At 71.7% G+C, this 49,497-nt stretch carries 43 protein-coding genes and 1 pseudogene (1 of these 44 running past the window's edge); 11 read left to right on the top strand and 33 right to left on the bottom strand.

Going from position 1 to position 49,497, the window contains the following annotated elements; all coding sequences use genetic code 11:
• Positions 1-148: 148 nt before the first annotated feature.
• Both prfB and EFL26_RS11645 read right to left on the bottom strand, forming a co-directional pair.
• Complete coding sequence (prfB, locus tag EFL26_RS11650; protein WP_123223053.1) at positions 149-1,267, bottom strand: peptide chain release factor 2; 1,119 nt, start codon at positions 1,265-1,267, stop codon at positions 149-151.
• A 45-nt stretch (positions 1,268-1,312) separates the two neighbouring features.
• Positions 1,313-2,467 carry a glycosyltransferase family 4 protein gene (locus tag EFL26_RS11645; protein ID WP_183408156.1) on the bottom strand — a complete coding sequence of 385 codons (1,155 nt, stop codon included), beginning with the start codon at positions 2,465-2,467 and terminating at the stop codon, positions 1,313-1,315.
• A gap of 239 nt (positions 2,468-2,706) precedes the next feature.
• On the opposite strand from EFL26_RS11645, the gene EFL26_RS11640 reads away from it, so the two are divergent.
• Both EFL26_RS11640 and EFL26_RS11635 read left to right on the top strand, forming a co-directional pair.
• Entirely contained in the window at positions 2,707-3,480 is a 774-nt protein-coding gene (locus tag EFL26_RS11640) for a GAF and ANTAR domain-containing protein (RefSeq protein WP_183408155.1), read from the top strand.
• Positions 3,480-5,465 carry an amylo-alpha-1,6-glucosidase gene (locus EFL26_RS11635; RefSeq protein ID WP_123223051.1) on the top strand — a complete coding sequence of 662 codons (1,986 nt, stop codon included), beginning with the start codon at positions 3,480-3,482 and terminating at the stop codon, positions 5,463-5,465. Before EFL26_RS11640 ends, EFL26_RS11635 begins: the two co-directional genes overlap by 1 nt.
• On the opposite strand, the gene EFL26_RS11630 is transcribed toward EFL26_RS11635, so the two are convergent.
• Positions 5,466-6,383, bottom strand: a complete 918-nt coding sequence (locus EFL26_RS11630; RefSeq protein WP_123223050.1) for an NAD-dependent epimerase/dehydratase family protein — start codon at positions 6,381-6,383, stop codon at positions 5,466-5,468.
• A gap of 152 nt (positions 6,384-6,535) precedes the next feature.
• On the opposite strand from EFL26_RS11630, the gene EFL26_RS11625 reads away from it, so the two are divergent.
• Positions 6,536-7,240, top strand: a complete 705-nt coding sequence (locus EFL26_RS11625; protein ID WP_123223049.1) for a TetR/AcrR family transcriptional regulator — start codon at positions 6,536-6,538, stop codon at positions 7,238-7,240.
• Positions 7,241-7,293: 53 nt separating this feature from the next.
• Here the strand turns inward: EFL26_RS11625 and EFL26_RS25060 are convergent, their stop codons facing one another.
• From EFL26_RS25060 to EFL26_RS11595, 7 genes and pseudogenes are all read right to left on the bottom strand, one after another.
• Positions 7,294-7,749: a methyl-accepting chemotaxis protein gene (locus tag EFL26_RS25060; protein WP_246000217.1), complete on the bottom strand. Its 456-nt coding sequence runs from the start codon at positions 7,747-7,749 to the stop codon at positions 7,294-7,296.
• A 57-nt stretch (positions 7,750-7,806) separates the two neighbouring features.
• A pseudogene (locus tag EFL26_RS25055) lies at positions 7,807-8,763 on the bottom strand (GAF domain-containing protein); the annotation flags it as partial.
• A 247-nt stretch (positions 8,764-9,010) separates the two neighbouring features.
• Positions 9,011-9,820 carry an HAD-IIA family hydrolase gene (locus EFL26_RS11615; RefSeq protein WP_425464108.1) on the bottom strand — a complete coding sequence of 270 codons (810 nt, stop codon included), beginning with the start codon at positions 9,818-9,820 and terminating at the stop codon, positions 9,011-9,013.
• 31 nt (positions 9,821-9,851) lie between these two features.
• A complete protein-coding gene (locus tag EFL26_RS11610; protein WP_123223046.1) occupies positions 9,852-11,615 on the bottom strand; it encodes a glycoside hydrolase family 35 protein in 1,764 nt (587 codons plus the stop codon).
• A gap of 92 nt (positions 11,616-11,707) precedes the next feature.
• Entirely contained in the window at positions 11,708-13,069 is a 1,362-nt protein-coding gene (locus tag EFL26_RS11605; RefSeq protein WP_123223045.1) for an ABC transporter substrate-binding protein, read from the bottom strand.
• A 23-nt stretch (positions 13,070-13,092) separates the two neighbouring features.
• A complete protein-coding gene (locus tag EFL26_RS11600) occupies positions 13,093-14,010 on the bottom strand; it encodes a carbohydrate ABC transporter permease (protein ID WP_246000160.1) in 918 nt (305 codons plus the stop codon).
• A complete protein-coding gene (locus tag EFL26_RS11595; RefSeq protein WP_246000159.1) occupies positions 14,007-14,912 on the bottom strand; it encodes a carbohydrate ABC transporter permease in 906 nt (301 codons plus the stop codon). Before EFL26_RS11595 ends, EFL26_RS11600 begins: the two co-directional genes overlap by 4 nt.
• Positions 14,913-15,024: 112 nt before the next feature.
• On the opposite strand from EFL26_RS11595, the gene EFL26_RS11590 reads away from it, so the two are divergent.
• Genes EFL26_RS11590 through EFL26_RS11580 form a run of 3 tightly spaced genes read left to right on the top strand, consistent with a single transcriptional unit; the run spans position 15,025 to position 20,347 of the window.
• Positions 15,025-16,065: a LacI family DNA-binding transcriptional regulator gene (locus EFL26_RS11590; RefSeq protein WP_123223044.1), complete on the top strand. Its 1,041-nt coding sequence runs from the start codon at positions 15,025-15,027 to the stop codon at positions 16,063-16,065.
• Complete coding sequence (locus EFL26_RS11585; protein ID WP_123223043.1) at positions 16,065-18,125, top strand: beta-galactosidase; 2,061 nt, start codon at positions 16,065-16,067, stop codon at positions 18,123-18,125. Before EFL26_RS11590 ends, EFL26_RS11585 begins: the two co-directional genes overlap by 1 nt.
• Positions 18,122-20,347: an alpha-galactosidase gene (locus EFL26_RS11580; protein WP_123223042.1), complete on the top strand. Its 2,226-nt coding sequence runs from the start codon at positions 18,122-18,124 to the stop codon at positions 20,345-20,347. The genes EFL26_RS11585 and EFL26_RS11580 overlap by 4 nt, the downstream gene beginning before the upstream one ends.
• Before the next feature lie 245 nt (positions 20,348-20,592).
• On the opposite strand, the gene EFL26_RS11575 is transcribed toward EFL26_RS11580, so the two are convergent.
• From EFL26_RS11575 to EFL26_RS11505, 16 genes are all read right to left on the bottom strand, one after another.
• The gene (locus tag EFL26_RS11575; protein ID WP_123223041.1) at positions 20,593-21,018 is read right to left on the bottom strand and encodes a pilus assembly protein TadG-related protein; all 426 of its coding nucleotides are present in this window, start codon (positions 21,016-21,018) and stop codon (positions 20,593-20,595) included.
• The gene (locus EFL26_RS11570) at positions 21,015-21,467 is read right to left on the bottom strand and encodes a hypothetical protein (protein ID WP_123223040.1); all 453 of its coding nucleotides are present in this window, start codon (positions 21,465-21,467) and stop codon (positions 21,015-21,017) included. The genes EFL26_RS11575 and EFL26_RS11570 overlap by 4 nt, the downstream gene beginning before the upstream one ends.
• Positions 21,464-21,883 carry a TadE/TadG family type IV pilus assembly protein gene (locus EFL26_RS11565; protein WP_123223039.1) on the bottom strand — a complete coding sequence of 140 codons (420 nt, stop codon included), beginning with the start codon at positions 21,881-21,883 and terminating at the stop codon, positions 21,464-21,466. The genes EFL26_RS11570 and EFL26_RS11565 overlap by 4 nt, the downstream gene beginning before the upstream one ends.
• A complete protein-coding gene (locus EFL26_RS24215) occupies positions 21,855-22,022 on the bottom strand; it encodes a hypothetical protein (RefSeq protein ID WP_183408154.1) in 168 nt (55 codons plus the stop codon). Before EFL26_RS24215 ends, EFL26_RS11565 begins: the two co-directional genes overlap by 29 nt.
• Before the next feature lie 22 nt (positions 22,023-22,044).
• Positions 22,045-22,980 carry a type II secretion system F family protein gene (locus tag EFL26_RS11560; RefSeq protein WP_123223038.1) on the bottom strand — a complete coding sequence of 312 codons (936 nt, stop codon included), beginning with the start codon at positions 22,978-22,980 and terminating at the stop codon, positions 22,045-22,047.
• Positions 22,977-23,825 carry a type II secretion system F family protein gene (locus EFL26_RS11555; protein ID WP_123223037.1) on the bottom strand — a complete coding sequence of 283 codons (849 nt, stop codon included), beginning with the start codon at positions 23,823-23,825 and terminating at the stop codon, positions 22,977-22,979. Before EFL26_RS11555 ends, EFL26_RS11560 begins: the two co-directional genes overlap by 4 nt.
• The gene (locus EFL26_RS11550) at positions 23,825-25,087 is read right to left on the bottom strand and encodes a TadA family conjugal transfer-associated ATPase (RefSeq protein ID WP_123223768.1); all 1,263 of its coding nucleotides are present in this window, start codon (positions 25,085-25,087) and stop codon (positions 23,825-23,827) included. The genes EFL26_RS11555 and EFL26_RS11550 overlap by 1 nt, the downstream gene beginning before the upstream one ends.
• Before the next feature lie 217 nt (positions 25,088-25,304).
• Positions 25,305-26,519, bottom strand: coding sequence for a S53 family peptidase (locus tag EFL26_RS11545; protein ID WP_123223036.1), 1,215 nt, complete (start codon positions 26,517-26,519; stop codon positions 25,305-25,307).
• A 125-nt stretch (positions 26,520-26,644) separates the two neighbouring features.
• A complete protein-coding gene (gene ligD / locus EFL26_RS11540) occupies positions 26,645-27,535 on the bottom strand; it encodes a non-homologous end-joining DNA ligase (protein ID WP_123223035.1) in 891 nt (296 codons plus the stop codon).
• A complete protein-coding gene (locus EFL26_RS11535; RefSeq protein WP_123223034.1) occupies positions 27,535-28,356 on the bottom strand; it encodes a L,D-transpeptidase family protein in 822 nt (273 codons plus the stop codon). Before EFL26_RS11535 ends, ligD (EFL26_RS11540) begins: the two co-directional genes overlap by 1 nt.
• Positions 28,356-29,306 (bottom strand): non-homologous end-joining DNA ligase, encoded by a 951-nt coding sequence (gene ligD, locus EFL26_RS11530; RefSeq protein ID WP_123223033.1) that lies wholly within the window; start codon positions 29,304-29,306, stop codon positions 28,356-28,358. Before ligD (EFL26_RS11530) ends, EFL26_RS11535 begins: the two co-directional genes overlap by 1 nt.
• 36 nt (positions 29,307-29,342) lie before the next feature.
• A complete protein-coding gene (locus EFL26_RS11525) occupies positions 29,343-30,986 on the bottom strand; it encodes a permuted SH3 domain-containing protein (protein WP_123223032.1) in 1,644 nt (547 codons plus the stop codon).
• Position 30,987: 1 nt separating this feature from the next.
• Positions 30,988-31,857 (bottom strand): DUF5666 domain-containing protein, encoded by an 870-nt coding sequence (locus EFL26_RS11520; protein ID WP_123223031.1) that lies wholly within the window; start codon positions 31,855-31,857, stop codon positions 30,988-30,990.
• 37 nt (positions 31,858-31,894) lie between these two features.
• Entirely contained in the window at positions 31,895-33,121 is a 1,227-nt protein-coding gene (locus tag EFL26_RS11515; protein WP_123223030.1) for an ABC transporter permease, read from the bottom strand.
• Positions 33,118-33,864 (bottom strand): ABC transporter ATP-binding protein, encoded by a 747-nt coding sequence (locus EFL26_RS11510; protein ID WP_123223767.1) that lies wholly within the window; start codon positions 33,862-33,864, stop codon positions 33,118-33,120. Before EFL26_RS11510 ends, EFL26_RS11515 begins: the two co-directional genes overlap by 4 nt.
• 5 nt (positions 33,865-33,869) lie before the next feature.
• A complete protein-coding gene (locus EFL26_RS11505; RefSeq protein WP_183408153.1) occupies positions 33,870-34,985 on the bottom strand; it encodes an efflux RND transporter periplasmic adaptor subunit in 1,116 nt (371 codons plus the stop codon).
• A gap of 152 nt (positions 34,986-35,137) precedes the next feature.
• Here EFL26_RS11505 and ku point away from each other — a divergent pair, with 152 nt between their 5' ends.
• From ku to EFL26_RS11490, 3 genes are all read left to right on the top strand, one after another.
• On the top strand, positions 35,138-36,109 hold the full coding sequence (gene ku, locus EFL26_RS11500) for a non-homologous end joining protein Ku (protein ID WP_123223028.1): 972 nt from the start codon (positions 35,138-35,140) through the stop codon (positions 36,107-36,109).
• Between the two features lie 222 nt (positions 36,110-36,331).
• Positions 36,332-37,600 (top strand): hypothetical protein, encoded by a 1,269-nt coding sequence (locus EFL26_RS11495; protein ID WP_148046692.1) that lies wholly within the window; start codon positions 36,332-36,334, stop codon positions 37,598-37,600.
• A 50-nt stretch (positions 37,601-37,650) separates the two neighbouring features.
• Positions 37,651-38,271, top strand: coding sequence for a class F sortase (locus EFL26_RS11490; RefSeq protein ID WP_123223026.1), 621 nt, complete (start codon positions 37,651-37,653; stop codon positions 38,269-38,271).
• Here EFL26_RS11490 and EFL26_RS11485 read toward each other — a convergent pair.
• The 4 genes from EFL26_RS11485 to EFL26_RS11470 all read right to left on the bottom strand — a co-directional run bounded on the left by EFL26_RS11485 (position 38,268) and on the right by EFL26_RS11470 (position 46,521).
• Positions 38,268-39,167, bottom strand: a complete 900-nt coding sequence (locus EFL26_RS11485) for an SDR family NAD(P)-dependent oxidoreductase (RefSeq protein WP_246000158.1) — start codon at positions 39,165-39,167, stop codon at positions 38,268-38,270. The genes EFL26_RS11490 and EFL26_RS11485 overlap by 4 nt on opposite strands.
• Positions 39,164-40,609 (bottom strand): amidase, encoded by a 1,446-nt coding sequence (locus EFL26_RS11480; protein WP_246000157.1) that lies wholly within the window; start codon positions 40,607-40,609, stop codon positions 39,164-39,166. The genes EFL26_RS11485 and EFL26_RS11480 overlap by 4 nt, the downstream gene beginning before the upstream one ends.
• A gap of 62 nt (positions 40,610-40,671) precedes the next feature.
• Positions 40,672-45,543: an NAD-glutamate dehydrogenase gene (locus EFL26_RS11475; RefSeq protein WP_123223025.1), complete on the bottom strand. Its 4,872-nt coding sequence runs from the start codon at positions 45,541-45,543 to the stop codon at positions 40,672-40,674.
• Positions 45,544-45,702: 159 nt separating this feature from the next.
• Complete coding sequence (locus EFL26_RS11470; protein ID WP_123223024.1) at positions 45,703-46,521, bottom strand: tryptophan 2,3-dioxygenase; 819 nt, start codon at positions 46,519-46,521, stop codon at positions 45,703-45,705.
• 31 nt (positions 46,522-46,552) lie between these two features.
• On the opposite strand from EFL26_RS11470, the gene EFL26_RS11465 reads away from it, so the two are divergent.
• Complete coding sequence (locus tag EFL26_RS11465) at positions 46,553-47,035, top strand: DUF2505 domain-containing protein (RefSeq protein ID WP_183408152.1); 483 nt, start codon at positions 46,553-46,555, stop codon at positions 47,033-47,035.
• Complete coding sequence (locus tag EFL26_RS11460; RefSeq protein WP_123223022.1) at positions 47,032-47,520, top strand: DUF2505 domain-containing protein; 489 nt, start codon at positions 47,032-47,034, stop codon at positions 47,518-47,520. The genes EFL26_RS11465 and EFL26_RS11460 overlap by 4 nt, the downstream gene beginning before the upstream one ends.
• Before the next feature lie 15 nt (positions 47,521-47,535).
• Here the strand turns inward: EFL26_RS11460 and EFL26_RS24210 are convergent, their stop codons facing one another.
• The 3 genes in view from EFL26_RS24210 to EFL26_RS11450 are tightly spaced (at most 44 nt apart) and all read right to left on the bottom strand, a layout consistent with a single transcriptional unit that may run on beyond the window.
• On the bottom strand, positions 47,536-47,679 hold the full coding sequence (locus tag EFL26_RS24210) for a hypothetical protein (RefSeq protein WP_183408151.1): 144 nt from the start codon (positions 47,677-47,679) through the stop codon (positions 47,536-47,538).
• Positions 47,680-47,705: 26 nt separating this feature from the next.
• The gene (gene pruA / locus EFL26_RS11455) at positions 47,706-49,334 is read right to left on the bottom strand and encodes an L-glutamate gamma-semialdehyde dehydrogenase (RefSeq protein ID WP_123223764.1); all 1,629 of its coding nucleotides are present in this window, start codon (positions 49,332-49,334) and stop codon (positions 47,706-47,708) included.
• Positions 49,335-49,378: 44 nt separating this feature from the next.
• Positions 49,379-49,497, bottom strand: the 3' portion of a protein-coding gene (locus EFL26_RS11450; protein ID WP_123223021.1) for an HNH endonuclease signature motif containing protein. 1,153 nt of this gene lie beyond the right edge of the window; 119 of the gene's 1,272 nt are visible here — the last part of the coding sequence; the start codon falls outside the window, past its right edge; the stop codon is at positions 49,379-49,381.

Below are 49,497 nucleotides of genomic sequence, written 5' to 3'. Positions count from 1 at the left end.
TGCTGCTCGGCGATCCGGCGAGCGGGCATTCGTGATTCGTGCGAGCCCGTTGCGAGCCAGCCGCACCGCCCGCTCGGCGTACGTTCGCGCAGCATCAGTGCCCGCTCGGCGTACCCGGGGGCAGCATCAGTGCCCGCTCGGCGTGCGGTCAGGCCTTGGCCCTGGCCTCCGCGCCCATCCGCCAGCGGATGCCGGCCTCGAGGAAGCCGTCGATCTCGCCGTCGAAGACGGCCTGCGGGTTGCCGACCTCGTACTCCGTGCGGAGGTCCTTCACCATCTGGTACGGGTTGAGCACGTAGGAACGCATCTGGTCGCCCCACGACGCCTGGACGTCCCCGCGCAGCTCGTCGAGGTGGGCCTTCTCCTCGGCCTTCTTCATCGCCAGCAGCTTGGCCTTGAGGATCACCATCGCCGAGGCCTTGTTCTGCAGCTGGGACTTCTCGTTCTGGCAGGAGACCACCGTGCCGGTCGGGATGTGGGTCAGGCGCACCGCCGAGTCGGTGGTGTTGACCGACTGGCCGCCCGGGCCGCTGGAGCGGTAGACGTCCACCCGGATGTCCTCGTCGGGGATGTCGATCTCGTCGGTCTGCTCGAGCACCGGCACCACCTCGACCGCCGCGAAGCTGGTCTGCCGGCGACCCTGGTTGTCGAAGGGGCTGATCCGGACGAGGCGGTGGGTGCCGGCCTCGACCGACAGCGTGCCGTAGGCGTACGGCGCGTGGATCGCGAAGGTCGCGGACTTCAGGCCCGCCTCCTCGGCGTACGAGGTGTCGAAGACCTCGACGGGGTACTTGTTGCGCTCGGCCCAGCGGGTGTACATCCGCATCAGCATCTCGGCGAAGTCCGCGGCGTCGACGCCGCCCGCCCCGGCTCGGACGCTCACGATCGCCTCGCGCGCGTCGTACTCGCCCGAGAGCAGCGTGCGCACCTCGAGCTGCTCGACGGCCTTGTGGATGCGGTCGAGCTCGGCCTCGGAGTCGGCGAGTGCGGACGCGTCGTCCTCCTCGCGGGCCATCTCCAGCATCAGCTCGAGGTCGTCGAGACGGGACTGGAGCGTGGTGTACCGATCCAGCTCGCCCTGGAGGGCCGACAGCCGGCCGGTCACCCGCTGCGCGTTGGCCTGGTCGTCCCAGAGGTCTGGCGCGGCCACCTGCTCGGCGAGGTCAGCGATCTCGGCCCGCATGCCGTCCACGTCGAGGACCTTCTCGATGGTCGCCATGGTCGCCTGGAGCTGTTTGATCTCGGAGTCGAAGTCGCGTGCTGCCACAAGGGGCTACGTTACCCGGCGGGCAGCAGGCTCCGCTCCAGCGCGTCAGGCGGAGCGGTGGCGCGCGACCGACGACACCGGCACGTCCGCGACCTGTCGGAAGATCCGCTCGTAGCCGTCGACCATCACGCGGTGGTCGAACAGCTCCTCGGTACGCCGCCGGCACGCGGCTCGGTCGAGCTCGTCCACGCGTCGTACGGCGCCCAGCAGGTCGTCCGGGTGGTCCACCACGAAGCCGGTGACACCGTCCTCGACGACCTCGGGCACACTGCCGCGGCCGAGCGCGACGACCGGTGTGCCGCAGGCCATCGCCTCGACCATGACCAGACCGAAGGGCTCGTCCCACGTGATCGGGAAGAGCAGGGCCGACGCCGCGCCGTACAGCTCGCGCTTCATCTCCGCGTCAGCCGCACCGACGTAGCAGACGCCCGGGCCCAGCCGCGGCCGGATGGCCTCCTCGAAGTAGTCGTGCTCGGACTGCTCGCTGAGCTTGCCGGCGAGGACGAGCGGCATCCCGGCGGCCCGCGCCGTGTCGATCGCGAGGTGTGCCCCCTTGGCGGGCGAGAACCGGCCGAGCCAGAGGAGGTAACCGTCCGCGCCCTCGCCCACGGGATGGCTCGCGACGTCGATGCCGTTGTGCACGCGGCCGACCCAGTTGAGGTGCGGCGCATCCTGCCGCTGGGCGTCCGAGATCGCGACCAGCTCGACGGAGTCGCCCAGAGCGCCGAGGAGTCGACCCGCCTCGCCGGTCACCGGACCGTGAGCGGTCACGACGGTGGGAGCCGGGTAGCCCCGGGCGGCGAGGGGCCCCGCCAGCGTGTTGTCGTGCACCACGTCCACGTCGAGCTCGGAGAGCACCCTGGCCGCCACCGCGGCGTGCAGCACCTCGGGCATCGGCTCGCCCAGGCGCTCGGACGGCGGTTCCTCGTAGACCGCGACGAACCGGTCGGCTCGGGTGCCGTTGGGGCCCGCGCCGATCAGGGTGACCCGGTGGCCGCGATCGACCAGGCCGTCGACCAGGCCACCGAGCATCGCCTCGATGCCGCCGTAGCCGTCCGGGGGGACCGAGAACCAGGGCGGCGCGACGACCGCCACGTGCAGCGGTGGCGTCCGGTCCGGGGCAGCCGTGACCGGACGTGTCAGCAGGCGCCTGGTGTGCAGGCGCCCGGTCTGCGAGTGCGGAGTGTGCAAGGTGGTCATCGTGCGGTCTCTCCCCCGGCAGTCGGCCAATGGCGCGCCGGGGTCCGGGGTCACGCGTGGATGTCCGTCTGCGCCCGAAGGTCCGGGGGCCGCAAGGTGACGTGCGGACGCTGTACCCCTGGCCTGCAGGCCGAAACGGCGATCCCGGCGGGCCGCGCCATGTTGGTTTTCGCCGTGCGGGGTACGGGGCCGAGGGGGTACGGCGCGACGTGTGTCTGGGAGGACACTTGACCGGGGCCATGGAAGAGCCGCTCGCGCGGGCGTGCTCGGAGCTCGCGCGGACGATGGCGCGTCCGGGCGCACTCATCGAGGTGATGCAGGACCTCGCGCTCCGGACGTCCGAGGTGCTGGGCATCCCGGCTGCGGCCGTCGTGCTGACCGACAGCGCCGGGACGCTGCGGCCCGTGGCGGCGACCGACGCCCCCGGAGCCGGAATGGTCACGACCGAGATGAAGCTGGACGAGGGCCCCACGATCGACGCGTTGCGCGAGGGCGCGGTGGTGTTCGCCGACGACCTCGAGGCCGACGAGCGCTGGCCGCGGTACGTCGAGCGCGCCCGTTCCGCGGGCGTCGAGGGCGTCCTCGCGGTGCCGCTGCGGCTGGGCGAACGCCCGGCAGGCGTGCTCACCGTGGTCGCGAGCGAGCCGCACCGCTGGCACCTCACCGAGGTCGCTGCCGCGGAGGTACTCGCCGACCTCGCCGCCGGGTACGCCGCTCACGAGTCGGCCCTGGACCACGTCCGGCGGACCGCCGAGCAGCTGCAGGAGGCGCTGGAGTCGCGGGTCGACATCGAGCAGGCCAAGGGCGTCCTGGTCGGGGAGCTCGGCTGCACCATCGACCAGGCCTACGCCATGCTGCGTGACCACGCCCGTCGCAACAACGCGAGCCTGCGCTCGGTCGCCCAGGCCGTCGTCCACCTCGGGCTGCGGCCACCGGCGACCAGTCGGCGCGGCGCGAGGCCGACCTCGCGGATCCGTCCCGTCCCGCCCGACCAGCGAACGGAGGGCGCCTGATGGTCCGGCCGCGCCAGGTCACCGTCCTCGCCGGCCCGACGTTCATGGTCAGCGACGCGCGCGGCGACGTCACGCTCGCCGGGGACCTCCCCGAGGGCCTGTTCCACCGGGACATGCGCCACCTCTCGCAGTGGGCCCTGCGCGTGAACGGCCGCGCGCTCGAGGTCCTGGGCGCTGTGGAGACCGACTCCGACCACGCCGTGATGTACCTCCAGGAGCCGACCGGCACGATCTACACCAACCCCACTCTCTCGATCGTGCGGCGGCGCCGGATCGACCGCGGGCTGCACGAGACGCTGGAGGTCACCAGCCACGACACCGAGCAGGTGCGCGTCGGCCTGACCCTGGCGTTCGGCGCCGACTTCGCCGACGTCTTCGAGGTGAAGGACAAGCTGGGCAAGGCCGGCGTCCTCTACCACCGACTCGGCGACGACCACGCGGTGCTCGGCTACCGGCGCGAGGAGTTCCGGCGGGAGACCCAGGTGCACGCCGGGGCCGGGTTCTACACCCGTGAGTCCGTCGAGTTCCAGCTCGTGCTCGAGCCCGGGGAGACCTGGACACGTGACATCGAGGTCATGGTCGACACCGGCAGCGACGCAGCGCCGAACCGTCCGGCCGACGAGCCGCTGCTGGCGGAGTGGCTGGCGGCCGCCCCGCGGCTGGAGACCGACTCCGACGACGTGCGCCACCTGTACCGGCAGAGCCTCGTCGACCTGGCCGCTCTACGGTTCTGCCCGGACCCGCACGCCGAGGGGATGGTCCCTGCGGCCGGGCTGCCCTGGTTCATGGCCCTGTTCGGCCGCGACAGCCTGATCGCCAGCTACCAGGCCCTCCCCTACGCACCCGGCCTGGCGCGGGCCACCCTCCACGCGCTCGCCGCCTGCCAGGCCACGGAGTTCGATGACTTCCGCGACGCCGAGCCCGGCAAGATCCTGCACGAGCTGCGGCACGGTGAGCTCGTCCACTTCGGTCAGCGTCCGCACTCGCCGTACTACGGGTCGGTCGACGCGACCCCGCTCTTCCTGGTGCTCCTCGACGAGTACGAGCGCTGGAGCGGAGACGTGGAGACGGTCCGCGCGCTCGAGCCGCACGCGAGAGCCGCGGTGCGCTGGCTGGACGAGTACGCCGACCTGGACGGCGACGGGTTCATCGAGTACGCGACCCGCAACCCGGCGACCGGGCTGGTGAACCAGGGCTGGAAGGACTCCTGGAACTCGATCATCCATCCCGACGGCCGGATCGCGAGCCGTCCGCACGCCGTGTGCGAGGTCCAGGGCTACGCCTACGACGCGCGCGTCCGGACCGCTCGGCTCGCGCGCGAGGTCTGGGGCGACACCGCACTGGCCGAGCGCCTGGAGCAGGACGCGGCCGCGCTGCGCAGCCGGTTCGTCGACGCGTTCTGGCTGCCCGACCTGGGCTTCTACGCGCTCGCTCTGGACGCGGACAAGCAGCCGGTGCGCACCCTCGCGTCCGACATGGGCCACCTCCTGTGGAGCGGGATCGTCCCGGAGGAGCACGTCGATGCAGTCGTGGGCCACCTGCTCGGCGACGCGATGTTCTCCGGCTGGGGCGTGCGTACCCTGGCCGCCGGGCAGCCGGCGTACAACCCGGTGGAGTACCACAACGGCACGGTGTGGCCGCACGACAACGCGCTCATCGTCGCGGGCCTGACCCGCTACGGCCGGCGCGCGGAGGCCGCGCGGATCGCACGCGCCCTCCTCGACGCCGGCCCGTACGTCGACCACCGGCTGCCCGAGGCGCTCGTGGGCGCCAGCCGGGACGACGTGGAGGTCCCGGTGCCCTACCCGTCGGCGTGCAGCCCGCAGGCGTGGGCAGCCGGGACGACGCTGATGCTGATCACGGCCGTGCTCGGTCTCGACATCGGCGACGACGGGATCCGGACAGCCCCCCACCTGCCGGACCGCGTCGGCCGGCTGGCCCTGCACGGCGTGCCGACGCGCTTCGGCCGGCTCAGCACCGACTGATCAGCCCGCCGTACGCCGGCATACCTCGTCCCACGGCGTCGGGGCGAGCCCGAGCTCGGCGGTGATCGCCGAGGAGTCCATCACGTAGGTGCGGGTGAACTGGTACTCGGTCTCCTGCAGCTCGCGCATCTGGGAGTTCAGCAGTCCGAAGCCGCGGACCACCCAGCGCGGGTATGCCTTCACGGTGACCGGTGGCCGGCCGACGGACGCAAGCACGTCGTTGACCGCCTCGGCCTGCGTCCGCGGCGGGTTGCTGGGGGCGTGCCAGACCCGGCCCAGGGCGGACTCGTTGCCGGCGGTGGCGACGAGGGCGCGGCCCATGTCGTGCACGTCGGTCCAGGTGTGCGGCTGGTGGGCGTCGCCGATCACCCGCACGGTCTTGCCCTCCAGAGCGGCCGGTACGACGCGAGGAACGTGCGCATGGTCGCCCAGCGGCGCACCGACATAGTCCGACCCACGCACCTCGACGGTGCGGATCCGGCCGGCCTTGTGGGCGGCCAGCGCGTCGGCGGTCATGCGAGCCCGGATCTGGGCCTTCTTGCCGGGCGCGGCATCGGGCATGCCCTCGACCATCGGCCGGTCCAGTGGTCCGTAGGGGTAGAGGTTGCCGGTGACCGCGAGCACGGCACCGGTGCGCTCGGCCGCCGTGAGGAGAGCGGCCGCGACCGGCGGCCACAGCTCGGCCCAGGCGTCGTACCGGGGCGGGTTGACGCAGTTGTAGAGCACCTGTGCGCCCTCGGTGAGGCGGCTCAGCTCCTCGGCATCGGCCGCGTCGACGGCCACGCGCCGGGCTCCGGCCAGCTCCGGTCCCTTCCCCGAGCGGCTGGCAAGGACCACGTCGGCCCCGCGCTCGGCGAGAACCGTTGCCACGGCCTGGCCGACCGGCCCGGCCCCGATGATCACGTGTCGATCGGACATCTCTTGCACCTTCTGTCGTGAGGGGATCGCCCTCGGTCCGTGGAAACGAGAGCACTGCTCTCGAAAGAGAGACTGGCATGACTCGGACAGAAAAGCAAGAGCATTGCTCTTGTTTGTTTACACCGCTCTCGATTCGAGGCAGGATGCCTCTCATGGAGACTCCTTCGGCCCCGCGCACGGCGCGGGACTTCGCCCGCATCGAGCTCACCCGGGCGATCCTGACCAGGGCGCGGGCGCAGCTCGCCGACGTGGGCCCCGGCGAGCTCTCGGTCCGGCAGATCGCTCGCGAGCTGGGCATGGCGTCGTCGGCGGTGTACCGCTACTTCCCCAGCCGCGACCACCTGATCACGGCCCTGCTGGTCGAGTGCTACGACGAGAGCGGCGACGCGGTCGAGGCCGCGGAGGCCGGCGTACCGCGCCAACAGCTGCGGAAGCGGTGGACCGCGATGGCGCACGCCCTCCGCGACTGGGCGCTCGACCACCGGCACGAGTACGCCCTGCTCTACGGCTCCCCCGTGCCCGGGTACGCCGCACCGGAGGACACCGTGATGCCCGCCATGCGCACCCCCCAGGTGTTCCTCGCCCTGATCGCCGATGCCGAGAAGCAGGGTGCGCCCCTCGGGGCTCCGACGATGCCGGTCCCGCGCAAGGAGCGCGCGGCCCTCGCACCGATCGCGGAGTCGGTCGGCCGACCGATCAGCGACGAGAGGCTGGTGCGGGCGATGATGGCCTGGCCGCTGCTGATCGGCCAGCTCACGCTGGAGCTGTTCGGCCACCTCCACAAGGGGGTGCTCGACTACGACGTGCACTTCACCCACCTGGTCGACCGCGTGGCCGGCGACCTCGGCCTCACCTGAGGCCGGCACGGTGGCAGACGACCGCGGCCGTCATCGCCGGCCCGCGAGCGTCCTCAGGCGCTCTGGACGATCTCCCGGGTCACGGCCGCCTGCTCGGTGAGCACCCCGCTGATCATCGTCTGGGTCTCGTGGATCCGGCCGATGATCTGCCCGATCGCGCCGAGGCTCTCCACCACGCTGGTCGCGTCGCCCTGGATCGCGTTGACGAGGCGAGCCACGTCGTCGGTGGCGCGCGCAGTGCCTTGGGCGAGCTCCTTCACCTCGCCGGCCACCACGGCGAAGCCCTTGCCGGCATTGCCGGCTCGTGCGGCCTCGATGGTGGCGTTGAGCGCCAGGAGGTTGGTCTGCCCGGCGATCGAGTTGATCACCTTCACGACGTCGCCGATCTGCATGCTGGACCTGCCGAGCCGGTCGACGGCCTCGTTCGCTTCGCGGGCGAGCGTGGTCGCCTGATCGGCGACGGACGTGGCCTGGAGGACGTTGCGCTCGGCCTCCTCGATCGAGGTCACCAGCTCCGAGCCGGCGGACGCGACCCGGTTGGTCTCCTGGATCCGCTGCAGTGCCTGCGAGACCAGGAACGCCGTGTTGCGCAGGGCGTCCCGTCGACTCGCGGAGAGGTCGATCTCCTCGGTCGAGAAGAAGTCCATCGTCCCGGTCACCGAGCCGTGCACGATCAGCGGCAGGCACACGCCCGACCGGACGCCGGCACGCTGGGCGGCGGGAGCCCGGACGCAGTCCGTGACCTCACCGAGGTCGGGCACGAACACCATGTCGCGGGTCTTCCACGCGCGGCCCGCGAGGCCGACCCCCTCGGCGAAGGTGGCCGACTGGGTCACCTGGCGGAACTCCTCACCGGCGCTCCCCGACTCCAGCACGAAGCGCAGCGCGTTCGCCGTGGTGTCGACCGACCAGTACGACCCGTAGGTCCAGCCGAACTCCGTGCGCACCGTCTCCAACGCACGTCGGGTCGCCTCCTCCTCGCTCGTGGCCGCGGAGAGGTCCCGGAGAACACTGTTGATGGCGGCGACGTCGAGCGCAGCCGCTTCCTGGCGCTCGGTCTGGGCGACCCGCTCCAGGGCCTGGGACACCAGGACCCCGACCGACCTGAGGGTGTCGAGACGCTCCTCGGAGAGCTCGAGCGTCTCGGTGGCGAAGAAGTCCATCGTGCCGACGACCTTGCCGGCGTCCGTGATCGGGAAGCAGATGCCGCTGCGCACGCCGACCTTCTGGGCGACGGGGGCCCGGACGCAGTCCTTGACGTCACCGAGGTCCTGGACGAACACGAGGTCCCGCGCCTTCCAGGCTCGGCCGGACAGACCGACGCCTTCGCGGAACGAGGCAGCCAGCGTGACCCGGCGGAACTCCTCGCCGGCATCGCCGGACTCGAGGGCGAAGCGCAGGGACTGGGTCGCCGGGTCGACGCGCCAGCACGACCCGTAGGCCCAGCCGAAGCAGGCGCGGACGGCGTCCAGCGCGGCTCGTGCAGCGGCGTCCAGGGTCGTCGCCTCGGCGAGTGCGCGCACCACGGCGGTCACCGCCTGCGTGTTGGCCCGGGCCTCGTCGATCGCGGACGCCGCGGGCGCCGCACCTTCACCACGTCGAAACAGCCTCACGGCACCTCCTCGGTCGTCGGCCGCGTTCTCGACCTCGCACCTCCATCGGCGTCCCGGGAGCCGACCTGAGCCGATCCGATACCCGAAATCACGAGCGGGTTCCGGATCATTTCTGTCCTGCCGAGTCCGGAATCCGCCGTGATCGGCCGCGCCCGGCTCAGGAGCTGATCGCGCGCTCCGCGACCAGGTCGACCAGGTCGGCGATCGACTCGACCACCTTCGTCGGGCGGTAGGGGAAGTTCTCGACGTGCTCGGACCGCGTCGACCCGGTGAGCACGAGGATCGTGCGCAGGCCCGCCTCCAGGCCGGAGATCACGTCGGTGTCCATCCGGTCGCCCACCATCACGGTGGTCTCGGAGTGCGCCTCGAGACGGTTGAGGGCACTGCGCATCATCAGTGGGTTGGGCTTGCCGACGAAGTACGGCTGCCGACCGGTCGCCGTACTGATCAGCGCCGCCACCGAGCCGGTCGCGGGCATCGTGCCGAGCACGCTCGGACCGGACGGGTCGGGGTTGGTGGCGATGAAGCGGGCCCCGCCCTCGATCAGCCGGACCGCCCGGGTGATCGCCTCGAAGGAGTAGGTGCGGGTCTCCCCCAGCACCACGTAGTCGGGGTTGCGGTCGGTCATCACGTAGCCGATGTCGTGCAGGGCGGTGGTGAGCCCCGCCTCGCCGAGCACGTACGCCGACCCGCCGGGCCGCTGGTCGTCGAGGAACTGCGCGGTCGCGAGCGCGGAGGTCCAGATCGAGTCCTCGGGCACGTCGATGCCGCTGGCCAGCAGCCGGGCCCGCAGGTCGCGCGGGGTGAAGATCGAGTTGTTGGTCAGCACCAGGAAGGACAGCCCCGAGCTCTTCAACGCCTCGATGAACTCCGCCGCGCCGGGGATCGGGTCCTCCTCGTGGACGAGCACGCCGTCCATGTCGGTCAGCCAGGTCGCGATCGGGCGGTGGTCCGTCATGGCGCCCATTGTGTCGGGTCGGGACGGCGCTCGACCGTGATCAGGGCTCCAGGGGGCCCAGGACGGCCGCGGCCACGAACCGGGCGACGGGGTCGGCCATGACGTCGAGCTCCAGGACCACCAGCTCGTTGCGGCCCTCGCGCACGACCGGCCCGGGCACGAAGAGGGTCTGCTGCGGGCCTCGCCGCCAGTAGCGGCCGAGGCAGAAGCCGTTGACCCACGCGATGCCCTTGCCCCAGCCCGACGTGTGCAGGAAGTGGCGCTCCGACGCCTGCGCGTCGAAGGTCGCGCGCCACGCGGTCGGCCCCGGTCCGGCGCCACGCACGTCGGTGCGGTCCCACAGGCTCGGCAGCGCGTCGAGGTCGAGCGCCCGGACCGACCAGCCGCGGACCTCCTCGGCGCCCCCCGGGTGACTCAGCCGGACCGGCCCGATCAGGCCCTTGGTCTCTCCGATGCGCGGGCCGTAGTTGACCCCACCCTGGTCCTCGACGACGAGCGTGAGCCGGCCGCGGCCGCGCGGCAGCACCAGCGCGTGGGCATGGTGCTCCCGCTCCAGGACGCCGACCGGGTCGCCGTCGAGGAACACCGCGGCGCGGTCCCGGACCTCCCCGACGCTGAGCACCACCGGCGCGTCGGGGCCGGCGAGGTCGGCGACGTACACGGCGAGCTTCGGCGACCCGTCCAGCTCGTCCAGGGTCGGAGGGCCGTCGTGCTCGGTCGCCGTGCCCCAGGCGTCCGGGTCGGCGAGCAGTGGGACGGGCTCACCGAGTGCGGCGCTCAGCTCGGGCGCCGGCGTGCGCGGAGCGGGCAGCTCGTCGGGCACGGGGCTGTGTCGCGCGATCACGTCGCGGAACGCGACGTACTTCGGCGTCGGGTCGCCCGCCTCGTCCAGCGGGGCGTCGTAGTCGTACGACGTGATCGTCGGCCGGTAGGTGCCCTTGTCGTTCGCGCCGCTGGTCAGGCCGAAGCTCGTCCCGCCGTGGAACATGTAGACGTTGACCGACGCTCCGGCGGCCAGCAGCGTGTCCAGCTCCTCGGCGGCCTGCTCGACCGACGTGGTGTGGTGGTGGCTGCCCCACTGGTCGAACCAGCCGTCCCAGAACTCCATGCACATCAGGGGGCCGGTCGACTGGTGCGCACGCAGCGTGCGCAGCCGCTCGGCGCTGCGCGAGCCGAACGACGCCGTGCGCAGGACGCCGTCGAGACCGCCCGCCGCGAGCATCTCGTCGACCGGCTGGTCGACGGTGACCAGCGGCACGGTGATCCCCGCGCGGCGGATGATGTCCGCGACCGCCTCGAGGTAGGCACGGTCGTCACCGAAGGCGCCGTACTCGTTCTCGACCTGGACCAGCACCACGGGGCCACCGCGGTCGACCTGCAGCGGCGCGACGACGGCGAGCACCGCGTCGAGGTACTCCTCGACCATCTCGAGGAACCGCTTCTCGTGCCGGCGTACGCCGACCTCGGGATCGGCGAACAGCCACGTGGGCAGGCCGCCGCGGTCCCACTCGGCGCAGATGAACGGGCCCGGTCGCACGATCGCGTGCATCCCGGCCTCACCGACCAGGCGCAGGAAGCGAGCCAGGTCGAGCATCCCGTCGGTGCGGAACTCCCCGCGTCGCGGGCTGTGCGCGTTCCACGGCACGTAGGTCTCGATCGTGTTCAGGCCCATCAGCCGGGCCTTCCCGATCCGGTCGGCCCAGTCGTCGGGATGGACCCGGAAGTAGTGCAGCGAGCCGGACAGGATCCGGACCGGCTCGCCGTCGAGCAGGAAGTCGGCCTCGCCGATCCGGAAGTCGGGCATGGGCGTCCTTTCGTTCGCCGGAGGCAGGGCCCCCGGCGGGGCGTGGGTCGAGCCACCTTCCGGAGAAGGTGGCTCGACCCGGGCGGCGAGGATTACTTGTTCACCTCGAAGCCCTGCTGGTTGCCGTACTTCACCAGCGCGTCCTGCCAGGCCTGCAGACCGCCGTTGAGGTCGGACTTGGCCTGGTAGGCCTTGCCCGCCGTGTCACCGTAGATCGTGTTCGCGTACAGCTCGAACGGCAGGTAGCTCCAGCCCGGCACGACCGAGTCGGCCGCCGCGGTCAGCACCTGGTTGACCTGCTGGCCACCGAAGTACGGGTCCGGCTTGTTCACGAACGACGGGTCCTTGAGGTCCTTCACGGTGGCCGGGAAGCCACCCTTCTCCAGAAACGGCTTGATGCCGTTGCCGTTGTTCAGCCAGCGGACGAACGCCGCCGCCAGAGCGGGGTTCTTGCTCTGCTTGATGACCGACTCGGTGCTGCCACCGTTCTCGGCCGTGGCGGGCTGGCCGTCGTACGTCGGCATCGGTGCGACCCTCCAGTTGCCCGAGCCGCCGGGAGCCGACGACTCGAACACACCCGGCATCCAGGCGCCGTAGATCATCGTGGCGATGGTGCCGTTGGCGAGGCCCTTGAACCACTCGTCGGACCAGCCGGGGATCTGCGAGACCAGGCCCTGCTGCACCAGCGGGTTCCAGACGGCCGTCCACTTCTTGCTGCCCTCGTCCTGCAGGTTGATCGTGACCTTCTTGCCGTCGGTGGTGAACGGCTTGCCGCCCGCCTGCCAGATCATGCTGGTCGTGAAGCCCGGGTCACCGGAGTCGTTGGTGATGTACTCCTTCGGGTCCGCGGCGTGCAGCTTCTTGGCCGCGGCGGTGTACTCGTCCCAGGTCTTCGGCACGTCGATGTGGTACTTGTCGAAGACGGTCTTGTCGTAGAACATCGCCATCGGTCCGGAGTCCTGCGGGAGTCCGTAGAGACCGTCACCGACGTGCACGGCCCGCCAGGTCGACGGGGTGTAGTCGGACTCGAGGCTGTCGAGGCCGTACTGGCGCAGGTCCACGAGGTAGCCGGGCAGTGCGTACTGCGGCAGCGCCTGGTACTCGATCTGGGCGACGTCGGGCGCACCCGAGCCGGCCTTGATCGCGTTCTGCAGCTTGGTGTAGTGGTCGTTGCCGGTACCGGCGTTGACGAGGTTCACCTTGACGTTCGGGTACTCCACCATGAACGCCTTCACCTGGGCCTCGGCGGACGGCGTCCAGGTCCAGTAGGTGATCGTGCCGCCCTTCTTGAGGGCCGCGTCCAGGGCCTGGGGCGATGCCTTGGTACCGCCGCTGTCGTTCGCGCTGCCGCTGCCGCCCGAGCCGCCGCAACCCGCGAGGATCAGCGTCGACGCCGTCAGCGCTGCCAGGATGAGGCCGAGTCGCCGGAACCTCCGCCGATGACCGATCTTCATGGTGTTCCTTTCGTTGGTTTCCGTCATTGCTTGACGCTTCCCGCGCTCAGGCCGGACTGCCAGAACCGCTGCAGGAGGAAGAACACGACGATCAGGGGCACGATCGTCAGCAGGGACCCCGTGACCACGAGGTTGTAGACCGGGTGCGCTCCCGCGCCGTGGGCCTGGTTGCTCCACTGGGTCAGGCCGACCGTGAGCGGGTAGAGGTTCGGCTTGCTGAGCATGATCAGCGGGAGGAAGTAGTTGTTCCAGGTCGAGACCAGCGCGAACAGCAGCACCGTGACGACGCCGGGCGCGAGCAGCCGGAGCGAGACGGTCCAGAAGATCCGGAACTCGCCGGCACCGTCGATCCGCGCCGCCTCGAGCAGCTCCTGGGGCACCGCCTCCTCGGCGTACACCCACATCAGGTAGAGCCCGAACGGGCTCACCAACGAGGGCACGATGATCGCCCAGACGGTGTTGGTCAGCCCCATGTTGGAGAACATCAGGAAGGTCGGGACCGCCAGCGCCGTCGGCGGGATCGCGATCGCGCCCAGGACCACGGCGAACACGGCCCGACGGCCGGGGAAGCGGTACTTCGCCAGGCCGTAGCCCGCCGCCGTGGAGAGCAGGGTGGCACCACCGGCGCCGACGACGACGTACAGGAGCGTGTTGGCGAACCAGCGCAGGAAGATGCCGTCGCGGTAGGTCAGCGTCTCCTTGATGTTCGAGAAGAGCGCGAAGCTGTGGCCGGGCGCGAGACCGGCCGTCGAGAGCAGGTCGGTCTGCGTCTTGGTCGCGCTGATCACCAGCCACACGAGCGGGATCAGCGTGTAGATGACGTAGAGCACCATGACGCCGGTCAGCACGCGGGACTTCCCGGGACGCAGGGCCGAGGACCGGCGGCCGGTCGACTCGACGGCCACGGGCTGTGCCTGCTCGGGGCTCATCGTCGCGGTCACAGCGCGTCCCTCGATCCGCGCAGCTGGACGACGTACGCGATGATCGCGGTGAGCACGCCCATCACGATCGCCACCGTCGCCGAGTAGTTGTACTGCTGCCCGCCGAAGGAGAGGTTGTAGGCGTACATGTTCGGCGTGTAGTTGGTGTTGATCACGTTCGGCACCAGGTTGCGCAGGATGTTCGGCTCGTTGAACAGCTGGAAGCTGCCGATGATCGAGAAGATCGTCGCGATCACGATGGCCCCCCGCAGGGCGGGGATCTTGATCGAGAACACCGTGCGGAGGGCGCCGGCGCCGTCGAGCGCGGCCGCCTCGTAGAGGTCTTCGGGCACCGTGCGCAGCGCGGAGTAGAAGATCAGCATGTTGTAGCCCACGAACTCCCAGGTCACGATGTTGACGATCGACGTGAGCACCCAGCGGCCGCTCAGCGGCTGCAGCGCCGTGCCGAGCAGGTGGTTGATGTCGGCCGCCAGGCCGAAGCTGGTGCCGTAGAGGTAGCCCCACATCAGGACGGCCACCACGCCCGGGACGGCGTACGGCAGGAAGATCACCAGCCGGAACACCCGCGGCGCTCGCAGCCGGCCGCTGTCGATGGCCAGCGCCGCCGCCAGGGCGAGACCGAGCATGATCGGCACCTGCACCGCCAGGAAGAGGAGCACGCGCACCGCGCCCTCCCAGAACTTCCCGTCGGAGAAGACGTCGGTGTAGTTGCCGAACCCGACGAACGTCTTCCCGCCGAAGAAGGCCTGCTCCCGGTAGAGGCTGAGGTAGATCGCGTACCCGATCGGGGCGAGGAAGACGAGCGCGAACACCGCGAGGAAGGGCGCGACGAACGACCAGCCTCGCAGGTCCCGGTTCGACCACCACCGGCGGTGACTCACCGCCTGCACCGCGCTGCTCACGATTCGCCTCCTGTCCGGCCAAGGGCTGGTGCCCGGGCCGTGTTTACGTCAACATGGAGTGTGACGGCGGTAACATGTTGACGTCAACATCTACGGGGTAGGAGTTTTTGACATGGCGGCGGAGCTCAAGCCGGGGACGCGCGACCGCGGGCGACGGGGCCCGTCGATGCTCGACGTCGCCCGCCTCGCGGGGGTCTCGGGGCAGACCGTCTCCCGCGTCTCGAACGGGCACGACAACGTCGACGCGGCGACCCGCGAGCGGGTCCTGGCCGCCATGCGCGAGCTCGGCTACCGGCCCAACCGCGCGGCCCGCGCGCTGCGGACCGGGCAGTTCCGCAGCATCGCGGTGATCGTCTTCGAGCTGTCCAGCTTCGGCACCACGCGCAGCCTCGACGCCATTGCCACGGCGGCGACCGCGCGCGGCTACGCGGTCAACCTGATCCCCGTGCTCAGCGCGACCGAGGAGCGGCTGTCGGAGACCTTCGCCGGGCTCGACCACCAGGCCGTCGACGGCGCGGTGATCCTGATCGAGGCGCACCTGCTCGACGAGGTCCGGCTGCCGGAGACGCTGCCGACGGTGGTCGTGGACTCCAGTGCACTGTTCGACTACCCGATCGTCGACACCGACCAGGCACAGGGCGCGCGCCAGGCCACCGAGCACCTGCTCGACCTGGGCCACCGGACCGTCTGGCACGTCTCCGGGCCGACCGAGTCCTACTCGGCGATCCGGCGACGGGCGTCGTGGGAGGAAACCCTCACCGAGCGGGGCCTGGAGGTGCCGCCGGTGCTGGCCGGCGACTGGTCGGTCGACTCCGGCTACACCGCAGGCCTGGAGCTGGCGCGCAACGACGAGGTGACCGCGGTCTTCGCGGCCAACGACCAGATGGCGCTGGGCGTCCTGCACGCCCTGCACGAGCACGGACGCGAGGTCCCGGGCGACGTCAGTGTCGTGGGGTTCGACGACATGGACGAGTCGGCGCACTTCTGGCCACCCCTCACGACCGTCCGTCAGTCGTTCGTCGAGGTCGGCGAGGCGACCGTCGACGCGCTCATCCACGAGATCCAGTCCGGCGAGCACCACCGCGAGCCGGTGCGGATCGGCACCCAGCTCGTCGTACGTGACAGCACTGCGGCCCCGAGGAGCACGCCCTGATGACCGACCCCTCACGGCCCCGTTGGGTCCGGTGGCCCCGCACCGTCGCCGGACCCGGGGGCCCGGGCCCGTTGGCGTACGGCGCCGACTACAACCCCGAGCAGTGGCCACGCGAGACCTGGAAGGACGACGTCCGCCTGATGCAGCAGGCGGGCGTCAACATCGTCTCGCTCGGGATCTTCTCGTGGGCGACCCTGCAGCCGAGCGAGGACACCTGGGACTTCGCCTGGCTCGACGACGTGATGGACCTGCTGCACGACCACGGGATCGCCGTCGACCTCGCCACCGCGACCGCCTCTCCCCCGCCCTGGCTGACCACGAAGCACCCGGAGATCCTGCCGGTCGACCACGCCGGCTCGACGGTCTGGCCGGGCGCCCGGCAGCACTGGCGTCCGACCTCCCCGGTGTTCCGGCGCTACGCCCTCGCGCTCGCCGAGAGCGTCGCGCGGCGGTACGCCGACCATCCCGCCCTGGCTGCCTGGCACGTCTCCAACGAGCTGGGCTGCCACAACGTCCACGACTACTCCGACGACGCCGCGGCCGCCTTCCGGGTCTGGCTCCAGGAGCGGTACTCCACGCTGGACGCGCTCAACCACGCCTGGGGCACGGCGTTCTGGTCGCAGCGCTACGGCGACTGGGCGGAGATCCTGCCGCCGCGCCTGGCCGCGGCGAACCCGAACCCCACGCAGCAGCTGGACTTCAAGCGGTTCTCCTCCGACGCGCTCAAGGACTACCTGCGCGCCGAGTGCGCGGTGCTGCACCGCGTGACCCCGGACGTGCCGGTGACCACCAACTTCATGGTGATGGACGGCGACAAGGGCCTCGACTTCGCCGACTGGGCCGGCGAGGTCGACTTCGTCTCCAACGACCACTACGTCGTGGTCGACGACCGCGCCCTCGACGAGCTGTCCTACTCGGCCAACCTCACCAGCGGCATGGCCGGCGGGGAGCGCTGGTTCCTCATGGAGCACTCCACCAGCGCCGTGAACTGGCGGGCGACCAACCCGGCCAAGCCGGACGGAGCCCTGGTCCGCGACTCGCTCACCCACGTCGCCCACGGCGCCGACGCGGTGTGCTTCTTCCAGTGGCGCCAGTCCGCCGCCGGAGCGGAGAAGTACCACTCCGCGATGGTGCCGCACGCCGGTGAGGACACCGAGGTCTTCCGCACGGTCACGAGGCTGGGCCAGCACCTGCGCCGGCTCGCCCCGGTCTCCGGCACCCGCCGCAAGCCGGCCCGGGTCGCGGTGCTCTTCGACCTGGACTCGTGGTGGGCCGCCGAGCAGGACTCCCACCCGAACGCCTCCCTCGACTACCGCCGCGAGGGCCTGGACTGGTACGCCGCGTGCCTGGACCTCGGCGTCCGCGTCGACGTGCTGCCGACGAGCCGGTCCTTCGAGGAGTACGACGTGGTGGTCGCACCCGTGCTGCACCTGGTACCGGCGGCCCTGCGCGACCGGCTCGTCGGGTTCGTCGAGCGCGGCGGACACCTGGTCACCACCTACTTCTCCGGGATCGTCGACGAGCACGACCACGTCTGGCTCGACGGCTACCCCGGCGCGCTGCGCGACGTGCTCGGCATCCGGATCGAGGAGCTCGCGCCGTTGCTGGACGGCGAGCAGGTCACGCTCGACGACGGCCGCGTCGGCACGCTGTGGACCGACCGGATCGAGGTCACCTCAGAGGACACGGAGGTGCTGGCGGCGTACGCGTCGGGGCCGCAGGCCGGGCGTCCCGCGATCACGAGGCGCGTGCCCGAGCGCGGCTCGGCGACGTACGTCTCGACGCGCCTGGGCGCCGGGGGGATCGCGCCCGTGCTGGCGACGGTGCTCGAGCACGCGGGCGTGGAGAGCGAGCTGCCCTCCGCGCTGCGCGGCCGGGTGGAGCTGACCGTCCGGGCCGACGAGACGTCGGAGTACTGGTTCGTGATCAACCGCACCGCCGAGGACGTCGACCTCGCCGGGCTCGCCGACGCCGCGGACGTGCTGCTGAGCACAGCCGGCGACGAGGAGGCTCTCCGGTCGCTCCCGGGCAGGGGCGTGGCTGTGCTGGTGCCTCGGTGAGCACGGAGACGACCAGCGGGGCGACCGGCGTACGTGCGACGCCCGCGGAGCCGACGGGGGTCGTGCACCTGCGGCGGGGCGGCACCAGCGTCGTGCTCCGGCTGGACGCGGACGTGCTGCCGTGCGTGCTGCACTGGGGACCGGACCTCGGTGAGGCCTCGGCCGACGACCTCGACGCCCTGGCGGCCGCGGTTCTGCTGCCGGCGCGCGACAGCGTGATGTACCGCCAGGAGTCGGTCTCGCTCCTGCCGCAGCACTCGTCGGGCTGGCTCGGGCGGCCGGGGCTGCTGGGCAGCCGCGAGGGTGCGGCGTGGTCGGTCGCCTTCGACGCGGTGAGCCACCGCGTGGACGAGGCCGGCACCGACGACTGGTCGGACGGCCCGGACGACGGCGTGCGGCTGGTGAGCACGGGCACCGACGGGGCCTCGGCGCTCGAGGTCACCACCGAGTTGCGGCTGCTGGCCAGCGGGCTGGTGGCCCTGCGCGCGACGGTGACGAACCTCGGCACGGACCGCTACGAGGTGCTGCACCTCGAGCCCGCGCTGCCGGTGCCCGAGGTGGCGCAGGAGCTGCTCGACACGACCGGGCGGCACGCGCGCGAGCGGGTGCCGCAGCGGCTGCCGTTCGCGGCCGGCCAGTGGGTGCGGGAGGCGTGGGGCGGACGCCCGGGCCACGACTTCCCGACCGTGCTGTGCGCCGGCGAGCCGGGGTTCGGCTTTCGCCGGGGCACCGTCTGGGGCGTGCACCTCGCGTGGAGCGGCAACCAGGTGGTCTCCGCCGAGCGGCACACGTCGGGCTGGCGGCTGCTGCGCGGGGGCGAGCGACTGCTGCCCGCCGAGGGGCTGCTCGAGCCGGGAGCGGCGTACGCGTCGCCGTGGCTGCTGGGCTCGTGGGGCGAGGGGCTCGACGCGCTGTCCGGCCGGTTCCACGAGACCCTCCGCGCGCGGCCGCAGCACCCGCGCAGCCCGCGGCCGGTCGTGCTGAACACCTGGGAGGCGGTCTACTTCGACCACGACCTGCCCACGCTGCTGGCGCTGGCCGAGACCGCCGCGCAGATCGGCATCGAGCGGTTCGTGCTGGACGACGGCTGGTTCCACGCACGGCGTGACGACCGGGCCGGCCTGGGCGACTGGCACGTCGACGCGGAGGTCTGGCCCGAGGGCCTCACCCCGCTGGTCGAGCGCGTGCGGGAGCTGGGCATGGAGTTCGGCCTGTGGGTCGAGCCGGAGATGGTCAACCTCGACTCCGACCTCGCCCGCGCGCACCCCGACTGGGTGCTCCAGACCGCGCACGGACCCGGCCTGCCGTCGCGCCACCAGCACGTGCTCGACCTCGGTCACCCCGAGGCCTACGCGTACGTCGTCGAGCGGATCTCGGCGCTGGTCGGGCAACACGGCATCGCCTCGCTGAAGTGGGACCACAACCGCCCGCTCGTGGACGCCGGCCACGGGCCGGTCCGGCACCCCGGCGTGCACGCGCAGACCGAGGCGGCGTACCGGATGATGGCGGAGCTCAAGGCGCGCCACCCCGGCCTCGAGATCGAGTCGTGCTGCGGCGGTGGCGGCCGCCTCGACCTCGGGATCATGGAGCACGCCGACCGCGCCTGGGTGTCGGACTGCATCGACGCCCACGAGCGGCACCGGATCGTGCGGTGGACCGGCCTGACGCTGCCGCTCGAGCTGATGGGCACCCACGTCGGCGCGAGCCGCGACCACACGACGGGCCGGCGGCTCAGCCTCGACTTCCGGGGCGGCACCGCGCTCTTCGGCCACTTCGGCGTCGAGTGGGACCTCACCGCGGCGACGCACGACGACGTCGAGCAGCTGCGCGGGTGGATCGACCGGTACAAGCGGGAGCGGTCGCTGCTGCACACCGGCACCGTGGTCCACGCCGACCTCGACGGCACGGGGCTCGACCTGACCGGCGTGGTGGCGCGCGACCGCAGCGAGGCGCTCTACCGGCTCTCGGCCCTGGAACAGACCCTGGTCACTCCCCCGGGCCGCGTGCCGCTGCCCGGGCTGGACCCCGGTCGGGTCTACCTGGTCACCGCCACCCCGACCCCGACGGTGCCGATCCAGGGCGTCGCCGCAGCGACGGCCTCCGACCTGCCCTGGGCCCGCGACGGCCTGCGGATGACCGGCCGCCTGCTCGAGCACGTCGGCGTGCAGGCGCCCGGCTTGCCGGTCGACGAGCTGGTGCTGATCCGCGCCACGGCGGTCTGACGCGGGCCGCTCGGGACGAGATGGCTCTTCTTAATCTGGCAGAACCTCCTGTCAGATTTGTTATGTTTCCTTGGCAGCCCTGGACCTTGGCTGCGGACAGTGCCCCGCATCGCGCATCCCCCGTCGCATGTGCGGGGCACTGCTCTGCGTCCCGTTCCAGGCCGGTCCTCGGCCGTTGATCGATCCACCACGACCCAGATCCGCCCGAACCCGGGAAGGTTCCATGGTCTGAGGCCAGAGCTCGCTCAGTCGCCGACCACGACGGTCGCGGCGGCCGTGCCGGCGACCATCGCCCTCTCCCCGACGCCGGGCACGTGCAGCGGCAGGTCGAGCGGCGCGACGACGCGGACGAGCACCGCCGTGTCGGAGGTGGACACCGACCAGGTCATGCCCGGGTAGCGCAGGAGCGCGTCGCTCGTGCGGAGGTAGTCCTCGACGTACCGGCGCGCCGCCTCGGGGTCGATCTCGGCCCGGTCGCGGAGCCCGTGGGTGTACACGCTGTCGCCCTGGAGGCCGTCGGTCGCCGCCAATGCAGCAGCGTCAGCGAGGGAGTTCAAGCCCTGGCGGCGCAGGTAGGCGGCCGAGGCGTCGACGACCACAGCCACGAGGACCGCGACGACCAGGGCGAACCCGATCACCAGCGGCGTGATCGAGCCCTGCTCGCCCCTCATGAGCGGCCCTCGCGGAACGTGCCGTACGGCGAGCGATGGACGGCCGAGACCGCGATCCGCGGGATGTTGCCGCCCAGAACGGCCGGCATGAGCGGCAGGTCGGCGGCCGACCGCACCTCGGCCGCGACCACGGAGCCCGGAGTGAGGCAGCGCTGCGGATCGGGCCGGCAGCTGATCGTGAGGGTGAACCCGCCGGCCTCCAGGCCCTGGTCTCCGAAGGCGAGCCGGGCGGCCGCCTCGGCGCGCGCGTAGCCGGTGGCCTGGTCGGGCGACGTCACGAACGCCCGGCTGGCCGAGCGGGCCGCCGCCGAGGCCGCGTACGCCGCGCGCTGGGTGTCGAAGACGGCGAGCAGGACGTAGAGCAGCGGCACCAGCAGCAGGATCGCCAACCAGACGAACTCCACGATCGCGCTGCCGTGCTCACCGCCCCGCCGTCGAGGCCGGCTCACGGCGCAGCTCCCGGCGTCGTTCCTCGGGCGACCTCGCGTACGGCGTGCCCGGCGACGTCGAAGGAGACCGCCGGACCCCACAGGCCCAGCGGCGGGATGCTCGCGTGCACCCGGACCTCCACGGCGGGCACGCCGTCCACCGTGACGTCCGAGGCGCTCACCTGACCTGCGAACCGGTCGGCGATCGCGTCGCCGATCTGCTGGCGGGTGCGAGCCACGCCGTCCTGGGGCTGCCGGTCGACCGTGGCGGCGTACCGGGCGCCCTCGGTCGCGGCGGCCGTGAGCGTGTTGCGCACGTGCAGCACCAGCGCGACCTGGACCAGCCCGAGCACCAGCGGCACCAGGACGAGGCTGACCAGGACGAAGTCGACGACCGCCGCGCCGTGCTCAGCCCGTGACCGAGGAGAGCGCGTCACGGAGCATCGTGCTCAGCTGCGAGCCCGCGATCGCCCAGAGCCCGGCGACCAGGCCCGCGCTCATCACCGTGATCAGCACCCACCCCGGCACGTCGCCGCGCTCGGTACGACGCCACCGGTCCCGAGACCACCACTTCATCTGCTTCTCCTTCTCTCGTGCCTCACGGCACCACCAGGCGCAGGCCCACCAGCCCGGGCCAGAACGCGAAGACCACCACGGTCGGCAGGACCAGGAAGACCACCGGCACCATCATCAAGACCTCGCGCCGCGCCCCCGACTCGATCAGTGCGCGCCGCCCCGCCTCGCGCACGTCACCTGCCTGCGCGTGCAGCACATCCGCCAGAGGTGTGCCGCGCTCGACGGCGATCGCGATCCCCTCGGCGAAACGGGACACGGCCGGAAGGCCGGAACGAGTGGCCAGGCCGTCGAAGGCGCGCGCGATCGGTACGCCGGTGCGCACCTCGGCGAGCACGTCGCGCAGATCCGCCGACAGCTCGCCCCGGGTGCGCCTGACCACCCGGTCGAGCGCGGCGACCGGGCTCTCCCCGGCGGCAACGGCGAGGGCGAGCAGCTCGGCGACGGTGGGGAACTCCTCGAGGATGCGGCGCTCGCGGCGCGTCACCTGAGCGGTCAGCCGGTTCTCTCGCAGCAGCACCCCCAGTGCGAACGCGCAGCCACACATGACCAGAAGCGGCATCGCTCGCCGCGGCGAGCGCAGGGCCACGGCGGCGGACGGCACGGCTGCCGCAGCAAAGGCGACCAGCCCCCACACCGCCTGGCTGATCCTGAAGTCGTGCACGCTCATCGGCAGGCGCGCGCGCTCGAGCCGCCGGGCGATCGAGGCGGATCCTCCGAGGACGCGTTCGACCGCGGCGGCCGCGCGACCGAGGACCGGACCGAACACCGCGCGGAACGCCGAGGTCGGAGCAGGGCGCGGCGGCGGCCGCAGCGTGCCGCCGGCGGGAAGGTCACGCAGGTACGGCGCGACGCGGACGGCCAGGGAGGTGTGCCGAGCCGCCACCCACCGGTCGACGACGAGCCAGATCCCGAACCCGGTGAGCCCACCGAGCAGGACACCCCACGCGGTCGCGGTCATCGAAGGATCCGCCGTTCGGTCGGCAGTCTCCCGATGCGCATCATCACCCAGTACGCCGCCAGGCAGGTCCCCGCGCCGACCACGAGCACCACCACGCCGGCCGGGGTGGCGTAACGAGCGATCACGTCGTGCTGGAACGAGAGCAGCAGGAGCACCAGCCACGGCGCGGACACCGCGAGCCGGGCACCGTTGACCGTCCACGCCTGGCGGGATTCCAGCTCCGAGCGGGTGCGGGCATCCTCCCGGAGGAACGACGACAGGCTCCGCAGCAGCCGCCCCAGGTCCCCGCCGCCCACCTCGCGGGCAACCCGCAGTGCCTCGACCACCCGGTCGCCGACCGGGTCGGCGAGCCGGTCCTTGAGCCGGTCGAGTGCGTCGACGAACCGGCCGGACGCCTGGTAGTCCAGTGCGAAGGCGACGAAGGCGTCGCGCAGCGGCTCGGGCCCGCGGACCGCCAGCCCGGCGAGTGCCTCGGGCAGCGCGAGGCCGGCCCGGATCCCCGAGACGAGGTTGTCGACCGCCTCGGGCCACACCTCGGCGAACTCGCGCTGCCGCCGCCGCGCACGACCGCGGAGCACTGCGAACGGGAGGTACCCACCGATGCAGGCGAAGACCAGAGCGACCGGAGCCGTGCGGGACAGCAGAGCAACGGCCACGAGGGCCACCACCGAGCACACGGCAGACACGACGAGGAGGCCACCGGGGCTGACCTCGGGCAGACCGGCGCGGGCGAGCAGCAGCCGGACCGCCGGGACGCGCACCGGCGCCGGACCGCGCGGGACGAAGAACGCCGACGCCATCAGTACGAGCCCGACCCCGACCCCGAGGCCGAGCACGGCGCCCATCAGCCGACCGTCCGCAGCAGGCCGACCACGTCGACTCCGGCGCGGGCGAACGCTTCCAGGCGACTGGGCATCCCCTGCGTGCGGACGAGCCGCTCGCCGTCCCGGACGAACAGTGGCTCGGTCTCGATCACGTCGTGCTCGACGCGTCCGGGGACGGCCACGATCTCGTTGACCCGGCGTTTGCCGTCGGCTGCCGTGCCGAGGTGCACGATCACGTCGACCGACGCGGCGACCGTGGGCACCACGAACCGCGACGAGATGTTCTCCCCCGCCAGCATCGGCAGCGTGCACAGCTTCACCAGCGCCTCCCGTGCGCTGTTCGCGTGCAGGGTCGCCATGCCGGGAAGGCCGGAGTTCAACGCCAGCAGCAGGTCGAGCGCCTCGGCAGAGCGGACCTCACCCACGATCACCCGGGTCGGCCGCATCCGCAGCGACTCGCGCACCAGGTCGCGCAGCGTGACCTCGCCGGTGCCCTCGAGCCCGGCCTGACGAGTCTCCAGCGCGACCCAGTCCGGGTGCGGGACCTTGAGCTCGCGCACCTCCTCGGCACTGACGATCCGGTCGCCGCCGGGGATGGCCGCCGCGAGGCAATTGAGCATGGTGGTCTTGCCTGCCTGGGTGCCGCCGGCGACCACGATGTTCAGCCCCGCGAGCACCGCCGCCTCGAGGAACTGCGCCGCCTGCTCGGTGAGCGAGCCCAGCCCGACCAGCTCGGAGAGCCGGCTGGCGCGCACGATGAACTTGCGGATGTTCACCGCCGAGAAGTCCGAGCTGATCCCCTCCAGCACCACGTGCAGCCGGTGCCCCTGCGGCAGCCGGGCGTCGACGAACGGCGAGGACAGGTCGAGCCGGCGGCCGCTCTGCTTGAGCATCCGCTCGACCAGGTCGAGCACCTCGTCCTTGGTCAGGATGGTGTTGGTCAGCTCGTGCCGTCCGCCGCGCGCCACGAAGACCCGGCTCGGGTCGTTGATCCAGATCTCCTCCACCTCGGGGTCGTCGAGGTAGGGCTGCAGCGCCCCGAAGCCCGAGACGCGGGCGACCAGCTCGCCGACCACACCGTCGGGGTCGGTCACCGGGGTGACCGCGCCGGTCAGGCTCCGCTCGTCGTGGCGGCGGACCACCTGCTCGGCGATCGACCGGACCAGGTGCACGTCGCGCTGCGGGTCGACCCCGTCACGGCGTACGGCGGCGCGCACCTGCACGTCGAGCTGGTCGACGAGTGCAGCATCGAGGAGGGCAGGAGAGGCCGAGGTGATCGACATGGGCGGCTCCGCCCCTTCCGAGATGACGCTGACCGAGAGGCCCTGCACGTCCTGCGCTGTGCAGAGTGATACGCCTTCCTACCCCACCGCGCACCCGGCCGAAACCTCTCTGGCGCCATTTGTGGACGAGCGGGATGTGTGGACGAGCGCGGGCGCGACGAAGCCGCAGGCGGGACCTACCCGGCCTGCGGCTTCGTCGTGGACCGTCGTTCGTGGCCTAGAAGGCTCCGGTGCCGTTCGGCGTACCGAGGCCGGTCGGGCCGTCCCAGCCCGTGCGGGCCTTGCACCACTGCGAGACCGGGCAGTGGCGTGCGTTGCTGCCGGAGGTGACGTCGTGGAGATTGCTCGCGTTGCCCTGGGTGTACGGCGTCGCGTTGCTGTAGCCGCTGCCCGCCAGCGCGTAGACCGAGGCGATGATCGGCGAGGACTCGCTGGTCCCGCCGAACTGGCCCCACGTCGAGACCGTGGAGCTGCTCGGGTAGTAGACCGCGAGGCCGCCCGTGCTCGGGTTCGCGGCGGCGGACACGTCGGCCATCGCGCGCCTGGAGCACCCGGTGCCGTACGCCGATGCCACCGACAGCGCGGTGTTGTAGCTCGAGCAGCCGGAGCCGCTTCCGCTCCACACCGTCTCGCTCACCCGCGTCGTGCCGTTCATGCTCAGCGAGGTTCCGCCGACGGCGGTGACCCAGGCCGACGAGGCGGGGAAGCTCGCACCCTTGTAGCCGTTGTCACCGGTCGAGGCCGTGATCGCGATTCCGGGGTGGTGGTAGGCCGCGCCGTACGAGGAGTCCGGAAGGTCGCCGCCGCCGTAGCTGTTGGAGATCGCCACGACCCCTGCCTGGCTCGCCGCCGTGTTCACGGCCGCGCCGAGGTCGGCGAGCGAGGCGCTGTTCGCCTGGACCACGAGGATCTTGCATCCCGGGCACGTGGCGGAGACCGCGTCGACGTCGAGCGCCTGCTCCTGGGCCCAGCCGAGGTCCATCGCCGGCAGCGTCGAGCCGCCGTTCTGGTTCATGATCTTCAGGCAGCCGTTCGCGACGGTGCACGCGGTGAGGCCGAACTGGCTGCGGTAGACGCCCAGGTCACGCTCGAGGTTGGTGTACCCGTAGGCGTCGACGATCGCGACCGTGCTGCTCGCGTTGCCCGTCAACCCGTACGCCGCCCGGACCTGGGTCGGCGTCAGCGCGCCGGCCGCTGGGGCAGAGGACGCCGGCGAGACGCCCTTGTCGTTGACCATCTTCAGCGCGTGACAGGTGGCCTCACCCTGGGCGAGCACCGCCTTGCAGACGTGTGCGGGGTGCAGCGCGGGCGGCGCGGCGGACGCGGACGGGAGGCCGGTGGCCAGCGCCGCTGCGACGAGTGACGCCGCTCCCACTGCGGCGACGATCCAGGACTTCTTCAACGGGTGCTCCTTCGACAGGGTCCAGCTCATTGGATGCCCGAGGCAGCCAGACCAAAGTGCACCAAATGTGAGCCTTCCGCAGCCGAATGTAAATAGTCACCCCGTGCCTGGGTGTGCGGTCCAGTCCGCGCAGGTCCCTGCCAGGCCCGGCCACCTCAGAGGTCGCGCTCGAGCACCTCGTCGAAGCGCAGGTGCTCGATGCCGAACGGGTCCTCGGCGCCGGCCTCGATCTCGTCCCAGGTGCGCGGGGCGGCCACCGTCGGGACGTCGCGGCCGCGCAGGGAGTACGGCGCGATCGTCGTCTTCGAGCCGCTGTTCTGCGACCAGTCGAGGAACACCTTGCCGCCGCGGCGCGCCTTGGTCATCTGCGAGACGACCAGCTTCGGGTGCGCCTTCTCCAGCTCCTCGGCGATGCCCTTGGCGTAGTCGCGCACGCCGTCGGAGTCACGGCTGCGGTCGAGGTCGGCGTACAGGTGGATGCCCTTCGAGCCGCTGGTGACCGGGAGGCAGTCGAGCCCGTCGGCGGCAAGTCGCTCCCGCACGAGCAGGGCCACCTGCGAGCACTCCATGAGGCCGGCGGGCTCACCGGGGTCGAGGTCGATCACCATCTTGTTCGGGTGCTCCGGGCGGCCCTTCGCGTCGACCGTCCACTGGTGCACGTGCAGCTCGAGGGCGGCGAGGTTCACCAGCCAGGTCAGCGTGGCCAGGGAGTCCACGACCGGGAACTCCAGCGTGCCGGCCTCCTTGCTCGCCGTGCGCGAGCCGGTGGTCGGCACCCGGACCGTGCGCACCCAGCTGGGCGTGCCGCCGGGCACGTTCTTCTCGAAGAACGACTGCTCGCCCGTGCCGTGCGGCCAGCGGATCCGGGTGACCGCCCGGTCGGCGAGCACGGGCAGGATCCGCGGCGCCACCTGCGCGTAGTAGTGCAGCACCTCGCCCTTGGTGGTCCCGGTGCGCGGGTACATCACCTTCTCGAGGTTGACCAGGGTGAGCGTGCGGCCATCGACCTCGACGCGCACCTCGGTGCGCTCCTGCTCGGCGGCCATCAGCGACCGATCGCGATGACCGGCTGCAGGGTCGGGTCCAGGGCGGCCATCGCCCGGCGGATCCACCACCGCGGCCCGGCCACGCAGCCGGCGGTCGCACCGGGACCGTTGACGTGCAGGAAGATCCCGGCACCGCGGTGGCGGACCGGGTTGTCGTAGTTGAAGCCGATCACGACGGAGTACTCGTACTGCGTCGGGTAGTCGAGGAGCCGCTCGGAGGAGTTCGGGTCGCTCAGCGGCAGCCACCAGCGGAAGCCGCCCTCGGCCTTGTTGCGGTAGCGGTTGTAGTACGCCGACCCGTTGTCCTCCACCCAGTAGTCGCCGCGCGCGATCTGCCGGTAGGGCAGCTTCCACGCCGCCGCCTGCGGGTGCCTCCCGAAGGCCGACAGCAGCCGGAACGTGCCCAGCGGGGTCGCGCCGGTGGCCTGCTTCCGCAGCCGGGCGGCGACCAGGCCGCCGTACCCGATCCGGCCGTCACGGCTGCGCGCGAGCACGTGCCACTCGCCCGCGTCGCGCTGCCACAGCGTGATGCGGGCGGAGTGACCCGACGTGTGGTTGACGGTGACCACCTGACGCCCGTCCGCAGGGAGCCGCACGGTCACGCCGTCGAGCGAGATCGTGGTCGTGGTGGGGGCCGTCGGGGACGCCGTCGTCGTGGTCACGTCGGCCGCGGCCGTGATCGCGGGCGCCGTCACCGGGGCGGACCGGTGATCGACCTCGGAGACGCCGGCCCCGGTCGGCGAGGCGATGCCGACCACGGCGCACAGCACGACGGAGAGCACGGGCGGCAGCGCTGCGACCACGGGTCGAAGGCGGATCATCACGCGTCTCCCTTGTCGGTCAGGTCGGTGACGTCGAGGTCGGTGCGGACCCCACGGTACGCCGGTTGGCGGAGCCGGCCGTCGCGTGTGATCGCGAGGTACTGCACGTCGACGACGATCTCCGGGTCGACCCAGACCGTGCCGAGCGTGTCGACGCGCGGCAGCGCGGTGGCGAACGGGGAGGTGTCCCGCACCAGCGGCCGAAGCAGGTCGCCGAGCCGCTGCCCGGCCCTGCCGGCGATGCCCGAGCCCACCCGCCCGCGGAACACCAGTCCGTCCGCGGTGGGCTCGCCCACCAGCACGGCGCCGAGGCGGTGGTCGCTGTCGGTCTCGAAGCGGAAGCCGCCGACCAGGTAGGACGCGGTCGGCCGGATCGGGAACTTCAGCCAGTCACGACTCCGCCGGCCCGGGTGGTAGCACGACGACCAGCGCTTGCTGACGATCCCCTCGAGACCCTGGGCCTCGGCGGCCTCGAGCAGCGCGGGTCCGTCGGCGTACGTCCCGGGCACCTGGACCGCCGCGGCCACCGTCGGTGCGGACAGGTCGAGGGACTCCAGCAGCCGGCGTCGCTCCCGCAGCGGCTCCTTGGTGAGGTCGCGACCGTCGAGCCGGAGCAGGTCGAAGCAGAGCAGCGTGACCGGGTTGGTCTGGGCGAGCCGCGCCACCTTGGCCACGTCGCGGACGTGCATCCGGTCCGCGAGCGCGCCGAAGGTCGGGACGCCCTGCCCGAGGGCGACGATCTCCCCGTCGAGGAGCAGGTCGTGGTCGACGGACGCCAGCGCCTGCAGCTCGGGCCAGGCGACGGAGATGTCGTTCTCGTTGCGCGACCGGACGCGGACCCTGCCGTCGGCGACCTCGACCAGGGCCCGGATGCCGTCCCACTTCACCTCGTGGGTCCAGTCGTCCCCCGTGGGCACGTGGTCGCCCCGGGTGGCGAGCATCGGCTGCATGCGGCCCATCCTGACAGCCGCCGGGGCCGTGATCGGCTACTTCGGCGGCGAGCCGAAGGTGACCGGCGGGCCGCCCGGTCCGACGCCCTTGAAGTTCACCGGTCCGCTGAAGCCGCCGCGGTCGTTGACGCTGTCGGCCGCGCCGGTGATGGGCTGGTCGATGTCGGCGAGGACGACCCGGTCGCCTGCGGCGAGGCCGGCGGTGATCTCGACCTGTCGGGCGCCGACGGTGCCGAGGGTGACGCTCTTCCGGGTCAGCGTGCGGCCGTCCCAGGTCCGCACCGTCGCCTGGGTGCCCCGGCGCGTGATCGCCGAGGTCGGCACGGTGACGACGTCCTTCGCGGTGGCCACGACGATGCCCACCAGCGCCTGCGAGCCGGCCGGGAGCGAGATCGTCGGGTCCTCGACGGTGACGGTCACGGCGTAGCTCGGCGTGCCCGAGGAGCTGTCGGCGACCAGCCCGATCGCGCTGACGGTGCCGTCCGCCGCACCCGACTGGCCCGGGGTGGTCACGCGGACCTGCTCCCCGACCGAGACCTGGTCGATCTTGTCCTGGGCGACGCTGGCCACGACGGTCACCGCACGTCCGCCGACCACGACGGCGCCGACATCACCGGCGGACACCCGGTCACCCGCGGTCACGGGCACGGACACGACCCGGCCCGACCGGGTGGAGCGGAGCACCGCCTGGTGCCGTTGCTGGCGCGCGTCCACGAGATCGGCCTGCGCCTTCTCGATCCCGGCCTGGTCGGCCGCGAGGCGAGCCGCGGACACGGTGCCGGAGGAGGCGCCGTTCGAGGCGTCGCTGGGGGTGCTGGTGGAGGAGCTGGTGGTGCTCACCCGGACGCTGGCGGCCGAGGTGCGCGAGGCAGCGTTCGGGGAGGCGCTGCTGCTGGACAGGCTCGCGAGGGCGCGGCTGAGCGTGCCGGCCAGGGTGTCCAGTGCCTTCTGCAGGTCGTCCTGGGCCGCGCTCACGGCAGCCTGGCGCGCCTGCACCTCGGTGAGGGCAGCCGTGCACGCCGTGTCGGCGGTGGAGGTCGCAGCCGCGCTCTGGTCACCTCCGCCGGCGGGCGCCCGGTCCTGGTAGGCGTCGGCGCAGGCCGTCGTCTGGGCGGAGAGCGCGTCCTTCGCGGCCGCGATCGCCGCTGTGGCAGCACTCTGCGCTTGGAGCACCGCGTCCTGCTGCTCCTTCAGCTGCTGCAGCGTCGCCGCGCTCGCGCTGCTCGTGGAGCCGGACGGAGTCGGGCTGGTCGGCTTGCCGGTCTGCTTCGGCTTGGGCGTCGCTGCCGCGTCCGACACCGCCTGGGCCTGGGCTGTCCGGTCGGTCTCGAGCTGGGCGAGAGCCCTCGCCACCGCGGCCTGGGCCTTGGTCACCGCTGCCGTCAGCGACGTCGCGTCCAGTCGGGCGACCACCTGTCCGGCCCTGACGGTGTCCCCGGCGGCCACCGCGACGGAGGCGACCGTGCCCGACGTGCCGAAGCCCAGGTCGGCGCGGTGCGCGGCGTCCACCGTGCCGCTGGTCGAGAGCACCTGCTCGACGTCTGCCTTCGTGGCGAGCACGGTCCGGTAGTGGGCCGACGAGCCATCCCGCGTGACGGCGTACGCCGTGCCGCTGCCGACGACCAGCACCCCGACCACGGCGGCGACCGGCCAGCGGATCCGCTCGACCCGATGCCTCACCTCAGGACTCCTGACCGTTCGCCCGGCCGTTCGTCTGGCCGTCCCCGGAGCGCATCCGCATGAAGCCGCCGCACTGCCCGTCCTGCGGGGTGGAGACCGCGATCCGCGTGGCGGTCACCGCACCGGTGTCGTCGGCGGCGCCCTGCGCCTGCACGCAGACGCCGACCTTCACGTCGGTGGGCGCACCCGTCGCGGTCGTCGTGTACGTCGTGGCCGCACCGACGGTGACCGTCACCGTCGTCGCCGCCGTGCTGCCGGGCATCACCGAGGAGACGGTGAAGCCGCTCGCGGAGACCGCGGTGACCTTGCCCATCGCTCCCCCGAGACCGCGCACCTGGGGCCGAGTGCCACCCTGCGGAGCACCCGAGGGCGGCGTGCCCTGGAGCTGCGGTCCGCCGGCGCCGCCAGGTCCGCGCATCGGGTTGCACGTCCCGCCGGTCGGCTCACTGATCCGCACGCCGGAGGCCGTGACGGCCGTGGGGACGCCGCTGCCCGAGGAGCCGGTCCCGGTGCCCTGGTCGGCCGGCAGCACCAGCACGCACGCGCCGACCTTGACGTCCGAGAGCGAGGCCGCGACCTCCTTGGTGAAGGTGGTGGCGGTCGTCCAGCTGACCGCGACCTGGCCCTGCATGCCCTGGACCTGCGCGGTGTGGTCGGCGACCGCGGCCACCTTGCCGACCGCGCCGGGCACGGAGCCGGCCTGCTGGTTCCGAGGCCCGCCCTGCTGTCCACCCTCGGCGGACGGCCCGTTCGCGGTGGTGGCCGGTCCGGCGCTGCCGCACGCGGCGGCGCCGAGCAGCAGGAGCGTGGCCCCGCCGGCAGCGGCGAGGGTACGGGTCAGCCGCTGCCTGGCGCGGAGGGTGGCGATCATGGTTCTCCTAGGGTCGTGGGGGTCGGGTGCGGCGCAGTCACTCGCTGCGCAGTGCGTCGATCGGGGTGAGCCGCGCGGCTCTGCTGGCCGGGTAGACGCCGAACCCCACCCCGAGGCCGAGCGCGACCAGCAGCGCGAGCGCGATCGCCGGGGACGAGAGCGCGACGGGCTGGTCGATCAGCGAGGGCAGCACGAGGGCGCCGACGACTCCGATCAGCGCGCCGACGACGCCACCCGCGACGCCGAGCAGCGACGCCTCGAGGAGGAACTGACGGCGGATCGCGGGTGGCGTCGCGCCGAGCGCCTTGCGCAGGCCGATCTCGCGAACGCGTTCGGTGACGGAGACGAGCATGATGTTCATGACGCCGATGCCGCCCACGAGCAGGGAGATCGCTGCGATGCCGGCGAGCAGGATCGTCATCGTGCGGTTCGTGGAGTTCGCGGTCTCGAGGAGCGCGTCCTGGGTGGCGATGCTGAAGTCCGCCTCGCTGGTGGTGACGTCGTGCGTGGTGAGCAGCGCGGCGTCGACCTCCTGGTAGGCGGCGGCGAGCAGGTCGGCGGACCGCGCCTCGACGTACACGGCCGAGACCGAGGTGCTGGTCGAGCCGCTGAGCCGCTGCGCGGTCGAGAGCGGTACGACGGCAAGGTCGTCCTCGCTCGAGTCCGACGACGTCGCACCCGACGGGTCGAGCACCCCGATCACCGTGAGCGCGGTGCCGTTGACCGTCACCGTCTGTCCGACGGGGTTGCCGATGCTGAACAGCTCGGACGCCGTGTCGGACCCGAGCACGACGACGTTCGCCCCGGCGTTCGCCTCGGCGGCGGTGAAGAACCGGCCGGACCCCAGCGTCCGGGACCGGACGTCCTTCCAGCTCGGGGTCGAGCCGACCACCTTCGAGGTCCAGTTCGTGGTGCCGGCCGTCAGCGAGGTCGTCGTGGTGCTCGCCGGCGCCACCCGCGCCACGTCCGGGGCGACGGCAGGGTCGGCGATCGCCTCGGCGTCGGCGAGGGTCAGGGTCGAGGCCGACCCGAAGCCGCCGCGCACGCCGCTGCCGTTGGTGCTGCTGCCGGGCGACACGATCAGCAGGTTGCTGCCGAGCGCGTCGATCTGCTTGCGCACCTGCTGCTGGGCGCCGAGCCCGAGGCCGACGGTGAGCACCACCGAGGAGATGCCGATGACGATGCCCAGCATGGTCAGCATCGAGCGGAGCCGGTGGCTGCGCACCGCATCGGCGGCGGTGCGCAGGGTCTCCAGCCAGCTCATCGGGAGGTCTCCGTGGAGAGCCCGGCGTGGATCGATCCGGCGTGGATCGCCCCGTCGTGGATCGCCACCACGCGCTGGGCGCGGTCGGCGACGTCCTGCTCGTGGGTGATCAGCACGATCGTCCGACCCGCGTCGTGCAGCTCACCGAACAGGCCGAGCACGTCGGCCGAGGAGACGGAGTCCAGGTTGCCGGTGGGCTCGTCGGCCAGGATCATCGACGGCTCGGTCACCAGCGCACGGGCCACCGCGACCCGCTGCTGCTGGCCGCCGGAGAGCTCGCCGGGGCGGTGGTCGGCGCGGTCGGAGAGCCCCACCCGGTCGAGCGCCTCGGCGGCACGGCGCTGGCGCTCGTCGGCGGGCACGCCGGCGTACGACAGCGGGAGGGCGACGTTGCGCAGCGCGGTCAGGCTGGGCAGCAGGTTGAACTGCTGGAAGACGAAGCCGATCTCCTGGTTGCGGATCCGGGCCAGCGCCACCTCGTCGAGGTGGCTGACGTCGCGGCCGGCGAGCTGGTAGCGGCCCTCGGTGGGCACGTCGAGGCAGCCGAGGATGTGCATCAGGGTGGACTTCCCGGAGCCCGACGGGCCGATCACCGCGACGTACTCGCCCTGCTCGATGGTCAGGTCGATGCCGCGCAGCGCCTCGACCGAGACCGACCCGGTCGCGTAGGTCTTGCGGACGCCCTCGAGCTCGATGATCTCGCGCGGGGGTGCGGCCAGGGCGCTGGTCGCGGTGTCGGCCACGCCGGTCACCCGCCCTGCTGGATCAGCACGGGCGGCTGGTTGCCGCCGGGGCCGTTGCCGCCGAAGCTGCCACCGCCGGGGACCCGGAACTCGTTGGTGCCGCCGTTGCCCTTGTTCGAGCCGCGGGGTGCGGTGAAGCTGACCAGCTCGACGACGTCGCCCTCCTCGAGGCCGGCGCGGATCTCGGTCTGGGCGCCGTAGGTCTCGCCGACCTCGACGTTCCGCCGGGTGCGCTTCGTCCCCTCCACGACGTAGACGTAGGGCTGGTCGCCGTCCATGTGCAGCGCCGCGGTGCTCACCGCGAGCACGTCGGTGGCCTGCTTGATCGTGATCGCCAGGTCCGCCGTCGACCCGGCGTACAGCCCCGACGGCTTGCCGGTGACGTCGACCGTCACCGGGAACTGCGCGGCACCGCTGTCGCTCGCGGTCGCGATCACCCCGACCTCCGAGACCGTCCCGTACGCCGGGTCACCCCCGCCGGTGGGCGTGATCTCCACCTGCATGCCCTTCTTGAGCTTGGCGACGTCGGCGGCGGAGACGTTCGCGTCGACCTCCAGCGCGCGCGGGGAGATCACGGTGATCGCCGCGGTGCTGTCGGAGCTGCCGTTGGCCGTGGGCGCGCCGGAGGAGGACCCGACCGTGTCCCCGACGTGGTAGCCGACGGCGCTGACGGTCCCGCTGAACGGGGCTCGCATGGTCGCCTCGTCGAGGGCGTCGCGGGCCTGCGCCAGGTCGGACTGCGCCGACGCGATCGACGCGCGGTCGGCGGCCCGCTGGGTCGAGGACGCGCTGCTGTCGTCGGAGAGCTGCGCCTCGGCGGCGGTGAGCTGAGCCTCGGCCGCGTCGACCTGGGCCTGCAGCGACGCGGTGCCGATCCTGGCGAGCACGTCTCCCTTCTGCACCTTGTCGCCGACCGCGACGGCGACGTCCGTGACCGTGCCGGACGAGGAGAAGGAGAGGTCCTCCAGGCGCTTCGGGGTGATCGTGCCGGTCGCGGAGACGGTGGTCTTGTAGGTGCCCCGGGCGACCGTGGCGGTGATCCGCTGCGCGGCCGCCGCGTCCCCGCGGTTCAGCCAGATCCACCCTCCGGCAGCCACCGCGACGAGGACCACGAGGAACATGACCCACCACCGCCGGGGTACTGCGCGAAGGCGAGAGGGAAGGGGCGGCTGCATGTCGGGAGCGTGTCGAGCAGACCTGTGGCACCGGTCAGCGGATCATGTGAGGACGCTATGAGGTGGCGTAGTTCACGACGGCGGGACATCCTTTAGGCATGCGTGCGATCTGGAAGGGTGCCGTCTCGTTCGGCCTGGTCAGCGTCCCCGTCAAGCTGTACGCCGCGACGGAGAGCAAGGACATCTCGTTCCGGCAGGTGCACGCCAAGGACGGCGGCCGGATCAAGTACCAGCGGGTCTGCAGCATCGACGGCGAAGAGGTGCCGTACGCCGACATCGCGAAGGGCTACGAGACCGAGGACGGCGAGATGGTCATCCTCGACGACTCGGACATGGCCGAGCTGCCGGCGAGCAGCAGCCGCGAGATCAGCGTCGAGAAGTTCGTGCCGAGCGAGCAGATCGACCCGATGCTGTTCGAGAAGTCCTACTACCTGGAGCCCGAGAAGTCCGGCGCGAAGCCCTACGCCCTCCTCCGCCAGGCCCTCGAGGAGGCCGACCGGATGGCCCTCGTCACCGTCTCGCTGCGCAACCGGATGTCCCTGGCGGTGCTCCGGGTCCGCGACGACGTGATCGTGCTGCAGACGATGATGTGGCCCGACGAGATCCGCAAGGCCGACTTCGCCTCCGTCGACACCGCCGATGCCAAGCCGGCCGAGGTGAAGATGGCCAAGATGCTGGTGGAGACCCTGGCCGGCGACTTCGAGCCCGACGAGTACGAGGACGACTACCGCGAGGCCGTCGAGGCCCTGGTGAAGGCCAAGATCGAGGGCGGTGAGGTCAAGGCCGCCCCGAAGGAGCGCAAGACCGGGGGCGAGGTCGTCGACCTGCTCGCCGCGCTCCAGCGCAGCGTCGAGGCGGCGCAGAGCGCCCGGGGCGGCGGCAGCCAGGCAGCCGAGGCGGCCGACGAGGCGGCCGACAGCGAGGACGCGGACAAGCCCGCCCGCAGGACCACGGCGAAGAAGGCGGCCGCCAAGAAGGCGACCGCCAAGAAGGCTCCGGCGCGCAAGGCCGCGGCCAAGAAGACCGCGTCGAAGACCGCCGCGAAGAAGGCCGCGCGCAAGGCCAGCTGACGACGGTTTCCGCGCTCGTCGACGTGTGACCTGGCTCATGTTCGGGCCGAATCGGCACGGAAACTGCTATTTCCGGACACTCCCGGCGTAACCACGTACCTCTTTGCGCGTTGAGTCTGTGCGCTCGTAGAGTGCGACCGAATTACGGTCCTGAGAAGGTCCGATTTTGGTCATTTGTCGAGGTGCCGCGGGAGAGCGGTGCCCCATCGGGAGGAAACACACGTGAATCGACCTGTCTTGCGCTTCGCAGCGATCATCGGGGCGGCCACCGTCTCAGCGCTCGCCGTCGCGCCCGCCTTCGGTGCTGCTGCGACGTCGCAGTCCAGCGCCCAGAGCATCGACCTGACGCTGGCCGGCCACACGCTGATCGCGCAGAAGTCGACGGCGGCCAACGACGGCACGACCGAGAAGCGCAGCGACAACGACACGATCCCGAACCTCGTCGGCGCGCTGCCGGACAACACCCTCCTCAAGGCGGCCGTGCTGCCGCAGCTGGCCCGCGCCAAGGCCGACGGCACGTCGTTCGCCTGCGCCGGCCTGGCCTCGGACGGCGACGGTGGGCCCGGCGTGGTCACCGTCGGCAACGAGTCGTGCGACCTCAAGGGCAGCGGCGCCATCCCGCTGAGCCTCGGACACCTCGCCCTCGGCGACGTCGTGGTGAACAGCGGTGCGCTCGGCGACGCGCTCGCCCCGCTCCTGAACCAGCTCGGCGGCCCGCTCAACCAGGTCGTCACCCAGATCTCGGCCGCCCTCAACGGCACGCCGCTGGGTCAGATCGGCCTGACCGGCAACCTCGGCGTCATCTCTGCGGTCTGCAGTGCCAACCCGGACGCCGCCACGGGCGACGCCACGCTGGCCGACTCGGCCATCCGGCTGAGCCTGCCGGGCCAGGAGCCGATCACGCTGGTCAACCTGCCCGTGCACCCGAACGAGAACCAGAAGGTCGTCGGCGACACCAAGGGCGCCACCACGATGATCACCGACGCTCTGTCGACGTACCTGTCCACGATCATCCAGAAGCAGTTCGCCGGGACGCCGCTGGCCACGCTTCCCAGCACCGTGCAGGCGCAGATCCTCAACCAGGTCCTCGACGGCCTCAAGCCGCTCACCGACGCGGTGGCGCAGTACCTCGCCGAGATCACGCTGCGGGAGACCACCCACGGTGACAACGGTCGCAGCATCGACGTCACGGCGCTCCACGCCGAGGTCCTGCCCGCGCTGAAGCAGCAGGCCGGCTTCGACCTGGTCGAGGGCCGCATCGGCCGCGTGACCTGCGGGCCGAACACCCGCGCGACGGCGGAGACTCCGGCCACGCCGACGCAGCACGTGAAGACGCCGACCAAGCTGCCGCACGTGCCGACCGTGGTGGACTCCGGCCTCGCCGGCCACGAGGACCACACGGCGCGTAACGTGCTGGGTGCCACCGGCGCGCTGCTGCTGATCGCGGGCACCGCCGGGCTGGTCGGCTACCGTCGCATGCTCGGCAAGTGACGCAGGGCTGACCAGGAAGCCGACCAGGAACCAGTGACGAACGACAGGTGATGAAGGACAAGGCCGACGATCGCCTCGCGGGGCTGAGCACACGACTTCTCGTGCTGTTCCTCGCGATGGTGGTCGTCGGCTTCGTCCTTCCGTCCTCCGGCATCGCCGGACCCGCCACGACGTCGGGCGTGCACTACACGCAGCTGGCCAAGCCGGCCAGCCCGCAGCTGCTGATCGTCCCGGAGATCAAGCTCCGTGCACCGATCCTGCCGATCGAGATCGCGCCCAACGGCGTGCTGACTCCCCCGTCCGACGTGCACGACGTCGGCTGGTGGAAGCGCAGCGCGAAGCCGGGCGCCACCTCCGGGCAGACGCTGATCACCGGGCACACCGTGCACACCGGTGGCGGCGTGATGAACCAGCTCGGCGACCTGCGTCCCGGGTCGTTGATCCAGATCCGCACTCCGCGCGGCACCGTCGACTACCGGGCCACCAAGGTGTTCGTCTACACCAAGGCCCAGGTCGCCGCGCACGCCGAGGAGCTGTTCAGCCAGGACCGCAAGGACGCGCGGCTCGTGCTCGTGACCTGCACCGGCTGGACCGGGCACGACTACACCAGCAACATCATCGTCTTCGCCGACCAGCTCGGCGTCCGGGCCAAGCCCGGGAAGGCGGCCTAACCGGGCGGTCGCTCGCCCCGCGCGGCCGGCGAGTCGGGGAACCGGCGCGATCCCGCGGCGGCGACCGCGTCCATGAGGCGCGGCGCCAGCAGGTTGAGCACCTCGGTGACGTTGCCGACCGCCGTGCTGATCGTGAGCGGGCGGTCCTCGAGCGCGCGCACGACCACCTCCGCCGCCTGTGCAGGGGTCTTCGCCCGCGAGCGGTGGTAGACGTCGGTGTCCCGGATCATCTCGGTGCGCACCAGGGGGAACCGGATGTTGGTGAACGTGACGTTGTCGGCGTACGTCTCCCGACCGGCGATCCGGCTCCAGGTGTCCAGCGCGGTCTTGGACGCCAGGTACGCCGTGAACCGCGGCGCCTTCACCTGGACGCCCCAGCTGAGCACGTTGACCACGTGACCGAAGCGCTGTGCGCGCATCGCGGGGAGGAGCCCCAGCGTCAGCCGCACGGGCGCGAAGTAGTTGACCGCCATGGTCCGCTCGAAGTCGTGCATCCGGTCGTAGGAGTACGTCAGGGACCGGCGGATCGAGCGACCGGCGTTGTTCACCAGCATGTCCACGGCGCCGTGCTCGGCCAGCACGTCACGGACGAGCGCGTCGACGGCCGGCCCGTCGGTGAGGTCGCAGACGTAGGAGTACGCCGACCCGCCGCTCCACCCTTGCTCGCGAGCCATCTGGTCGATCTCTCCACGGACGCGCTCGAGCGCGTCCGCCCGCCGGGCGACCAGGAGCACGGTCGCACCGCGCCGGGCCACGGCCTTCGCCGTGGCCTCGCCGATGCCCGAAGAGGCGCCGGTGACCATGACCCGTCTCCCGACCAGCGGGCTCGGGAGCGGGCGCACCCGGGCCACGACGTGTCGGCGGACCCAGGCCCGAGGGGTGAGCAGGAGGTTCAACTGGTCGTTCCGTGGTCGCCGGTGAGCAACGGCCACGGGCGGGCCCGCTCGATCTGGGCGGACAGCCGCAGCAGCGTGGTCTCGTCGCCGATCCGGCCGACGAGCTGGACGGCGAGCGGCATGCCGTCGACGGCGAGTCCGGCGGGCACCGACGCCGCCGGGTTGCCGGTGACGTTCCACAGCGCGGTCCAGGCGATCATCGGAGCCGACTTGGCCGCCGCCGACACCGGTCCACCCCGCTCCAGGACCCCGACCGGCCGGGGTCGTGGGCCGATGGTCGGCGTGAGCAGCACGTCGACGCCCTCCTGCCCCGGGAAGCCGGTGAACACCTGGTTGGCCCGCTCCGCGACCCGCTCCCCCGCGGCGAGAGCAGCCTCGAGGACGCGGTCGGTCACCCAGCTCCCGAGCCGGTAGACCTGGCGGGTGCGCCGCTCGAGCCGGCCGAAGTGCTCGACCAGGTCGGACTCCTCGCGGACTCCGCCGAAGAACTGCGGCACGAACGCCGCCGTCGGGTCGGGGTAGTGCGGGTCGATCTCGCGGACGTCGTGGCCGAGCCCGGCCAGCAGGTCCGCCGTCTCCTGGACCGCCTGGACGTGCTCGCGCGCCGGACGGATGCCCCGGGTGACCGGCCGCGTCGACCAGCCGATCCGGAGCGGGGCCGGGTCGAAGCCGGCGGCGGCGATGAAGCTCGTCGACGGCTCGGGTGCGGTGAACCGGTCGGTCGACACGTTGCCGCGGATCACGTCGTAGACCAGCGCCGAGTCCAGGACCGTGCGGGTCAGCGGGCCGGTCGTGCCCAGCGCGAACCACAGGTGCGGCATCGGGTGGCTGGTGACCCGGCCGCGGGTGGGCTTGAGGCCGAACAGCCCGCAGCAGGCGGCCGGGATCCGGATCGACCCGCCACCGTCCCCGCCGATCGCTACCGGCACCATCCCGAGCGCGACCGCCGCGGCCGAGCCGCCGCTGGAGCCACCGGGTGTGCGGGTGCGGTCCCAGGGATTGCGGGTGATCCCGCCGTCGACGGACTCAGTGAACGGCCACTGCCCGAACTCCGGCATCCGGGTCTTGCCGACGATCACGGCTCCGGCCTGACGGAGCCGGCGCACCACCTCGCCGTCCTCGGCGGCCGGCGTCGAGTTGCCGCGACCACCGAAGGTCGTGACGCAGCCGGCGACGTCGATCTCCTCCTTGATCGCCACCGGTACGCCGTGCAGCGGACCGGTCGTCTCCCCCGTCGCCCGCCGGGCGTCGAGCCGAGCCGCCTCGACCCGCGCGTCGTCGGCCAGCACGACGGAGAACGCGTTCACGCCCGGGTCGCGACGCGCGATCCGCTCGAGGGACGCCTCGACGGCCTCGGCGGCGGTCGCCTGGCCGGCGGCGATCCGACGCACGAGGTCGGCGGCAGAGAGATCGGCGAGGTTCATGCTCTCGGGGGCGGCCATGCCGAAAACCTATCGGGTCCACCGTTCGGTCGAGGTGCACCGGACAGTCGTGCCGAGCACGCTCAGCCTGCGTCGAGCAGCGACCGGACCACCCGCAGCGCCACCGACATGCGCGCCAGGTCGGCGGCCTCGTCGCCGCAGATCTCCTCGAACGTCGCCGCGGCGCGGGCGATCGCGTCGCCGTCGGTCTTCTCCCACGCCGCCACCCGGGCCGCGGCGTCGGCCGCCGGATCCGTCCCGGCCAGGACCTGCCCGGTCAGCTGCGCGTGCACGGTGTGCAGGTCGTCACGCAGGGCGGCTCGGGCCATCGTCTGCCAACGGTCCTCCCGCGGCAGGGCCAGGATGCGCGACACCAGCATCGGCAGTCCGAGGCGCTCGCCCACGGCGAAGTGCACCCGGGCGACCTCCAGGGGGTCGACGGCCGCCCGCGCGGCGGTCTGCACGATCCCCAGGACCATGTACGCCGGCGGGCACACCGCCACGCGGGTCGCCAGCTCCTCCGGCACCCCGCGCGCGACCAGGGCGTCGCGACGGCTCACGAACGCGTCGAGCTCGCGGCCGATCATCAGCGAGGGCAGCTCGGCCATCACCTTCTCGACGACCACCTCGAACTCCTCGACGGTCGCCTCGCTGTCCAGCGGCTGGCGGCGGTTGTTCACCAGCCAGCGGCTCGCCCGCTCGACCAGCGTGCGCACCTCGATCCGCATCCGCGTCTGGACGGCGGCCTCGATCTGGTTGTCGAACCGGGCGATCTCGCGGCCCAGAGCCTTGGCACCGAAGATCTCCCGCGCCACGAAGTTCGCCAGCGTGAGGTCCGCTGCCGAGGCGGCGGTCTCGCCGGAGAGCCGGTGGAAGTAGGTCATGCCGGCGTTGTTGACCAGCTGGTTGACCAGCTGGGTCACGATGATCTCGCGCCGCAGCGGGTGCTGCTCCATCTGGGTGCGGTAGTCCTGGCGCATCTTGCTCGGGAAGTACGAGTAGAGGTCGTTGCGCAGGAACGGGTCGTCCGAGACGTCGCTGTCCAGCAGCTCGTCGGCCAGCACGATCTTGGTGTAGGCGAGCAGCACCGAGAGCTCCGGCCCGGTCAGGCCCTCACCGCGCTCGATCCGCCCGGCCACCTCGCGCTTGGCCGGCAGTGCCTCCAGGGCCCGGTTGAGCAGTCCCCGACGCTCGAGCCGGCGCATCCAGTCCTCGTGCACGTGCAGGAGCGCGGGCGCCTGTGCCTGCGCGTTCGCCAGCGCGAGGTTCTGGTCGTAGTTGTCGCCCAGCACCAGGTGGGCGACCTCGTCGGTCATCGAGGCCAGCAGCTCGTTGCGCTGCTTGCCGGTGAGGTCGCCCTCGACCACGACCCGGTCGAGCAGGATCTTGATGTTGACCTCGTGGTCGGAGGTGTCCACGCCGGCGCTGTTGTCGATGAAGTCGGTGTTGATCCGACCGCCGAGCCCACCGCAGCCCTGGAGGGCGTACTCGATGCGGCCGCGCTGGGTGAAGCCGAGGTTGCCGCCCTCGCCCACGCACCGGGCGCGCAGGTCGGCACCGTTGACCCGGATCGCGTCGTTGGACTTGTCCGCGGCGTCCGCGTCGGACTCCGACGTCGCCTTCACGTAGGTGCCGATGCCGCCGTTCCAGAGCAGGTCGACCGGAGCCAGCAGAATCGCGTGCATCAGCTCGGCCGGTGTCATGGCGGTCGCCTCCACGCCCAGGGCCTTGCGCACCTGCTCGCTGAGCGGGATCGACTTCGCGCTGCGCGCGTACACGCCGCCGCCCTCGGAGATCAGCGAGGCGTCGTAGTCGCGCCACGACGAGCGCGGCAGGTCGAACAGCCGCTTGCGCTCGGCGTACGACGTGGCCGGGTCGGGGTTCGGGTCGAGGAAGATGTCGCGGTGGTCGAACGCGGCGACCAGCCGGATGTGCTCGGAGCACAGCATGCCGTTGCCGAACACGTCGCCGGACATGTCGCCGACGCCGACGCAGGTGAAGTCCTCCTTCTGGCAGTCGATGCCCATCTCGCGGAAGTGCCGGCGCACGGAGACCCAGGCGCCCCGGGCGGTGATGCCCATCGCCTTGTGGTCGTAGCCGACCGACCCGCCGGAGGCGAACGCGTCACCGAGCCAGAACCCGTACTCCGCGGAGACGGCGTTGGCGATGTCGCTGAACGTCGCGGTGCCCTTGTCGGCGGCGACGACCAGGTAGGTGTCGTCGCCGTCGTGGCGCACCACCTGCCGGGGCGGCACGACCTCACCGCCGACGAGGTTGTCGGTGACGTCGAGCAGCGCGGAGATGAAGGTCTTGTAGCAGGCGATGCCCTCGGCCATCCACGCCTCGCGATCAGCGGGGTCGGGCAGCATCTTCGCGAAGAACCCGCCCTTCGCGCCCACCGGCACGATCACGGTGTTCTTCACCATCTGCGCCTTGACCAGGCCCAGCACCTCGGAGCGGAAGTCGTCGCGTCGGTCCGACCAGCGCAGCCCGCCACGCGCGACCGGGCCGAACCGCAGGTGCACGCCCTCGACGCGTGGCGAGTAGACGAAGATCTCGAACTTCGGGCGCGGCTCGGGGAGGTCCGGCATGGCAGAGGGATCCAGCTTCAGCGCGACGTACGGGTGGTCGCCGCCCTCCTTGGCCTCCTGGAAGAAGTTCGTGCGCAGCGTCGCCTTGATCGCGGTCAGGTAGGACCGCAGGATCCGGTCGTGGTCGAGGCTGGAGACGTCGTCGAGCGAGCGGAGGATCCGCTCCTCCAGGTCGGCGCACTTGGCCGTGCGTGACTCGTTGTCGGCCGCGAGGTCGCCGTTGCGGCCGGGGTCGAAGCGGGCCTCGAAGAGCCGGACCAGCAGCCGGGTGATGTCGACGTTGATCCGCAGCGCGTCCTCGATGTAGTCCTGCGCGAACGGCGTGCCGCCCTGGCGCATGTGCCGCGCGTAGGCACGGAGGAGGAGCGCCTGCCGCCAGGTCAGGCCGACGGCGAGCACGAGGGCGTTGAATCCGTCGCTCTCGTTGCGCCCGTCCCAGACCGAGAGCACGGTGTCCTGGAAGAGGTCGCGCGCGTTGGGGGGCAGTCCGCCGGCGTACCGCAGCCCGAAGTCGTAGATGTACGACGCCCGGGGCAGGTCCTCGAGCTCGTAGGGACGCTCGTCGACCACCTCGACGCCCATGGCGGAGAGCGTCGGCAGCACCTGGGAGAGCGACAGCGGGGACCCGACCCGGTAGATCTTCAGCCGCGCCTCGCCCGGCGCGGAGTCGGGGGTCTCGTAGAGGGAGAGCCCGATGACGCGCTCGTCCTCGATCTCCTCCAGGCGGCCGAGGTCGGCGGCGCCGGTGCGCGGAGGGTAGTCCTCCTTGTAGGCCTCGGGGAAGCTGTGCGCGTAGCGCCGGGCGAGGCGGCTGCCCTGCTCCTCGCCGTACTCCGCGATCACGGCACTGGTGAAGTCGTCGCGCCAGGACCGCGCGGCCTCGACGCAGCGCCGCTCCAGGTCGGCGACGTCCGGCTCGGCGATCGCCTCCCCGGGCGCCGGCCGCACCACGAAGTGCAGGCGGGCAGCCGACGAGGCGCCGATGTTGGCGGTGTACTCGAGCGAGTCGCCGTGCAGGTGCTCCTTGAGGATCGCGGCGATCCGCTCGCGCACCGTGGTGTTGTAGCGGTCGCGCGGGAGGTAGACCAGGCAGGACCAGAACCGGTTGTAGACGTCCTTGCGCAGGAACAGCTTCAGCTGGCGACGCTCGCGCGCGTGCATCACCGACGAGGCGATCGGGGCGAGCTCCTCGACCGAGGTCTGGAAGATCTCGTCCCGCGGGTAGGTCTCCAGGACGTCCATCATCGCCTTGCCCGCGTGGCTCATCGGCTCGTAGCCGGCGATCTCGAGCACCCTGCGGGCCTTCTCGCGGGCGAGCGGGATGCGCGTGACGGACTCGGTGTACGCCGCGGACGAGAACAGCCCGAGGAAGCGACGCTCGCCGACCACGTCGCCCTTGTCGTCGAACCGCTTCACGCCGATGTAGTCCAGGTGCACCGGACGGTGCACCGTCGCGCGGGAGTTCGCCTTGGCCAGCACGAGCAAGGTCTTCTCGCGCGCCTTGTCCGCGGCCGGCTGGGGCAGCGCCGTGGCCTCCCCCGGGTCGGCGCGCAGGATGCCGAAGCCGGTGCCGGGCAGCGCGATCAGCACCTCGTGCTCACCGTGCCGCTCCAGGCGGTACTCGCGGTAGCCGAGGAAGGTGAAGTGGTTGTCGGCGAGCCAGCGCAGGAAGGCCTTGCCCTCCTCGAGCTCTCCTGGCGGCAGCGGTGGCGGGTGCTCGTCGAGGTCGTCGAGGATCACCTGCACCCGGTCGTGCATGCGGGGCCAGTCCTCGACCGCCTCGCGCACGTCGCTGAGCACCTTCTCGAGCTGCTGCTGGACCGGTGTGATCTCCTCGGCGGGGATCCGGTCGATCTCCAGGTGCATCCACGACTCGCGACCGATGTCGTGCGGGCTCACGTCGGCATGGTCGTCGAGCACTTCCTGGAGGTGCCCGGCCACGTCACGGCGTACGACGAGCTGGGGGTGGAGCACCAGGTGCACGTCGTGGCCGATCTCGTCGAGCGCCATCGTCACGGAGTCGACCAGGAACGGCATGTCGTCGGTGACCACCTCGACGACCGTGTGACCCTCCGCCGACCAGCCCTCGGAGTCCACGGTCGGGGTGAAGATCCGCACGGTCGCGGTGCCCTGCGGACGCTCGATGCCGGACTTCAGGTGGTGCATCACCGCGCCGTACAGGTCGGCCTCGTTGCGGTCGAGCAGATCCTCGGGAGCTGCGTGCTTGTAGTACTCACGCAGCAGCGTCGGGATCGACGGGCCGTCGACGAAGCCACCCGGATGCTTCTCGGCCGCACGCCGCTCCGCGTGCTCGCAGAGCCTGGTCAGCAGCTCGGCCTTGCTGTCCTCCAGCGTCGTCGGCACTCAGTCCCACCTTCGTCACGTCGCGGGCACGCCCGCGGTCTCACCCGCGTGGCTGGTGCCACCCGTTCGAGACTAGGACCGCCGACAGGCGCCTCACAACAAGCGACGCGCCGGGAATGATCTCGGATGCGAGACGAGGGTTCCTGCCACGGACGCCGCTCACAGCGCCGAGCGCAGCCCCCACAGCAACGGGTAGTACTTCAGGTCCAGCCGGCTGCGGAGGTACTCGGCCCCGGTCGACCCGCCGGTGCCGGTCTTCGCACCGATCATCCGCTCGACCATGACGACGTGCCGGGCCCGCCAGGCGGACGCGAGCTCGTCGTGCTGGAGGAGACCCTCGGCGAGGCCCCAGATGTCGGCGTACGCCGAGCGGTCGTGCGCCACGTTCCGCAGCGACGCGGTGATCGCCTCGTCGGTGGAGGTGTCGAGGCCGGCCTCGGCGAGCACGTGGAGGAAGCCGTCCCAGAGCGTGGGCTCGGCCAGCCGGCGCGCCAGCCGCTCCTTCTCGGGCTCGCTCAGCCCCTTGAAGCGGTGCACGTAGCCGGGGTCCTTCGCGCCCGAGAGGAACTCGAGCTCGCGGAACTGCACCGACTGGAACCCGCTCGCCGGCGCGAGCCGCTGCCGGAACTGCAGGAAGTCCTGCGGCGTCATGGTCTCCAGCACATCGATCTGCTGCACGAGCACACGCTCGATCACGTGCATCCGGGTGAGCAGGTGGCGGGCGAACCACAGGTCGCGGCCCCCGCTCGCCGCGTCGGTGGACATCAGCGCGTCCCGCACCGTCTGCGCCTCGTGGAGCAGCTGCTGGAACCACAGCTCGTAGACCTGGTGGATCGTGATGAACAGCAGCTCGTCGTGGGCAGGCGGCTCGGACTCGAGGTGCTGGGCGTCGAGCAGCTGCTCGAGCCGGAGGTAGCTGCCGTAGGTCAGCAGCGCTCCCTGCTCACCGAACCGGATGTCGCTGGACGGATCGCTCATGGATCCGAACGTACCGGGCATGATGACCCCCATGAGACTGCGCCACGAACTCGCCTACGACGCGCCGCCCGCCGACGTGCTCGCCATGATCGGCGACCCCCTGTTCTGGGACCGGGTCGGCAAGGCCAACGACGTCATCTCCTGGACCCCGACGGTCGGCACCGAGGCCGGCACCGTGCGGGTCGTCATCGACGAGGAGCAGCGCACCGCCGGCGTACCGTCCTTCGCCAAGAAGATCGTCGGCGAGTCGACCCGCGTGATCATCACGCAGGTCTGGCGCGGCCAGGAGGCCAGCTACGAGATCGAGACTCCCGGCAAGCCGACCCACGTGCACGGCACCGCGACGCTCTCCGAGAACGGCACCGGCAGCGTGCTGGTCTACGACCTCGAGGTGAAGGCGAGCGTGCCGCTGATCGGCGGCAAGCTGGAGAAGCTCGTGGTCGACCTGACCAAGGAAGGCTTCGACAAGGAGCAGGCAGTCGGCGCGGCCTGGTTGGCGGGTGAGGGCCGGTGAAGCGGGTCCAGCAGGATCTCCGGTACGACGGCGCGACCGTCGAGCAGGTCTTCGGGATGCTCAGTGACCAGTCCTTCCGCGAGGCGGTCTGCGACTACCAGCGGGTGACCCACCGCACGGTCACCGTCGAGGACACCGGCGGCACCGTGCACGTCACCATCGACCAGGGGCACGCCACCGACCGGCTCCCGGGCTTCGCCCAGAAGATCGTGGGCGAGCACATCGTGATGGTGCAGAAGGAAGCCTGGACCGACGGTTCGCACGGCCAGATCACCGTCACGGTGCCGGGCAAGCCCGGAGAGATGACCGGGACCGCGACGCTCGTGCCCGACGCCGGCGGCGTGACCGAGAAGGTCGACATGACCGTGACCGTCCGGCTCCCCCTCATCGGCGGCAAGGTGGAAGGGCTCATCGCCGACATGCTCGGCAAGGCGCTGCGCGCCGAGCACACCGTCGGCCGGGAGTGGCTGGCGAAGCAGGGCTAGCGGGCTGCGTCCTGCTCAGTCCGGCTCGTGGTCCGCGCGCTTCCGCGCGATCCGGATCGTGACGGCGAGCAGCAGCAGCGGGCCGAACGCGAGCACGAGCACGATGAGCTGCTCGTAGGGGTGCAGCCGGCCCATGTGCTCGGGCATCACGGGGATCACGGGCTCATTGTCGCAAGCCCCGGCCGTCACCCCATGTGGGGGTAGCGGTGGTCCGTCGGTGGCACGAAGGTCTCCTTGATCGACCGCGGTGACGTCCAGCGCATGAGGTTCGCCGCCGCTCCGGCCTTGTCGTTCGTGCCCGACGCGCGGGCGCCGCCGAACGGCTGCTGGCCGACGACCGCGCCGGTGGGCTTGTCGTTGACGTAGAAGTTGCCGGCGGCGAACCGGAGCCGCTCGGAGGCCCAGTCGATCGCGTGCCGGTCCTGGGCGATCACCGCACCGGTCAACGCGTACGGCGCGAACGACTCCATCTGGTCCACGACCCGCTCGTAGCGCGCGTCGTCGTACACGTGCACGGCGAGGATCGGGCCGAAGTACTCGTCCTTGAACATCGCGTCGGTAGGATCGGTCGACCGCACGATCGTGGGCCGGACGAAGTAGCCCACCGAGTCGTCGACCTGTCCCCCGGCGATGACGGTGGCCTTCGGCGAGCGCTTCGCCCGCGCGATCGCGGCCTTGTGCTTGTCGAACGCGCGCCGGTCGATCACGGCACCCATGAAGTTCGAGAAGTCGGTGACGGGGCCCATCGGGAGACCCTCGGTGTCCGCCACGAGCTGGTCCTCCAGCTTCGCCCACACCGACTTGGGCACGTACGCGCGCGAGGCCGCCGAGCACTTCTGGCCCTGGAACTCGAACGCGCCCCGGATCATCGCCACCCGCAGCACGTCGACGTCGGCCGAGGGGTGGGCGACGATGAAGTCCTTGCCGCCGGTCTCCCCCACGATCCGCGGGTAGGAGCGGTACGACGTGAGGTTCGCTCCGACCTCCCGCCAGAGGTGCTGGAAGGTCGGGGTCGAGCCGGTGAAGTGGATGCCGGCCAGGTCGGGGTGGTTGAGCAGCACCTGCGAGACCTCGATGCCGTCGCCCGGGAGCATGTTGATCACCCCCGGAGGCATCCCGGCCTCCTCGAGCAGCTGCATGGTCAAACTGGCCGCGAACTGCTGCGTGGGCGACGGCTTCCAGATCACGGTGTTGCCCATGAGGGCGGGCGCGGTCGGCAGGTTGCCGGCGATCGCGGTGAAGTTGAACGGCGTGATCGCGTAGACGAAGCCCTCGAGCGGCCGGTGGTCGGTGCGGTTCCAGACACCGGGGCTGTTCGCGATCGGCTGCTCGGCGAGGATCTGCCGCGCGTAGTGCACGTTGAACCGCCAGAAGTCGATCAGCTCGCAGGCGCTGTCGATCTCGGCCTGCCACACGGTCTTGGACTGGCCGAGCATCGTCGCCGCGTTGAGCCGCGCCCGCCACGGGCCGGCGAGCAGGTCGGCGGCCTTCAGCAGGATCGCCGCACGCTCGTCGAACGGCAGCGCCCGCCAGGCCGGCGCGGCCTTCGCCGCCGCGCGCACGGCGGCCTCGGCGTCGGCCTTGGTCGCGTGCTTCGACACGCCGAGCACCGAGGCGTGGTCGTGCGGCTGCACGACGGTGAACTCCGCCCCGCCGCCCATCCGCCTGCGGCCGCCGATCGTGGCGGGCAGGTTGATCGTGCGGGACTGGAGACGCTTGAGCTCGGCCTCGACGGCGTCCCGTTCGGGGCTGCCGGGGGCGTAGTGCAGGTTCGGCTCGTTGGTGGGAGCCGGGGTGTGGGTGATCGCGTCCATGGCTGCGATGTTGTCAGACAACTCCGCGCGCATCGAGTCCGCCGTCACGTGCGTCGACGGAACCGGACGTCGCCGTTGGGGAGGCGGTCGGCGGCGTACCGGTCGTCGTGGGCGCGGTGATGGTGGTGGCTGCAGAGCAGCACGCCGTCGGCCACGTCGGTGC

It is taken from the genome of Nocardioides pocheonensis, from assembly GCF_003725535.1.
Classification (GTDB): domain Bacteria; phylum Actinomycetota; class Actinomycetes; order Propionibacteriales; family Nocardioidaceae; genus Marmoricola; species Marmoricola pocheonensis.
This window is presented reverse-complemented; position numbering and strand designations above follow the sequence as displayed.

What these genes read in the sequence shown, in the direction of transcription:
- EFL26_RS11550 (WP_123223768.1), bottom strand. Translation starts at nt 25,087, where the DNA reads ATGTCGATCACCTCGGCCTCTCCTGCCCTCCTCGATGCTGCACTCGTC.
- pruA (WP_123223764.1), bottom strand. Translation starts at nt 49,334, where the DNA reads ATGGACGCGATCACCCACACCCCGGCTCCCACCAACGAGCCGAACCTG.
- EFL26_RS11465 (WP_183408152.1), top strand. Translation starts at nt 46,553, where the DNA reads ATGAGACTGCGCCACGAACTCGCCTACGACGCGCCGCCCGCCGACGTG.
- ku (WP_123223028.1), top strand. Translation starts at nt 35,138, where the DNA reads ATGCGTGCGATCTGGAAGGGTGCCGTCTCGTTCGGCCTGGTCAGCGTC.
- EFL26_RS11480 (WP_246000157.1), bottom strand. Translation starts at nt 40,609, where the DNA reads ATGGCCGCCCCCGAGAGCATGAACCTCGCCGATCTCTCTGCCGCCGAC.
- EFL26_RS11630 (WP_123223050.1), bottom strand. Translation starts at nt 6,383, where the DNA reads ATGTCCGATCGACACGTGATCATCGGGGCCGGGCCGGTCGGCCAGGCC.
- ligD (WP_123223033.1), bottom strand. Translation starts at nt 29,306, where the DNA reads ATGCAGCCGATGCTCGCCACCCGGGGCGACCACGTGCCCACGGGGGAC.
- EFL26_RS11535 (WP_123223034.1), bottom strand. Translation starts at nt 28,356, where the DNA reads ATGATCCGCCTTCGACCCGTGGTCGCAGCGCTGCCGCCCGTGCTCTCC.
- EFL26_RS11545 (WP_123223036.1), bottom strand. Translation starts at nt 26,519, where the DNA reads ATGAGCTGGACCCTGTCGAAGGAGCACCCGTTGAAGAAGTCCTGGATC.
- EFL26_RS11635 (WP_123223051.1), top strand. Translation starts at nt 3,480, where the DNA reads ATGGTCCGGCCGCGCCAGGTCACCGTCCTCGCCGGCCCGACGTTCATG.
- EFL26_RS11490 (WP_123223026.1), top strand. Translation starts at nt 37,651, where the DNA reads ATGAAGGACAAGGCCGACGATCGCCTCGCGGGGCTGAGCACACGACTT.
- EFL26_RS24215 (WP_183408154.1), bottom strand. Translation starts at nt 22,022, where the DNA reads ATGAAGTGGTGGTCTCGGGACCGGTGGCGTCGTACCGAGCGCGGCGAC.
- EFL26_RS11470 (WP_123223024.1), bottom strand. Translation starts at nt 46,521, where the DNA reads ATGAGCGATCCGTCCAGCGACATCCGGTTCGGTGAGCAGGGAGCGCTG.
- EFL26_RS11575 (WP_123223041.1), bottom strand. Translation starts at nt 21,018, where the DNA reads ATGAGGGGCGAGCAGGGCTCGATCACGCCGCTGGTGATCGGGTTCGCC.
- ligD (WP_123223035.1), bottom strand. Translation starts at nt 27,535, where the DNA reads ATGGCCGCCGAGCAGGAGCGCACCGAGGTGCGCGTCGAGGTCGATGGC.
- EFL26_RS11605 (WP_123223045.1), bottom strand. Translation starts at nt 13,069, where the DNA reads ATGAAGATCGGTCATCGGCGGAGGTTCCGGCGACTCGGCCTCATCCTG.
- EFL26_RS11555 (WP_123223037.1), bottom strand. Translation starts at nt 23,825, where the DNA reads ATGGGCGCCGTGCTCGGCCTCGGGGTCGGGGTCGGGCTCGTACTGATG.
- EFL26_RS11585 (WP_123223043.1), top strand. Translation starts at nt 16,065, where the DNA reads ATGACCGACCCCTCACGGCCCCGTTGGGTCCGGTGGCCCCGCACCGTC.
- EFL26_RS11645 (WP_183408156.1), bottom strand. Translation starts at nt 2,467, where the DNA reads ATGACCACCTTGCACACTCCGCACTCGCAGACCGGGCGCCTGCACACC.
- EFL26_RS11590 (WP_123223044.1), top strand. Translation starts at nt 15,025, where the DNA reads ATGGCGGCGGAGCTCAAGCCGGGGACGCGCGACCGCGGGCGACGGGGC.
- EFL26_RS11610 (WP_123223046.1), bottom strand. Translation starts at nt 11,615, where the DNA reads ATGCCCGACTTCCGGATCGGCGAGGCCGACTTCCTGCTCGACGGCGAG.
- EFL26_RS11615 (WP_425464108.1), bottom strand. Translation starts at nt 9,820, where the DNA reads ATGGGCGCCATGACGGACCACCGCCCGATCGCGACCTGGCTGACCGAC.
- EFL26_RS11560 (WP_123223038.1), bottom strand. Translation starts at nt 22,980, where the DNA reads ATGACCGCGACCGCGTGGGGTGTCCTGCTCGGTGGGCTCACCGGGTTC.
- EFL26_RS11515 (WP_123223030.1), bottom strand. Translation starts at nt 33,121, where the DNA reads ATGAGCTGGCTGGAGACCCTGCGCACCGCCGCCGATGCGGTGCGCAGC.
- EFL26_RS11625 (WP_123223049.1), top strand. Translation starts at nt 6,536, where the DNA reads ATGGAGACTCCTTCGGCCCCGCGCACGGCGCGGGACTTCGCCCGCATC.
- EFL26_RS11505 (WP_183408153.1), bottom strand. Translation starts at nt 34,985, where the DNA reads ATGTTCCTCGTGGTCCTCGTCGCGGTGGCTGCCGGAGGGTGGATCTGG.
- EFL26_RS11640 (WP_183408155.1), top strand. Translation starts at nt 2,707, where the DNA reads ATGGAAGAGCCGCTCGCGCGGGCGTGCTCGGAGCTCGCGCGGACGATG.
- EFL26_RS11520 (WP_123223031.1), bottom strand. Translation starts at nt 31,857, where the DNA reads ATGATCGCCACCCTCCGCGCCAGGCAGCGGCTGACCCGTACCCTCGCC.